This window comes from Patulibacter brassicae (genome assembly GCF_033949425.1).
Lineage (GTDB): Bacteria > Actinomycetota > Thermoleophilia > Solirubrobacterales > Solirubrobacteraceae > Patulibacter > Patulibacter brassicae.
This window is the reverse complement of record NZ_JAXAVX010000007.1, coordinates 1-56,052: the sequence shown is the minus strand read 5'-3', so window position 1 is coordinate 56,052 and position 56,052 is coordinate 1. Positions and strand designations below refer to the sequence as shown.

Below are 56,052 nucleotides of genomic sequence, written 5' to 3'. Positions count from 1 at the left end.
GCGGCTCGCGGAGGAGGGCTCCGTCGTCTGGCTCAAGCGCGAGTACGAGCCGAGCGACCTCGAGGGCAAGTTCCTCGTCATCGCCTGCACGGACGACACGGACACGAACATCCGGATCTTCGAGGACGCCGAGCGCCGCGCGATGCTCGCGAACATCGTCGACGTCCCGCCGCTCTGCAACTTCATCCTCCCGGCGATCGTGCGCACCGGTCCCCTGGCGATCGCGATCTCGACCGCCGGCGCCTCGCCCGCGCTCGCCAAGCGGATGAAGGACGAGATCAGCGGCATGTTCGGCGAGGAGTACGCCCGCCTGGCCGTCATCCTCAACGACACCCGCGGCTGGGCGAAGGGCACGCTGCCCACCTACCAGGACCGCAAGGCGTTCTTCGAGGGGATCGTCAACGGCGACCCGGACCCGATCGCGCTGCTGCGCGAGGGGCGCGAGGACGAGCTGCACGCGATCGTCGCCGACGCCCGTCGCGCCGCCGAGGCCCAGCTCCAGCAGGCCTGATCAGCCGCGCCGGCGCCGCGTCGGCGGCTCGGCGTCCCGCGCGGCGGCGAAGCGCTGCTTCCAGTCGGCGCCCCAGATCCGCTCGCGCAGCAGGACGACGAGCGCGATGCCGAGCACGAGCGCCAGCACGGTGCTCAGCGTCTCGCTGACGATCCGGCTGAGGATCGTCCAGGCGACCATCTCGACGAGGACGAGGACGCAGATCCAGAAGAAGGGGCCGCGGACGCGGGGCTCGTCCGGCGCGGTCTCAGCCATGGCGCAAGGGTACGCGCCCTCCCGCGATGGCGCCGCGCCGCTCGGACGCCGCGCCGCGGACGATCGTCCGGGCGCCCGCGCCGCCGCCGCGTCCCGGCCGGGCGGGTCCTCGCGCCGGCCCGGTCGTAGGCTCTGCGGTCCGATGCCCGACGAGCCCACCGACGCCGTCGCGCTCGACGGGCTCGTCCGCCGTCGCGGCGAGCGGCTCGTGCTGCGCGACCTGACGCTCGCCGTGCCGCGGGGCGCGACGGTCGCGTTGCTCGGGCCCAACGGGGCCGGCAAGTCGACGCTCCTGCGCGTCCTCGCCGGCCTGCTGCGACCGAGCCGCGGCGGGTGCCGCGTGCTCGGCCACGCGCTGCCGCGGGAGCGGGCGGCGGTGAAGGGACGGATCGGCGTCCTCGCGCACGAGCCGCTGCTGCTGCGCGACCTGACCGTCCGGGAGAACCTCGTGCACCGCGGGCGCCTGCTCGGGGGGGAGGCGGCGACGCCCGCCCGGATCGACGCGCTGCTGGAGGCGACCGATCTCGTGGGACGGGCGGCGTACCCGGTCGCGGCGCTGTCGCGCGGGCTGACCCAGCGCGCGGCGGCGGCCGCCGCGCTGCTCGGCGACCCCGAGCTGCTGCTGCTCGACGAGCCGCTGGCGAACCTCGACCCCGTCGCCGCCGAGCGCCTCGGTGCCCTGCTGGGTCCCGCGCCGCGCTCGCGGTTCGGCGCCGCGGGTCCGCGGACCCGGATCGTGGCCGGCCACGATCCGGAGGCGGCGCTGGCGGAGTCCGACCTCGTCGTCGGGCTGCGGGGCGGGGCGCTCGCGCTGCTGGCGCGGCCCGCCGACGTCACCGACGCCGAGATCGGGGCGCTCTACCGGTGAGCGCCCGCGCCGACGTCCGGACGGTCCTCGCCCTCGAGTGGCGGCGCGAGCGCCGCGCGCCGCAGGTGCTGCCGACGATGCTCCTCTTCAGCGTCGGGGCGTTCGTCCTCTACCGCTTCGGGCTGCAGGACGGCTCGATCGACGGGCCGCTGGCGGCCGGCGTCCTGCTCGTCACGACGCTGCTCGCGGCGCTCCTGGGGATCGGGCGGCTGTGGACGGCCGAGCAGGACGAGGGGCAGCTCGACGCGTACCGGCTGACGCCGGCGTCGCCCGCCGCGCTCGTGCTCGCCAAGGCGCTGGCGCTGTGGACGTTCCTGCTCGCGCTGCACGCCGTCGCGCTGCCGCTCTTCGCGTTTCTCCTGCTCTCGAGCGCGCCCGGCGCCGGCGAGCTCGCGCAGGTCGTGCTCGTCCTGGTGCTCGTCGACCTCGGCATCGCGGCGGTCGGCGCGGTCGTCGGGGCGATCGCCGCGGCGGCCCGCTCGCGCGAGCTGCTCGTGCCGCTCCTGGGCGTCCCGCTGACGATCCCGGCCATCGCGATCGCGTCCGAGGCGATCGGTCCGCTGCTGCGCGCGGATCCCGGCGTGGTGGACGGGCGGTGGTGGCTGGCCCTGGCGCTCTATGATCTGGTGTTCCTGCTGGTCGGCTGGGCGGTCTCCGAGGGGATCGTCGAGGACTGAGCGGGCGCTCCTCCGCCCGCTCCGGTCGTCCCGTCCGGCCCCCCTCGCGCTCCTCGCGATGTCCCACGCCCGTCGCCTCCTCCCGCTGACGATCGTCACCACCGTGCTGGTGGTGGTCTGGGTCGTGGTGTCCGTCGCCGTCGCGCCGACGGACCAGACGGAGGGCATCCGGCAGCGCCTGACCTACCTGCACCCGGCGTTCGCGATCCTGACGCTCGCGTCGTTCGTCGCCGGCGCGGTCTTCGGGTGGAAGCACCTGAGCTCGGACCGCCCGCTCGACGACCTGAAGGCGTACGTCGCGGTCCACCTCGGGCAGGTGTTCTGCGCGATCTCGCTCATCACCGGCGCGATCTGGGGCAAGGCCGCCTGGGGCGCCTGGTGGGACTGGGGCGAGCCGGTCCTCGTCACCTTCCTCATCATCTTCCTGCTCTACGCGACGTACCAGCCGATGCGCTTCGCGATCGAGGACCCGGAGCGCCAGGCGCGCACCGCGTCGGTCTTCGCGGTCGCGGCCGGCTTCTTCGCCCCGGTCTGCTTCGGCGTCGTGCGGATGACGACGAACGTCCTGCACCCCCAGCCGCTGAACGACCCGGGCTCGAACCTCCCGGGCAGCGCCGGCCTCGCGTTCGGGCTCTCGGTCCTGGCGATCGGCGCGCTGCTCGTCACCCTCTGGCACCTCGAGCTCGTCCACAAGAGCACCCGGATCCGCCTGCGCGCGCTGCAGCGTCGGGTCGAGGGCGAGGACGCCGTCCCGCCGGTCGCCCGTTCCTCGTCGCCGGTCACGCTGTAATCCAGGAACCCGCTCGTGTCGCCCACCGCCCTCACCCTCCTCGCCCAGGCCGACGACGGCAGCCCCGGCTACGTCGTCGCTGCGGTGATCGCCGCGACGCTCGTCCTGCTCGTCTACCTGGCGATCATCGCCTTCCGCGTCCGCGGCGCGGCGGAGCGCCTCGACGCGCTCGAGCGCCGCACCGCCGCGCCCGACGAGGCGTCGTCGACGCCCGCCCGCGAGCACGAGACGGCCTGATGCACGAGCTGCTCGTCCTCGGGATCTCGCACAAGACCGCTCCGGTCGGCGTGCGCGAGCGGCTGGCCCTGACCGACGGACAGACCGAGCGGCTGCTCCACGAGCTGATCGCGCTGGACGACGTCCACGAGGCGGCCGCGGTCTCGACCTGCAACCGGGCCGAGGCGTACCTCGTCGTCGGCGATCCGGTCCGCGCCGAGTCCGAGCTGCTGACGCGGTTCGCCGAGCTCTCGCGCATCCGCCCGATCGAGCTCGCCGGGCTCGTCTACTCGCCACGCAACTGCGACGCGGCGCGTCACCTCTACCGCGTCGTGTCGGGCCTGGACTCGATGATCATCGGCGAGTACGAGATCCAGGGGCAGGTCCGGCGCAGCTACGAGCACGCGCGTCGTCTCGGCACGACCGGCCCGCTGCTGAGCCGCCTGTTCGAGGCCGCGCTGCGGACCGGCAAGCGCGTGCGCAGCGAGACGCGGATCGCCGAGCGGCGCACGAGCGTCGCCTCGGTCGCCGTCGACCTCGCCGCCGGCGTCGTCGGCGCGCTCGAGGACCGCGACGTCGTGATCGTCGGCGCCGGCGAGACGGCCGAGCTCACCGCGCAGGCGCTCGTCGCCCGCGGCGTGCAGACGCTGTTCGTCTCCAATCGCCACGCCGATCGCGCCGCGTCGCTGGCGGAGCGCTTCGGCGGGCGCGTCGGCAGCCTCGACGCCCTGCCCGACCAGCTGCGCGCGGCGGACATCGTCGTCACGTCGACGGCCTCGCCGCACCCCGTGATCGAGCGCGACGCGCTCGAGGACGTCATGCGGCGCCGCCGCGCGGAGGGCGACGATCGGCCGCTCGTGCTCATCGACATCGCCGTCCCGCGCGACGTCGACCCCGACTGCGCCGCCGTCGAGGGCGTCGCCGTCTACGACATGGACGACCTCCAGGCGGTCGTCGCGCGCAACCTCGCCGATCGCGGCGAGGAGGCCGAGCGCGCGACCGGCATCGTGGAGGAGGAGATCCTCCGCTTCGCCCGCTGGATGGGCCAGCTCGACGTCACGCCGACGATCGCGGACCTCCGCGGCCGCGCGAACCAGATCGTCGACGCCGTCGTCGCGGAGAACGCGGGCCGCTGGGAGAGCGCGTCCGACGACGACCTCGCGCGTGCCGAGCGCCTGGCGCGGACCGTCGTCCAGCGGCTGCTCCACGAGCCGACCGTCCGCCTGAAGCACCGCGACGGCGATGCCCACGGCCAGATCGAGCTGCTGCGCGAGCTCTTCGGCCTCGACGATCCGGACGCCCACGCGGCGGACGTCGAGACGCGGCGCGCCCACGCGGGTGCCCGCGCGGCCGCCGGCGGCGGGATGGTCGGGGGCGCCGGGACGTCGCGGCCCGCGGGCTCGGTGCCCGACAACGTGCGGCCGCTGGCCGAGCGTCGCGCGCAGCGCTCGTGATCCGGCTCGGGACGCGCCGCAGCCCGCTCGCCCTGGCGCAGGCCGGGGCCGTCGGCGACGCTTTGCGCGCCGCGGGGCTCGAGGTCGCGATCGTCGAGCTCGTCACGACGGGCGACCGCGACCGCGCCGCGCCGGACAAGGCGAAGTGGACGGGCGAGCTCGAGCGGGCGCTCGTCGCCGAGCAGATCGACCTCGCCGTCCACTCGGCGAAGGACGTCCCGGCCGCGCTCGCCGCGGACACCGCCCTGCTCGGCTGCCCGCGACGCGCGGCCACGGCCGACGTCCTGATCGGCGCGCCGACGCTCGAGGACCTGCCGAGGGGCGCGCGGATCGGCACCGCCAGCCTGCGCCGCGCGGCCCAGCTGCGCGCCGCGCGCCGCGACGTCGAGGTCGTCGAGATCCGCGGCAACGTCGACACCCGCATCGCGCGCCTGGCCGATGCGGGCGCCGCCCGCCTCGACGCGATCGTGCTCGCCGCGGCCGGGCTCGAGCGGCTCGGCCGCGCGCCGGAGCCCGCCGTCGCGCTCACCGGCCCGACGTTCGTGCCCGCCCCCGGCCAGGGCGTCGTCGCGCTGCAGGGCCGCACGGGCGATCCGGAGGCGGCGGCCGCGGCCGCGCTCGTCCACGACGCCGAGACCGGCCGCTGCCTCACCGCCGAGCGCGCCCTTGCCCGCGCCCTGGGCGCGGACTGCACGAGCGCCGTCGGCGCGCACGCGACACGCGTGCCCGGCGGCGAGGCGCTGCGCCTGCGGGGGTTCGTCGGCACGCCGGACGGCGGCGACTGGGCCGTCGACCAGCGCGACGGCGACGATCCGGAGGCGCTCGGCGCCCTGCTCGCCCAGCGGCTGCGGGCGGCCGGCGCGGACGACATCCTCGCCGCGTCGTTCGAGCAGGCGCCGGCGCCGCTGCGGGAGGCGGCGGAGTGACCTCCCGCCCCGCGCCGACCACCGTCCCCCGATCGCATCCTCAGCCATGACCGACGAGATCACCCCGGGCACCGTCCACCTCGTCGGGGCCGGACCCGGCGACCCGGGCCTCATGACGGCGCGTGCGCTCGAGCTCGTCGCCACCGCCGACGTCGTGCTCCACGACCAGCTGATCCCGCCGACGGCGCTCGACGGGGCCCGGCCGGACGCCGAGCTCATCGACGTCGGCAAGCGCGGCGGCGGCAAGCAGGTGCCGCAGGCCGAGACGGAGGCGCTGCTCGTCGAGCACGCGCTCGCCGGCCGCTCCGTCGTGCGGCTGAAGGGCGGCGACCCGTTCGTCTTCGGCCGCGGCGGGGAGGAGGCGCAGCGCCTGCGGGCTCGCGGCATCCCGTACGAGGTCGTGCCGGGCGTGACCGCCGGCATCGCCGGGCCGGCGTACGCGGGCGTGCCGGTGACGCACCGCGAGCACGCGCCGGGCGTCGCGTTCGTCACCGGCCACGAGGATCCGCGCAAGCCGGAGTCGACGATCGACTGGGAGGGCCTGGCGCGCTTCCCCGGGACGCTCGTCTTCTACATGGGCGTGCGCCGGCTGCCGCGGATCGCGGAGTCGCTCGTCGCGGCGGGTCGCCCGGCCGACGAGCCGGTCGCGGTCGTCCAGTCGGGCACCACGCCCGGCCAGCGGGTCGTGGTCGGGACGCTCGCCGACATCGCGGCGCGCGCCGAGGAGGCCGGCATCCAGGCCCCGGCGGTGACGGTCGTGGGGTCGGTCGCGGCGCTGCGCGAGGAGCTGCGCTGGTTCGAGGAGCGACCGCTCTTCGGCCGGCGCGTCGCGGTCACGCGGGCGCGCGCGCAGGCGTCCGGGCTCGCCCGCCGGCTGCGCGCCCTCGGCGCCGACGTCGTGGAGACGCCCACCATTCGGACCCGCTCGCTCGAGGCGCAGCTGCCCGATCTCGCGCCCTACGCGTACGTCGCGGTGACCTCGCCCAACGGCGCCCGCGAGCTCATGGCGGCGCTCCTGCGGTCCGACCGCGACGGTCGCGATCTCTACGGCACGACGCTCGCCGCGGTCGGGCCCGGCACCGCACGCGCGCTGCGCGCCGTCGGCCTGCGTCCCGACGTCGTCCCGGAGACCTTCACCGGCGAGGCCCTCGCGGCGCTGCTCGGCGCGACGCAGCCGTCGTGGTCGCGGACGATCGAGCACGGGGCGCCGAAGGCGCTGCTCTTCCGCGCGGCCGCGGCGGGCGACGCGCTGCCCGACGGGCTGCGCGCGGCGGGCATCGAGGTCACCGACCTCGCGGCGTACGAGACGGTCGCCGAGCCGCTGGGCTCCGACGACCTCGACGCGATCGCCGGCTGCGACTACGTGACGTTCACGTCGGCCTCGACGGCGCGCTTCCTGGCCGAGGCCGGCGGCCTGCCCGGCGCCGACGGCCCGCGTCCGGTGTCGATCGGCCCGGTGACGACCGAGGCGCTCGTCGAGCTCGGCATCGCCCCGGCGGTCGAGGCGGAGCAGGCGAACCTCGACGGCCTCGTCGACGCGCTGGTGGCGGACGCCGCCGAGCGGCCGGTCGTCGCCCGGCGCGGCCCGTTCTGAGGCCCGCTCCGCGGGCCCGTCAGCCGCTCCAGCGCCGCGCCGCGCCGCCGCCCTTCTGGCCCGCGGGCCGCACGCCCTGGGCGTCCGCGCTGCCGTCCGTGCGCTGCGCTCCGCTGACCGGGCCGTCGCCGGGGTGCTCCTCGTGCGGGGCCCGGGACGCGGCCTCCGCGTCCTCCGCCTTGCGGCGCACCGCCTCCGCGAAGCGCTCCTGCTGCTCGTCGCCGTGGTCGTGCTCCATGCACGGTGGGTACCCGTCGCGCGGGGCGCCACACGCGGGCCGTAGTGTCCTGCGCGCGCCGCCTTCCCCGTCCTCCGACCGCCCCGCCGATGCCGACCGATCAGCCCACCGTCACGTTCCTGTCCGACTACGGGTTGCATGACGAGTTCGTGGGGGTCTGCCACGCGGTGATCGCGCGGATCGCGCCGCAGGCCCGGATCATCGACCTCACGCACGGGATCCCGTCCTACGACGTGCGGCTCGGCGCGATCACGCTCCAGCGCGCGCTGCCGTACGCCCCGCCGGGCGTCCACCTCGCGGTCGTCGATCCCGAGGTCGGGGGCCGCCGCCGGCCGATCGCGCTGCGCGTCGCCGAGGACGACCGGATGCTCGTCGGCCCGGACAACGGGCTGCTCTGGCTCGCCGCCCAGCGCTTCGGCGGGATCGTCGAGGCCGCGGACCTCAGCCGCTCCGCCTACCGGCTGGAGCCGGTGTCGGCGACGTTCCACGGACGCGACATCTTCGCGCCGATCGCCGCCCGCCTCGCCACGGGACTCGACCTCCACGACGTCGGCGAGCCGCTGGACCCCGACGACGTCACGATCCAGGCGATGCCGCTCGCCGAGGTCGAGGCCGACGAGGTCGTGGCCCACGCGATCGCCTTCGACCGCTTCGGCAACGTCATGCTCGACCTCGAGCACGAGGAGCTGACGATGGGCGTCGGCCTGAAGCTCGGCGAGCCGGTCGAGATCAACGGCGAGCGCGGCGTCTACGCGTCGACCTTCGCCGACGTCGACCCCGGGACGCTCATCGTCTACGAGGACGCGAACCGGGCGATGGCGGTGGCGGTCAACCGCGCCTCGGCCCGCGAGCGCCTGGGCCTCGCGGTCGACGGTCCCGTGCGCATCCGCCGCCCGTAGCGTCTCGCGGGGTCGGCGCGGCAGCGGGACCTAGGACCGCAGCGTCCAGGTGCCCCGGATGAGCCGGCGTGCATCCTCGCGCCGGCGGCGGTCGCGCTCCTCGGCGAGCGCCGCGTAGGCGACGACGAGCGCGAGCTCCCGCGCGGGCCGCGGCTCCTGGGCCACGAGGCGGCGTGCGTGCGCGAGCCCGTCCTCGCCGGCGCGCCGGACGAGCAGGGCGAGCGCATCGCGCTCGTCGTCGTCGAGGTCCAGCAGCGCCGCGAGCTGCCGCGGGCGCAGCGTGCGCCCGACGGCGCGGTGGACGAACGCGGTGCGCCGTGCGCTCTCGGGCACGCCCTGCGCGACGGCCTCGACGACGGCCATCACCCGCCGGCCTTCGGCATCGACCTCGTCGCCGTGGACCTCGCGCGCCAGGCGCCGGGCCCGCCGCGCCGAGGCCGAGAGCGGCAGCCGGTCGGCGGGGCGGGGGCGTCGCGGGGCGGTGACGAGCGCGCTCACGGTCGGTCCCGGCGGGCACCGGCGCGCTGCGGGGGCGCCTCGGTCGGCGGGCGGCGCTGCCAGCCGATCCGGCGGGAGCGGGTCCCGGGCCACGGGGCCACGGCCTCGGCGGGCGGGATCGGGCGGACGCGGCGGGCCGGGGTGGACGGAACGGTGGTGGGGCGGGGGTGCGTCATCGAACGGGGCGCGGGTCGCGCGGATCGCGGGGCGGGGAGCCGGAGCCCGACGGTGGGGACTCCGGCCGGTCCGCCGGCCCGCCGGTCCACGCCGCCGAGGCGGTCGCGGTGGGCGGGCCGGCGGGGAGAGGAGCGTCTCGGGCCGGTGCGCTCGGGAGAGCGGAGCGCGTGCGATCAGGAACATCGATCACGGCGGGCGGCGCGCACCCCCGACGAGACCGAGCGGCGGCCCGGGAGCGTCTGGCGGCGAACGACGACCACGGCCCCCAAGCTAGCGATCGCCGTCGCGCCAGTCAAATTCGGATCGAAATTACGAGATTCGGAGGCGCGCCGAAGAGGCGGGCCTCGGCGCCCCGTGGCGAACCGACGCCGACCCCGCGTGCGGACGTGGGAGGATCGGCGTCCCACGACCGAGGCAGCGGATGAGCGAGCAGACGACGATCGGCCCCGGCTGGGTCCGCCACCACCACGACGAGCTCGGCTCGACGAACGACGAGGCCCGGCGGCTCGCGCAGGAGGGGGCACCGCACGGGACGACGGTCACGGCCGAGTCGCAGACCGCCGGCCGCGGCCGGCAGGGGCGCGCATGGACCGCGCCGCGCGGTCAGGGCCTGACGGCCTCGTTCCTGCTGCGCGGTCTCGACCGTCCCGGCCTGCTGCCGCTCGCGGCCGGCGTCGCGGTCGCGGACGTCGTCGGGCCGGCGGCGCAGCTCAAGTGGCCCAACGACGTCGTGCTCGTCGGTCGCGACCGCCCGGACGCGCCGCCGGCCGGGGACGGGCTGCGCAAGCTCGCCGGGATCCTCGCCGAGGGGCGCCCGGCGGAGGACTGGGCGATCGTCGGCATCGGCCTGAACGTCGCGATCGACCTCGCGGCCCTCCCCGAGGACGTCGCGCGCCGCGCGGCGACCCTCGGTCGGACGGCCGGCGAGCGCGACGCGGTGCTCGACGCCCTCGCGCATCGCCTCGACGAGGCGCTCGCGCTGGCGCCCGACGACCTGCTGCAGCGCTGGGCCGAGCGCGACGCGCTCCGCGGTCGCGACGTCCGCTGGACCGCCCTCGACGGTTCCGCCGACCACGGGCGCGCCGACGGGGTCGACGCCGACGGGCGCCTGCGCATCGTGCGGGGCGACGGGTCGGTCGTCACCGTCGACGCGGGCGAGGTCCACCTCGCCGTCGGCGCCTGACCCCGTCGTCGGGGACGTCGTCGTCCGGCGGCCGCTCCACCGCGGACGGAACGCCGAGCGGCGGGTGGCGATCCGCGGGGGCCCCGCGCCCCGGACCGGCTTCAGGCCACCTTGGACGCCGGCGCCTTGCGGGGCCGGCCGGCGGGGGCGTCGCCCTCGGCGCTCGGCGCATCGGCGTCCGTCGCCGGGGCCTTGCGCGCCCGGGTGGCGCGCTTCGGTGCCGGCGCGTCGTCCTCCGTCGAGGCCGTCTTGCGGGTGCGGGTGGCGCGCTTCGGTGCCGGCGCGTCGTCCTCGGCCGAGGTCGTCTTGCGGGTGCGGGCCGCGCGCTTCGGCGCGGCGGTCTCGTCGCCCGATGCGGGCCCGTCGGCCGTCGCCTTGCGGGCGCGGGTGCGCTTCGGCGGGGCGTCGTCGGGTGCGGCGCTCGCCGCGGCCGGCGCATCCGCGGCGGCGACCTTGCGGGTGCGGGTCGCGCGCTTCGGCGCGGCGGCCTCGTCGCCGGCCTCGGAGGCCGCGGCGCCCGCGGTCCGGGTACGGGACCGCGGGGCAGGCGATGCGTCGTCGGCGTCCGGTGCAGCGGCGGTCCTGCGCGGGCGCTTCGCCGGGGCGTCGTCGTCGGCGTCGGAGGCCGCGGCGGTGGCCCTGCGGGTGCGGGTCGCGCGCTTCGGCGCGGTCGCGTCGGCGGTCGCCGTCGCGTCGGCGGCGGCCTTCCGGGTGCGGGTGCGCTTCGGCGGGGCGTCGTCCGTCCCGTCGGGGTCGGGGGTCGCCGCCTTGCGGGTCCGCGGGGTGCGCGCGGCCTTCGGCGCCGCCTCGTCGTCCGCGGCGGCGGTCGCGGCCTTCCGGGCACGCGTCGCCCGGCCCTTCGGCGCCGCGTCCTCGTCAGCGGTGGCGGCCTTCCGGGAGCGCGTCGCCCGGCCCTTCGGCGCCGCGGCGTCCTCGCCCGCGCTCGCGGTGTCGTCGGCGGTCGACGTCGCGCTCGCAGCGCGTCGCGTGCGTCGCGGCGGCGCGTCGTCGGGACCGGCGCTCGCCTCAGCGGGGGCCTCGACGGCCGCCTTGCGCGTGCGGCTGGTGCGCTTGGGCTTCGGGGCCTCGTCGGATGCCGTCTCGGGGGCGACCGCGCGGGCGCGCGTCGCCGCCTGGTCGTCGCCCGTCGCGCCGGCGTCCTCGGCCGTCGTGGCGTCCGCGGACGACGCGTCCGTCTCGGCGGCGGCGCGGCGGGCACGCGTCCGACGCGGCGGGCGGTCGTCGGGGCCGGCGCTCGCCTCGGAGGGCGCCTCGACGGCGGCCGCGCGGGCGCGGCTCGGGCGCTTCGGCGCGGCGTCGACGTCCGAGGTCGCCACGCGACCGTCGGAGGCGACCTCGTCCGTAGAGGTCCTGGGCGACCCCGACGCGGCGCCGCGCCGGGTCCGGCGCGCCGGGGCACCGTCGACGCTCGTGCCCGGCTGCGCAGCGTCCGACGCCGAGACCGCGTCCGCGCGGACCGCCGACGCGGCGTCGTCGCCGGGCGCGCCGTCCGCGGCGACCGGCGCGGCGCGACCCGGCGACGGATCGCCGACGGCGCGGTCCTCGCCGGCGGTCGGCGCGTCCCCGCCGGCCTCGGCGGTCGCGGTCGCGTCGGCCGACGCGCCGGAGGCGGCTCCACCCCCGCCGCCACGGCGTCGGCGTCGGCGTCGCTTGCCCTGCCCGGGCTCGGCGGTCGCGGTGGTCTCGGAGGCCGTCGCGTCCGCCGTCCCCTCGCCGGTCGCCGCCTCCGCGCCGGTGGCGACGGCCTCGGTCGTCGCCTCGGCGCCCTCGCCGCCGCCCTTCTTCTTGCGCGGGCGCTTCTTGCGCTTCTTGCCCTTCGGGAAGTCCTTCAGGAGGTCGCGGGAGAGGGCGCCGGGCTTGCGCGCCAGGCGGGTGCGCGCCTCGCGCAGGACCTCCTCGGCCTCCGGCGTGTGGGCCACGGCGGCGGCCAGCAGCGCGGCCTGCAGCCGGCGGTCGTGCTGGCGGGCGGCGTGCACGAGGCGCCGGGCGTTGCGCGCGTGCGCGGCGCCCGAGGAGTTCACGAGCAGGCCGAGCAGGTGCTTCGTCGCGGGCCAGCGCTGGGCGGCGTACTCCTCGTGGAGGTCGCGCGTCCACTCCGCCAGGCGCCAGATCCAGGCGGTCGCCTGGTCGCGGCGGCCGATCCGGCGGTCGGCCATCGCCTGCAGGAGGATCCGCGACGCCTCGCGCCGCTCGTCCCGCGGCCACTGGCCGACCTGGTCGATCGCGGTGTCGAAGGGCTCGGCCTCCTTCAGCGTCGCGATCTCCTGCACCGCGCGCAGCCGCAGCTGCGGGTTGCGGTTGCGCTCCAGCGCGGTGACGAGGAACTGCCGGCGCAGCTCGCCGGAGCGGTCGAAGTTCAGCATCGCCCGCGCGCGGCGCCAGTTCGTCGGCGACGCCTTCGCCCCCGCCAGCGCGGCCCAGACGCGCTGCTCGCCCCAGTCGAGCTGCTCGACGGCGATCCGCCAGAGCTCGCGCTCGAAGACCTGCCGGCGGCGCTCGATGTCCGGGGTCACCGGCAGCACGCGCCGCTCGACCTTCACCCGCCGGCCGCGGCCGCGGCGGACGGGACCGACGACGATCGCGCCGCCGCGGTAGACGTCGCGGTCCAGCAGCGAGTGGAGCGTCACGACGGGGTCGTCGTGCGTCGTCGCGGGGTGGACGAAGTCGACGACGACGCCCGCCTCCTTGCCCGGCTGGCGGCGGGTCACGCGGCCCACGCGCTGCTGGTAGATGCGCTTGGACGCCGTCGGCGCCAGGTGCATGCAGACCGTGGCGCGCGGGGAGTTCCAGCCCTCGGCGAGCAGCTGGGCGTTGACGAGGACGTCGATCTCGCCCGCCTCGTACTGGGCGAGGATCTTCGCGAGCTCGCGCTTGTTCGTCTCGCCGGAGACGGCCTCGGCCTTCATGCCGGCGGCGCGGAAGCTCTCGGCCACGTTGTAGGCGTGCTGGACGCCGGCGGCGTAGACGACGCCCGGGGCGTTGCGGAACCGCGTCCGGTAGAGGTCGGCGATCGCGAGGTTGAACGGGACCTGGTCGAGGAGCTTGGCCAGCTCGTCCTGGTCGAACTCCATGTCGACCTCGCCCTTGCGCAGCGGCACCTTGGCGATCGTGCGCACGCCCGGTCCCGGCGGGATCCGCAGCGCGCGCAGCGGCGCGATGACGCCGCGACGGGCGGCCTGCGCGAGGTCGAAGCGCGAGGTCTGGGTCGGGAAGAGGTCGGTGACGTGGCGGGCGATGAGCGCGCCGGTCGCCGTCATGCCGATGAAGATCGGACCCGTCCACGCGCGGATCGCCGCGGAGGTCTTGTCGCCGAGCGCGGTGTGGGCCTCGTCGCAGATGACGACGGTGTAGGCGCCCGAGATCTGGCCGGCGTTGCGGACGAACCACTGGTACGTCTCGATCGTGACCGGGCCGTGCGCGTCGTCGGCGTCGCCGAGCAGCGGCTTGGAGAGCCGGTCGCCGTAGCCGCGGTCGCGCAGCTCGGCGATGAACTGGTCGACGAGGTTGCGGCGGTGGGTGAGGATGAGGATGCCGCCCGAGCGGCAGCTCTCCACGAAGCCCATCGCGGCGACGGTCTTGCCGGCGCCCGTCGCGTGCTCGAACCAGAAGCGCTTGTGGGCGTTCGGGTCGTCGAGGGCGAGCTGGTCGATGTCCTCGTCGACGTCCTCCTCGCCCTCGTCGTCGTAGGCCGAGTCGAGCTTCGCCGCGGTGGCGGCGTCGAGCTCGGGCAGCTCCTCGAGCTCCTCCTCGGCGTCCGGCGGGTCCTCGTCGCGGTCGTCGTCCTCGTCCTCGTCCTCCTCCGCCGGGACCTCGGCCGCCTTCGGGGCGGGCTCCTCCTCCGGCTCGGGGGCGGGTGGCTCCTCGAACGAGAGGACGAGCTCGTCGTCCTCGTCGCCGCCGCCGCGGGCGCGCCGCTGGGCGTCGGCCAGGAGCGCGGCGTACGTGCCCGAGAGCGCGTCGACCTGGTGCGGGTTGAGCGTCGTGCCGTCGGCGAGCGCGGGCTCGTCGTGGTGCAGCGTCCGGTCGAGGCCCAGGAGCATCGACCAGCGGCGCCGCCACTTCTGGCTCGGCTCCGCGGCGCCCGCCTCGAGCTCCGCCAGCGCCAGGTCGAAGGCGACGCGCCGCATCGTGCCCGGGGCGAGGACCTCGGCGGCGACCTCGTCGTCGCAGACGAACGGCTCGTGCGTGAACGCGGCGACGCGCAGCACGTCCTCGTGCGACGGGACGTCGCGGGACGGAACGGGCGTGGCCTCCGTGGCCACCGACGGATGGTTCGCCATGCGCGGCTCGATGGGAATGCGAGAGGACCCGATGCCGGCCGATCCACGCAGGGAGCGCGATCGACAGCGGGAGGGGCACCAGCGGGCGGTGACCGGGGAATCGACTGGACCCCGCCCGTACAGGCACGCCAGAGAGTACCGGACGCCCCGGCCGCAGGCGCCCGGCCCTCGTCCGTCCGGGGTAGGACGGCGTCCCGCCACGATCGGCGACACTCCACGGGTGCGCTGGAGCCGTCCGCTCGTCGCCCTGGCGGTGCTCGCCGTCGCGGTCGTCCTCGTCGTCGGCCTGCTGCAGAGCGACGGCGGCGGGCCCGACGCCACCGCCGTCCCGGACCGGGCGGAGGTCGCGCGGCGCCTCGCCGGCGCCCCGCCCGCGCTGCGGTCGCTCTACGCCGACGGCCCGGCGCTCCTGCCGGCCGGCGAGCGCCGGGCCCGTGCGGTGCTGCGCCGGCTGCGCGGGCACCCGGTCGTGCTGAACCTCTGGGGCGCGTGGTGCGGGCCCTGCCGCGCCGAGTTCCCGCTGCTGCGGCGCGCGGTCGCCGAGCACGGCGCGCGGATCGCGTTCCTCGGCGTCGACGTCCGCGATCAGCCGGGGAAGGCGCGCGCCTTCCTCCGCCGGCAGCCGACGGCGTACCCGCACCTCCAGGACCCGGAGGGCCGGCTCGCCGTCGCGCTCGGCGCCGGGGCCGTCAGCACCCCGTCGACGATCTTCCTCGATCCCGACGGGCGTATCGTGCAGGTGAAGCAGGGCTCCTACCGGACCTACGAGGACCTGGTCGGGGACCTGCGGCGCTACGGGCGCGCCGCCGGCTGACGGCGTGCCCGCCCCGTCCCGCCGGTTCCCCGCCGGTGCACCCCCGCCCGAGGACTCGATGACCGACGACCGCCCCGTGACGCTGCGCTGGGTCACCCAGGCCGCCGAGCTGCGCCAGGCCCAGGAGCTGCGCATCCGCGTGTTCTGCGACGAGCAGGGCGTGCCGCGCGAGCTCGAGGTCGACGACCAGGACGCCGTGGCGCGGCACGGGATCGCCGTCGCGCCGGACGGCCGGGTCGTCGGCACCATCCGGCTCATCGTGCGCGGCACGACGGTGAAGGTCGGGCGGGTCGCGGTCGACGCCGCGTACCGCGGCCGCGGGATCGCGTCGGCGCTGCTGGACCGGGCGGTCGAGTACGCGCAGGACGTCCGGGCGGAGGAGCTGCGGCTCGCGGCCCAGCTCTCCGCGGCGTCGCTCTACGAGCGCGCCGGCTACCGACGGACGAGCGAGCCGTTCGACGAGCCCGGGACGGACATCCCCCACGTGTGGATGGCGCGCGAGGTCGTGCCGCGGCGGCCACGGCGCGCCGCCCGCCGGTGAGCCTGCCGCTGCTCGTCGTGACGATGGTGCTCGCCGTCGGCGGCGGGCTCCTCGCCGAGCGGCGCTGGCACGAGGGCGCGGTCGCCGCCTCGCAGGGCGCGATGCGGCTCATGCTGCTCTGGGTCCTCCCGCCGGTCTACCTCGTCCTCGTCTCCCGGCTGCACCTCGACGCGACGCTGCTGAGCGGCATCGCCGCGGCGTACGTCGTGCTGGGGATCGTCGGCGTGCTGGCCTGGCTCGCCGCCGAGCGCTGGCTGCGCCTGCCGCGCGCGACCGTCGGCGGCGTCGTGCTGGCGGTGATCCTCGCGAACACCGGGTACTTCGGCCTGCCGTTCAGCCAGGCGGTGCTCGGGCACGACGCGCTCGGCCCGGCGATCGCGTGGGACAGCTTCGTCTCGGGCCCGATGTTCTTCGGGATCGCGTTCGCGGTCGGCGCCGCGTGCAGCCCGGACGTCGGCGCCGGGGCCGACGGCGAGAGCCGGCTCGGCGCGTTCCTGCGCAACCCGCTGCTGTGGGCGGCGATCCTCGGCCTCGCCGTGCCGTGGGACGCGCCGGAGTGGGCCGCCGACGTCGCGCGCGTGATCGTCGTCGCGCTGCTGCCGGTCGGCTTCCTCGTCGTCGGGATCCAGCTCGGCCGCGAGGCGGAGGACGGCGTGCCCGTGCTGCCGCCCCCGCTGACGCGGCCGATCGTCGTCGTGATCGTGCTGCGCCTGCTCGTCGCGCCCGCGATCGTCGTCGGCGCGTCGGCGGCGCTGCTGGACCTCCCCGACGGGATGCTCCTGCAGGCCGTCGCGCCGACGGGCCTCAACGGGATGCTCGTCGCGCACCGGTTCGGGCTCGACCTGCGCCCGATCGCGGGCGCGATCGTCTGGACGACCGCGATCGTCACCGTCGGCGCGCTCGTGGCGACCGCGCTCTGATCGCACGGACCGCCGGCAGGGGCCCGTCCGGCGGCCGCGGCCCGTCGCGAGCTGCGACGCTCGACGCGATGCGTGCGCTGGTGCAGCGGGTGAGCGAGGCCTCCGTCGTCGTCGACGGCGCGGTCGTCGGGGCGATCGGGCCGGGGCTGCTCGTCCTGCTCGGCGTCGCGCGCGGCGACGACGAGGCGACCTGCGACTGGATCGCCGACAAGGTCGCCGCGCTGCGGCTCTTCGCCGGCCCGGACGGGCGGATGGAGGACCCGGTGGGGGCCGACCCGGCGCGCGGGATCCTCTGCGTCAGTCAGTTCACGCTCTACGGCGACACCCGCAAGGGCACCCGTCCCTCGTGGTCGCGCGCGGCGCCGGGGCCGGAGGCCGAGCCGCTCTACGAGCGCTTCTGCGCGCGGCTCGGCGCGCAGCGCGGGATCTTCGGCGCCGACATGGCGGTCCGGTCGGTGAACGACGGGCCGGTGACGCTGCTCGTCGAGCGCGACCCGCGCTGAGCGCCGCGCGCGGCCCGCCCGGACGGGCGCGATGGCCCCCCGCCGGGGCCGTCCGGCGGACCGGACCGGGGCCCCGCCGGGGAACGACCCCGCACGCGTGGCACAGCCCCGGCGGCGACGCCGTTGTCCGCCCGGACAATCGTCGCCGGACGTTCTTGGTCAAGAAACCTCACCGACGAACGGGGCGGCGGTAGAGTCGCCCGATGAGCGGCCCGACCGCTCACCGGCCGCCCCTGAGCACCCGCCGAGTCGCCTCCTCCCCCGAGGTCCCGATCCCCCGATGAGCACGACGATCGCGGCCGAGCCAGGCCCCGAACCGCCCCTTCCCGACGCCGACGCCTCCGCGGCGCCGATCGCCGCGCGCTCGCCGGCCCAGCTCTTCTGGGGCCGGCTGAAGCGCGACCGGGTGGCGATCGTCGCCCTCGGGTTCATCGCGGTCGTCGTCCTGATCGCGATCCTCGCGCCGGTCATCGTGAAGCTCTTCGGGCTGCCGGACCCGAACTTCCAGAACGACGACGCCCTGAACGACTTCGGCTCGCCCGTCGGGCCGTCCGGCGCGCATCCGTTCGGCGTCGACGACCGCGGCCGCGACGTCCTCTCGCGCGTCCTCTACGGCGCCCGCGTCTCGATGCTCGTCGCCCTCGTGGCGACCGCGGTGACGATGACCATCGGCACCGTCCTCGGGCTGCTGGCGGGCTTCTACCGCGGCAAGCTCGACGCGTTCATCAGCCGCGTCACCGAGATGACGCTCGCCTTCCCGACGATCCTCCTCGGCATCGGGCTCTCCGTGGCCTGCGCCGACGGCTGCGAGATCGGGCCGGTCACGCTGCAGCCCGGGCTCTGGGTCGTCGTCATCGTCATCTCGCTGACGTCCTGGCCGTACGTCGCCCGGCTCGTCCGCGGCCAGGTGCTGTCGCTGCGCGAGAAGGAGTTCGTCGAGGCGGCGCGGTCGCTCGGCGCCCGCGACCGCCGGATCATCTTTCGCGAGATCCTGCCGAACCTCACGGCGCCCCTGATCGTCTACGCGACGGTCCTCATCCCCCAGAACATCCTCGCCGAGGCGGCGCTGTCGTTCCTCGGCGTCGGCGTGGACCCGAGCACGCCGAGCTGGGGGGCGATGATCTCCGACGCGATCAAGATCTTCGAGACGGCCTGGTGGTTCATGTTGTTCCCCGGCCTCGCCCTGCTCTTCACCGTCCTCGCGTTCAACATCCTCGGGGACGGCTTCCAGGACGCGATCAACCCCCGCACGAGCAAGGGCTGATCCCCGCTTGACCCTCGTCCGGCGGCGGTCGCGTCGTCGGGCCCCTCGTTCCCCCGACACCCCCAGGACAGAAAGGACACGTCGATGCGACGCATCCTCAGCGTGCCACTCGCGATCGCGGCCGTCACCGTCGGCGCCGCCGGCCTCACGGCCTGCGGCGACGACGACTCCGGCTCCTCGTCGAGCTCCGGCTCCGGCGGCGGCAGCGGCTCCGCCATCGCCCCAGGCGCCTACGACCCGAGCCAGACGCCGCCGAAGGGCAAGCGCGGCGGCGTGGGCACCATGCTCTCGGCGTCCGACGTCGACTACATGGACCCGGGCCAGAGCTACTACCAGTTCGGCTTCCTCGTGGCGGAGGCGACGCAGCGGCGGCTCCTCTACTTCCAGCCGAACAACGCCAAGGAGGTCATCCCCGACCTCGCCGAGGCGGTGCCGGAGGCCTCCGCCGACAACCGCACGGTCACCGTGAAGCTCAAGCGCGGCGTGAAGTTCTCGCCGCCCGTCGACCGCGAGATCAAGGCCGACGACTTCAAGTACGCCATCGAGCGCCTCTTCACGAAGAGCTCGCCGGGCGGCTACACGAACTACTTCGACTTCATCGAGGGCGCCCCCTCGGACCTCCAGGGCTCGACGCCGGACATCAAGGGCATCGAGACGCCGGACGACCACACGCTCGTCTTCAAGCTCACGAAGCCCTACGCCGCGCAGTTCATCCAGTCGATGGTGCTGCCCTACACCGCCCCGGTGCCGCGCGAGTACGCGTCGAAGTTCGACAAGAGCAACCCGTCGACGTACCAGGACAACCTCGTCGGCACCGGCCCGTACATGGTGAAGAACAACGCCGCGGGCAAGGTCGACGGGATCGGCTGGGTGAAGACGAAGCGGATCACCCTCGTGCGCAACCCGAACTGGGACGCGAAGACGGACTTCCGGCCCGCCTACGTCGACCAGTGGAACATCAAGACGGACGTCTCCGACGGCACCGTCGCCGCGCGGCAGGTCATCGACGGCAGCCACCTCCTGCTCGACACGAACCCGCCGGCGAACATCCTCGAGCAGCTCGCGACGCGGACCAAGGACCAGTACGCCCAGACCCCGTCGGGCGGCTTCCGCTACTTCGCGATGAACACGAACATCAAGCCGTTCGACAACCCGGACGTCCGTCGCGCGGTCGTCGCCGGCTTCAACCGCGACGCGGCCCGCAAGGCGCGCGGCGGCCGGTTCGTCGGGCCGATCCCGACCCACTTCCTCACCGAGGGCTTCCCGGGCTACGAGGAGGCCGGCGGCGAGAAGGGCTTCGGCGTCGACTTCATGAACTTCCCGAAGGGCAACGCCGAGCTCTCGGCGCAGTACTTCAAGAAGGCCGGCTACGCCTCGGGCAAGTACGAGGGCAAGGAGTCCCTGCTGATGGTCGGCGCGAACGCCGATCCGGGCAAGGCCGCCGCGCAGGTGGCCGCGAACGAGTACAAGCGGATGGGCTTCAACGTCCGCCTGCGCCTCGTCCCGCAGGACGCCGTCTACAACGAGTGGTGCGGTCAGCAGTCCAAGAAGGTCGCGATCTGCGGCACCGCCGGCTGGTTCAAGGACTTCAACGACCCGTCGACGCTGCTGCAGGTGCCGTTCTGGGGCGGCGCGATCCCGAAGGAGAAGGGCCAGGTCTCCTACAACCTGTCCTACCTGAAGGACCCGAAGGTCGACGCCGCCATCGACAAGGCGCTGCCGACGTCGGGCGAGGAGCGCCTGAAGGACTGGGCCGCGGTCGACAAGGCGGTCGTGGAGGCGGCCCCGGTCGTGCCGTTCGTCGCCGACAAGACGACGGTCGTGCGCTCGAAGGACGTCATCGGCGTCCCGAGCTCGTTCAACAGCCTCTGGGACCTGAACTTCACGTCCCTGAAGTAGCTGCCGGAGCACCCGCCGCCCCTCGCCCCCGGCCGCGCGCCGGCGGGGGCGGCGGGGGCGGCCCGCTCCACCCGACCTCCCCTTCCCCGACGGATCGCACCCTCTCCCGTGGCCCGATACATCATCCGACGCCTGCTCTGGACCGTGGTGACGCTCGTCGTCATCACGACGGTGGCGTACGTCCTGTTCCGCGTCCTGCCGTCCGGCGACCCCGTGCGCGCCCGGGCCGGCAAGGCCCCGACGCAGGACCGTCTCGACGCGATCCGCGAGTCGCTCGGGCTCGACAACCCGTGGTACCAGCAGCTCGGCGACTTCCTCTGGAACGCCGCGCACTTCGACTTCGGTCGCTCCTACATCTCCGACGCCGAGCTCCGCCCCCTGCTGCTCGACGCGCTCGGCGCGACGGTCTGGCTCGTCGTCGGGGCCGCGATCCTCTGGCTCGCCGTGGCCGCCGTCGTCGGGACGATCTCGGCGCTGCGGCGCGGATCGATCCCCGACCGCCTGGCGATGGGCGGCGCGCTCGTGGCGATCTCGGCCCCGGTCTACTGGCTGGGCCTCGTCGCGCTCTACCTCTTCGCCAGCGACATCGGCCAGTTCAAGGTCTTCCCCGGGGCCGGCTCCTACGCCGACGCCTCGAACGTCCTCGACCGCGCGTGGGCGATGGTCCTGCCGTGGATGGTCCTCGCGGCCGCGTTCTCCGCCATCTACGCCCGCCTGCTGCGCTCGAGCATGCTCGAGACGATGAGCGAGGACTACATCCGGACCGCGCGCGCGAAGGGCCTGACCGAGCGGCGGGTCGTCGCCCGCCACGGCGCGCGCGCCGCGATCACGCCGATCGTCACGGCCCTGGGCGTCGACGTCGGCTTCCTCATCGGCGGCAACGCGATCCTCACGGAGTCCGTCTTCAACATCCCCGGCCTCGGCCGGCTGTCCTTCGACGCGATCCAGCGCGGCGACGTGGCGACGATCCAGGCGACCGTCCTCTTCCTCGCCTTCTTCGTCTGCATCTCGGCGCTGATCGTCGACCTCCTCTACGCCGTCATCGACCCGCGGGTGAAGTACGAATGAGCGACCCCCAGGAGACCCCCCGGGACCTGCCCCCCGCCGAGGCCGAGGGCCCGACGCCGCTGCTGCGCGTCGAGGACCTCTCCGTCGCCTTCCGCTCCGAGGACGGCGTCGTCCAGGCCGTCGACCGGGTGTCCTACGACGTCGAGCAGGGCCGGACGCTCGGCATCGTCGGCGAGTCCGGGTCGGGCAAGTCCGTCTCGAGCCTCACCGTCATGGGGCTGACGCGCTCGTCCGCGGCGACGATCACCGGTCGCGTGCTCTTCCAGGGTCGCGACCTCACGACCCTCGGGGCCGAGGAGCTGCGGCGGATCCGCGGCAACGAGATCGCGATGATCTTCCAGGACCCGCTGTCGTCCCTGCACCCCTTCTACCGCGTCGGCGACCAGATCATCGAGGCGGTCCGCGCGCACAACGACGTCACCCGCAAGCAGGCCCGCGCGCGGGCGGTGGAGATGCTCGGCCTCGTCGGGATCCCCGACCCCGACCGCCGCGCGGACTCCTACCCGCACGAGTTCTCCGGTGGCATGCGCCAGCGCGTGATGATCGCGATGGCGCTCTGCAACGACCCGAAGCTCCTCATCGCCGACGAGCCGACGACCGCCCTGGACGTCACCGTGCAGGCCCAGATCCTCGAGCTCATCGACCGGCTCCAGCGCGAGCTCGGGACCGCCGTGGTGATGATCACCCACGACCTCGGCGTCGTGGCGGAGACCGCCGACGACATCGCGGTGATGTACGCCGGGCAGATCGTCGAGCGCGCCCCCGTCCACGACCTCTTCGCGATGCCGCGCCACCCCTACACGTGGGGCCTGCTGCGGTCGATCCCGCGGCTCGACCAGCCGCGCGACGTCGAGCTCGTGCCGGTCGACGGCCGCCCGCCGAGCCTCATCGGGCTGCCGGACGACTGCCACTTCCGGGCGCGCTGCCCGTACGCCGCCGGGTGCTGCCGGCCCGGGATGCCGCCGCTGGGGCAGGCCGACGGGGCGCCGGAGCACTGGCTGCGCTGCACGATGCCGCCGGAGCGCCGCGAGACCATCTGGGGCGTGCTGGCCGCCGGGGGCACCCCGCGCGAGGCGGCCGAGGCCGCCGGGATCACCGCCGGGACCGGGGAGGAGGCGGCATGAGCACGCAGGATCCGTCGCTGAACCCGCAGGCGGAGGCCGCGATCGACGGCCTGCAGCCGACGGTCGAGGACCCCCAGGCGGCCGCGGTCGCGGCGACGCCCGCGGTCCGCCGCGACACGCTCGGCGAGGGTGACAACATCCTCGAGGTCCGCGAGCTCGTGAAGGAGTTCCCGATCACGAAGGGCCTGCTCGTGCGCCGCCGCGTCGACGCGGTGCGCGCGGTGCGGGGCGTGAGCTTCGACGTCCGCCGCGGCGAGACGTTCGGCCTCGTCGGCGAGTCGGGCTGCGGCAAGTCGACGACCGCGCGGATGATCTGCCGGCTCATCGACCCGACGTCGGGCTCGATCGCCTTCGACGGCCGGGACGTCGCGCCGCTGCGGCGCGGCGAGCTCGGGCCGTTCCGCCGCGACGTGCAGATGGTCTTCCAGGACCCGTACTCGTCGCTGAACCCGCGCCACACGGTCGGCTCGATCATCGGCGCGCCGCTGGACATCCACGGGCTGGCGACCGGCCAGGGCGAGCGCAAGCGGCGGGTCCAGGAGCTCATGGACCTCGTCGGGCTGAACCCCGAGCACTACAACCGCCTGCCGCACGAGTTCTCCGGCGGGCAGCGACAGCGGATCGGGATCGCTCGCGCGATCGCGCTCGAGCCGAAGCTCCTCATCGCCGACGAGCCGGTCTCCGCGCTCGACGTGTCGATCCAGGCGCAGATCCTCAACCTCCTGCGCCGGCTGCAGCGCGACCTCGGGCTGTCGCTGCTCTTCATCGCCCACGACCTCTCGGTCGTGCGCTACATGTGCGACCGGATCGCCGTGATGTTCGCCGGCGAGATCGTCGAGCTGGCGACCTCCGAGGAGCTCTACGCCCAGCCCGGCCACCCGTACACCCGGCGGCTGCTGGACGCGGTGCCGGTGCCGGACCCGGACGCGCGCGCCCGGCGCCTGCGGGCCCGCGCGGGCGCGTCCACGGACGCCTCGGCGCCGCCGGCCTGACGCTCGGACGGGCGCGGCGCGCCGGGCGCCGGGCGTCGGGCCCGGCGGTCCTCCGGGTGCGACCCGGAGGACTCGGGAGGTCCCCGATGTGGCGGGCCGACGGCCCGGGCACGATCGCCGGGTGCCCGGTCCCCGTCCCGTCCTCCGCGCCCTGCGCCGCCGTCCCAGCGTGAGCTCGGCGCACCTGCTGGCGCTGCTGGCGCTCTTCGTGTCGCTCGGCTCGACCGCGACCGCGGCGGTGATGATCACCGGCCGCGACATCAAGGACGGCAGCGTGACCTCCGCCGACGTCCGCGACCGCTCCCTGCGCGCGCGGGACTTCCGTCGCGGCGACCTCCCGGCCGGCGCACGAGGCCCCGCCGGTGCGAAGGGCGATGCCGGAGCCCGCGGCGAGGCCGGCGGGCGGGGCGAGCCCGGCCCCCGGGGCGAGGCCGGCGCCCGCGGCCCCGCCGGTCCGCAGGGGCCGGCCGGCGACGCGGGGCCGGCCGGTACGCCGGGCGAGCCCGGCGCAGCGGGGCCGCAGGGCGACACCGGCGCGCGCGGTCCGGCCGGGGAGCGCGGCCCCGCCGGACCGGAGGGGCCCGCCGGCCCGTCGACCGGCCCCGCCGGCGGCGTCCTGACCGGCAGCTTCCCGAACCCGGGCCTGGCCGCCGGCAGCGTCGGCCCCGAGCACCAGGCGGCGCTCCCCGCGGTCCGCCTGCGCAACCCGATCGTCTACTGCGGGACGGGCACGAAGACCGTCCTGGGCAACAAGAGCTACGCGCAGTGGCTCGTCTGGCGGACCGAGGTCTACGACGCGACGTCGATCCACGACGAGGAGTGCACCGCGTCGAGCTGGATCCGTCCCGCGCGGGCCGGCACGTACCTCATCACCGCCTCGGTCGAGTGGCCGTCGCAGGCCGACACCGCGACCCGGACGATCGGCATCCACCGGTCGCGCAGCGAGTTCCTCGCCGCCGACACCCGCACGAACACCCCGGGCCAGGGGCTGCAGCAGGTGGTCAGCACCGTCGCCCGGCTCGAGCGCAACGACTACGTCGAGATCGCCCTCTACACGCGCGGCCCGGACGCGACGCTCGACCCGAGCCTGCCGACGACGAACATGTCGTTCACCTGGGTCGCTCCCTGAGCGGACCGGCGCTCCTGCGCCGGTCGGGGCGCCACCCGCCCGAGGGCGTGGCGCGTCGCCGCCGGGCGCGGAGGTGTCCCTAGACTGGCGCCCGATGCCTGAGCTCGAGCGCTTCCTGCCCCGCTACGCGGCCGAGCCGCCGCAGGAGACCGCGCCGTACGGCCGCTGGGCCGCGCGGCTGAAGGCGGCCTTCGACACCGCCGTCGGCGAGGTCGAGCTCGACCCGGACGAGGAGTGGCCCGCCGACGGCATCGGCGAGGCCGGCGAGTTCACCTGGTACCCGGACCGCACGTGGCACGGCCGGACGTTCGTGCCGGTCTCCACGCGCACGTCGACGGGCCTCGAGGTCTACGGCCACGTCCGCTACGTGCCCGCCGGCGACGACGGCTCCGAGCCGCGCGCGCTCGAGGGCGAGGCCGACGTCACGAGCGAGCTCGCCGAGAACAACCCGGACTGGACGATCGACCTCTGCGACGCCGTCGTCGGCTCCTGGCGAGGCGACGGCGACACCGCGGCGATGACCCTCGTGTGGGGCCGCGCGCTCGTCTCCGGCGGCGATCACGCCGTGGCCGTCCTCGACGAGACGGTCGTCGACCGCTGCCCGCTGCGCGAGGGCGCGTTCACGCTGCTGGCGCCCGACGACTACCACGGCGACACGCTCGAGGTCCGGATCGTCGACGGCAGCGGCAAGGAGCTCGCGCGCGAGTCGCTCTACGCCGACGACGAGGACGAGGGGTGAGGCCGGGCGCCGCCCGGGTCCTGACTCTCGGCGCCGCGGCGCTCGTCGCCTGGGGCGCGAGCGGGTGCGGCGACGCCGAGCGGTTCCCCGACGACGACCCGCGGACCGCGGTCGGGCGGCTGCTGCTGGCGACCGTCGGCCAGGCGAATGGCGCGCGCGCCTGCGCGCTGCTCACCCAGCGCGAGCAGCGGCGCCTCGACGAGGGCCCCGCCGGGTCCTGCCGAGGGGCGCTCGGGAAGGTCGCGGCGGTGCTGCCGGGCCAGACGGACGAGCCGTCCGCGTCGGACCGGACGATCTCGAAGCTCGACTTCACGACCCGGGTGGCCGGCGAGCGCGCGGTGGTGCGCGTCACCGGGCGCGGACTGGACCTGCGCTTCACGCTCGTGCGCGACGACTTCGTCGCGCCGCGCGCGACCGATCCCGGCGTCCCCTGGCGGGTCGACGGCGGGATCGAGCAGCTGCTGCGCGGCTGAGCGGCCGGCCTCCGCCGGTCGTCCCGGCGGCGGCCGCTCAGCCCGCCAGGTCCTTGCGGCGCATCGACCACATCTGCGACGGCCGCTCGAGCTCCAGCGCAGCCGGCCACGAGATCGCCGGCGGGCCGAGCTCGATCCGCAGCGAGCGGGCCGTCCGGCGCGCGAGGGCCGGGTCGGCGCCTGGGATCGCCGCGAGCTCCTGGGCGCGCGCGACGACGTCGGCCGCCGCGACGGCCTCCCACGCGAAGCCGAGGGTCACGGCCCGCGCGCCGTCGATCCGCTGGCCGAAGAGCGCCAGGGCGTTCGTCGCCTCGCGGTTGCCGCTGCGGCCGAGCAGCACGCCGTGGCCGCCGCCGGGGTGCAGGCCGATCGGGATGAACCCGGAGAGGAGCTGCGCGTCGCTCGCGACGATCCGCAGGTCCGTGGCCATCGCGAGGTTCATGCCGGCGCCGACCGCACCGCCGACGATCGCCGCGATCGTCGGCACGGCGAGCTCGCCGACCCGCGCGAACGAGCGGTAGAGCGTGCTCATCCCGTCGTACTCCTCGGGATCGGCCGGCCGCTCGCCCGCCGCCGCCAGCGTCGGCCGATCGCCGCCGGCGGAGAAGTAGCCGCCCTCGCCGGTGACGACGACGGCCCCGACCGTCGCGTCGGCGTCGAGCGCGTCGCAGGCGTCGATCAGGGCCTGCGCCATCTCGACGGTCAGCGCGTTGCGCCGCTCCGGGGCGTTCAGGCGGATGGTCGCGACGCCGCCGTCGCGCTCGATCAGGATCTCGTCGCTCACGCGCGGGACGCTACCCCGCGGCACGAGCGTCCGCGGGCCGGCGGGTCGGCGTCCGCGCCAGGCTCAGGCGGCGGCCGCCTCGGGCGCGGGGTCGACGGCCGCCGGACGGGCGCGCGGGCGCAGCGCGAGGGCCGCGCCGCCGGCGAGCAGGGCGGCGACGATCCCGAAGAGGTACCCGTCGTCGGCCGCCGCGCTCGCCCCGGCGAGCGTCGTCGGCTCGCCGACGATCGCCACGAGGATCGCGGTGCCCAGCACCGCCCCGAACTGCCGGAACGCGCCGTTGACGGCGCTCGCCACGCCGAACCGCTCGGGCGGGACGTCCGCGGCCGCCGCGGCGCCGAGCGTCGGGAACGCGAGCCCGATGCCGATCCCGGTGAGCGTCATGGCCGGGAGCCACGTCCCGACCCAGTCGGGCTCGTCGCCGGCGCCGCGCAGGAGCAGCAGCCCGCAGGCGTAGACGAGCGCGCCCGGCACGATCACCGCGCGGTGGCCGAGCCGGTCGGCGAGGCGGCCGGCGGGACCGGCGACGAGCGCGCTGGCCAGCGGGCCCGGCACGGTCGCCAGGCCGGCGTCGAGCACGGAGTAGCGCCAGACCCCGGTGAGGAAGAGGATGTTCCCGAGGATCGTCGCGAAGAACGCCATCGCGAACAGGAGGGTCCCGAGGTTGCCCCAGCGGAACCCGGCGAAGCGCAGCAGCGCCGGGTCGACGAGCGGCCGCGGGTGCGTCGCGCAGCGGCGCGCGACGAGCGCGGTGAGGGCGACGGCGGCGGCCGCGGAGCCGAGGGTGCCCGCGCTCGTCCATCCCCACCGCTCGCCCTCGACGATCGCCAGGGCGAGCAGCCCGAGGCCGAGTGCGGCGAGCACGGAGGCCCCGAGGTCCGGGAGGCCGGTCGCCTGCTCGTCGCGCTGCTCGTCGAGCGTCCGCAGGGCGACGAGCACGACGAGCAGGCCCAGCGGCAGGTTCACGAGGAAGATCCAGCGCCAGTCGGCGACCTCGACGAGCAGCCCGCCGAGCGGCGGTCCGCAGGCCGCCGCCAGCGCGGCCGACGCGCCCCAGATGCCGACGCCCTGCGCCCGTCGCTCGACCGGGAAGAGCGGCAGCAGGAGCGCCAGCGACGACGGCGTCGCGACGGCCGCGGCGAGGCCCTGGAGGATCCGCGCGGCGATCAGCGTCTCCCAGGTCGGCGCGACGGCGCAGAGCGCGCTGGCGAGCGAGAAGGCGGCGATCCCGCCGACGAAGACGCGCCGGCGCCCGATCCGGTCGGCGATGCCGCCGGCCGGGATGAGGAACGCGGCGAGCGCGATGAAGTACCCGTCGAGGATCCAGGAGAGCTCCGAGGTGCCGGCCTCGGGGAACGAGGCCCGGATGTCCGGGAACGCGACGTTCACGATCGTCGCGTCGAGGAAGCCGAGGAAGGCGCCGCCGCAGAGGGCGACGAGCGCGAGCGTGCGTCGGGTCATCGGGTGCTCCGGTCCGGGTTCCCGGGCGACGGGCGCCGCCCTGGGTTGCGAATCGCAACGCACCCTAGGGGTGAGCGTTGCGATCTGCAACTCACCGGCGGCGCGGGCGCTAGGCTGGACCCGTGCGGCACGACGAGCTCGCGACCATCGACTGCTCCGTCTCGCGGGCCTCGGCGATCCTCGGCGAGCGATGGGTCTTCCGGATCCTCCAGGCGGCGTTCCTCCGCGCGCGGACCTTCGAGGACTTCCAGCGCGGGACCGGGGTCGCGCGCAACGTCCTGACGGACCGCTTGCGGATGCTCGAGGAGCGCGGCGTGCTGGAGCGCCGGCCCTACGACGAGGCCGGCGAGCGCGTCCGCTACGAGTACCGCCTGACCGCGGCGGGACTCGAGCTCTACCCGATCGTCGCCGCGCTCATGGACTGGGGCGATCGCCACACGGGCCTGCCCGACGGCCCCCCGACGCTGCTGCGCCACGAGGCCTGCGGCTGCGACACGCACGCGGTCGTCGTCTGCGGCTGCTGCGGCGAGCGGCTCGACCCCCGCGAGGTCACGCCGCGCCCGGGCCCCGGTGCCGGCCCCGACCACCCGCTGCGGCGCTGGGCGCGACCGGGCGACGGGGATCGGCGGGGGGCGCCCGGCCTTCCGGCCGGCGGGGACCGCGCCGCCGGGTAGGTTGCGGGCATGGCCGGGACCGCCGCCGAGGACCGCGCGCTGCTCGCCGCCGCCCGCCGCGGCGACGAGGCGGCGTTCGGCCGCCTCGTCGAGCCCCGTCGACGCGAGCTCCAGGCGCACTGCTACCGGATGCTCGGCTCGCTGCACGACGCCGAGGACGCGGTCCAGGAGACGCTCCTGCGCGCCTGGCGCGGGCTGCCGGGCTTCGAGGGCCGCAGCTCCCCGCGCTCCTGGCTCTCCTCGATCGCCACGAACGTCTGCCTCGACGCGATCGCGCGCGGGCGCAAGCGCGTCACCCCGCTGGACCTCGGCCCCGAGTCCGACGCCGCGCTCGGACCGGGACGGCCGCTGACGGAGTCCGTCTGGATCGAGCCGTTCCCCGACGCCTGGCTCGGCGACGCCGACCACCCCGCCGGTCCGGCCGCACCCGCCGCGCGCTACGCGCAGCGCGAGTCGGTCGAGCTCGCGTTCGTCGCCGCGCTGCAGCACCTGTCGGCCCGCCAGCGCGCCGCGCTCATCCTCTTCGAGGTCCTCGGCTACTCCGCGAAGGAGGTCGCCGACACCCTCGACACGACGGTCGCCTCCGTGAACAGCGCGCTGCAGCGGGCCCGGCGCACCGTCGAGGAGAAGCTGCCGGCCCAGAGCCAGCAGGCGACGCTGCGCGCGCTCGGCGACGAGCGGCTGCGCGAGATCGTCGACGGCTACCTCGCGGCGTGGGAGGCCGGCGACGTCGCCGCGATCGAGGCGATGCTCGTCGAGGACGCGGTCATCACGATGCCGCCGATGGCGACGTGGTTCCGCGGTGCCGGCTTCCGGACGTTCCTCCGCGACTGGGCGTTCAACGGCCGCGTCTACGACGCGCTGGGACGGCGGCGCGTGCGGGTCGTCGCCACGTCCGCGAGCGGCCAGCCGGCCTTCGGCACGTACTCGTGGGACGACGCGGCCGGCGCCCACCGGCCGACGGTCCTGCAGGTGCTGACGCTCGACGGCGGACGGATCCGCGAGGTCACCGGGTTCGTGCAGCCCGAGCTGTTCGCGCGCTTCGGCCTGCCGCCCGAGCTGCCCTGAGACCGTCCCCGCCGGGCGCGGCCGATGAGTCCGGCGGCGGGTGCCGGTCGATACGGGCATGGAGCTCGCGCCGCGCCGTCACCTCTTCGTCCTCGTCCACGGCGGCGGGGGCAGCCGCTGGGACTGGCACCGCGTGGCTCCGCGCCTGGAGGCCGCCGGGCACGCCGTGCTCGCCGTCGACCTGCCCACCGACGACGCGGACGCCGGGCTGTGGGATCTCGCCGACGCGGTGGTGGACGCGATGCCCGCGGACGCGCCGGCGCCGGTCGTCGTCGGGCACTCCCTCGGCGGCTTCACCGCGCCCCTGGTGGCCGCGCGCCGGCCCGTCGCCCAGCTCGTGCTGCTCGCGGCGATGATCCCCCGGGCCGGGGAGTCCGTCGCGGACTGGTGGACGGACACCGGCCACGGCGAGCTGGAGGGCACCGACGACGACGCGGCGTTCTACCACGACGTCCCCGCCGCGCTGATCGCCGAGGCGCGCGTGCACGAGCGCGACGTCCAGGCCCGCGCGATGGCCGAGCCGTGGCCGCTGCCGCGCTGGCCGGACGTGCCGACCCGCGTCCTGCTGGCCGCCGACGACCGCTTCTTCCCCCCGGCGTTCCAGCGGCGGGTCGTGGCGGAGCGCCTCGCGCTGGAGCCCGAGCTCGTCGCCGGCGGCCACTACGCGCCGATCAGCCGCCCGGACGCGGTCGCGACGGCCCTGCTGGAGGGGCTGCCGGACGGTCCTGGCCGGACCATCGGGGGACGCCGCCCTCCTCCGACGGGATGACGCTGCGACATGGACAGGTGTCGGGGAGGACGGTTCGGGGAACGGGGGCAGCCAGCCCGTTCGACGAGAAAGACCGTGCAGCCCGCGTCGGGCGGTCCGGCCGCCGCTACCCTCGGCGCCGGGCCACCCGCGTCCGCGGGTCCGTCGCGCCGTCCCGGCCCCCAGAACCATGCCTGAGCACTCCCATCAACCCGACGGCGCCGAGCTCGCCGCCCTGCGCCGCTCGCTCGACGAGCTGCGGATCGCGGTCGGCGAGGCCAGCCGCGCCCTCGCCGCGGCCGCGATGATCCTCGCCGCGAGCGCGGCGGACGCCGAGGAGACGCTCGGCGGCCCCGTGCCGTCCACGACGGACGCGGGTGGGGAGGACGTCGGCCCGGCCGCCGGGCCGGCGGAGGACGGGCCGCTTCCGCCGACGGCGGCCGAGGAGGCCGTGTCCCTCGACCCCGTCGCCCGCACGCAGGCCGCCCACGCCGCGCTGCAGGCGCAGCAGGCCGAGCAGCAGGGCGTGGCGATGATGGGCTTCGACCCGCCGCCCGACGCCGACGTCCCGCTCTCGACCGGGACGGATCCGCTCGGGGACGACGGGCACGGCGGCCGCGACGTCGTCCGGCACGCCGGGGCCCTCGCGCCGCGCGAGCAGCACGTGGACGGGGAGCTCGCGGTCGCCGAGGACGTCAGCGAGAGCCAGGCGGCCTGGGCCTCCTACGGCGCGGGTCCGAGCGCCCGTCCGGTCGACGCGGGCCTGGAGGGCGTCCCGCTCATCAGCTCGGACGTCGTCGAGATCGTGCTCGGGCCGCTCCTGGACCTCGGCGACCTCGACGGGATCGTCGACCGGCTCGCGGCCCTGCCCGTCATCGAGAGCGTCGGCGTCGTGGCGTTCGACGACACCGAGGTCGTCCTGCGGGTGGCGCTCACCCGGCCCGCGCCGCTGGCGGGGCTCCTGCGCACGGAGCTCGGCCGCGCGGTCGAGCGCTGCTACCTCGCGCAGGGCCGGATCGTCGTCGAGTTCGGGAGCGGGTCGTGAAGCCGATCCTCGCCGGCACGCTCGCCGCGCTGCTCTTCGCCGTCTTCTTCGTCGTCTTCCTCGCCGTGCCGCTGATCGTCATCGCGGTGGCGTTCCTCGTCATGAGCTGGCAGGCGCGTCGCGCCCGCAACCGGGCGAGCGCCGGGTCCCCGGAGGGCGCCGCATGAGCGACCACGACCGCGGCCGCGCCGGCGGCGACTCGCTCGCCGCCGCCTGGGCCCGCCGGACCGCCGAGCGGCTCGGGATCGAGCTCGTCAACCTCGCCGAGCAGCCGCCCCCCGGTCCGCTCGTGGCCGGGCTCCTGTCGGAGGCCGAGTCGCGCGAGCTGCGCGCCCTGCCGCTCGCCTTCCACGACGGGCAGGTCACCGTCGCGGTCGTGGACCCCGCCGCGCACGACGGCGGCACGGCGCTCGAGCGCCGGTTCGGGCGGCCGGTGCGCCTCGTCGTCGCGGCGGCCGACGACCTGGCTCACGCGATCGACCGGCGGTTCCCGCCCGAGGAGCTGCACGGCGAGCACGAGACCGAGGACCTGCGGCGCTCGCGCCTGGGCGACATCCTCATCGCGCACGGCGCCGTGTCGCCGATCGCGATCGACGCCGCGCTGCGCTACCAGGAGCAGGCCGGTGGCCGGCTCGGCGAGCTGCTGCTGCACGACGGCCTGATCGACGAGGCCGCCCTGCTGCGCGCGCTCGCGCGCCTGCACCGCCTGCCGGCGGTGGACCTCGGCGCCGTCGAGCCCGAGCCCGCGGCGCTCGCCGAGGTGCCCGAGGTCGTCCAGCGCGAGCTGCGGATCGTCCCGATCGCCATCCGCGAGGGGAACCTCCTCGTCGCGGCGCACGACCGCCTCGACGACGACGAGCTCGACCGCCTCGCCGAGGTCACCGAGCTCACCGTCCAGGAGGCGCTGGCGACGCCCACGCAGATCGACCAGCTGCTCCAGCGGCTCAACGAGCACGCGTACTCGCGGACCGCCGTCGACCTGCTGCAGCTCACCGACCCGGAGAACTCCGGCAGCGTCGTGGCGACCACGGCGCAGAAGCTCTTCCTCCTGCTCGTCGCCATCGTCTTCGTCGGCTGCGTGATCTGGGAGCCGATCATCACGCTCGCCGTGGTCTTCGGCCTCTACAGCGCGTTCCACCTCTCGGTCTCGCTGTACAAGCTGCGGCTCATCCTCCAGAGCCTCGGCCGGCACGCGCGCGTCGACGTCACCGACGAGGAGATCGCCGAGCTCGACCCGCGGACGCTGCCGGTCTACACGATCCTCGTGCCGCTGTTCCACGAGGCCGCGGTCATCCCGCGGCTCGTCAACGGCATCCACGGGCTCGACTACCCCCGGCACAAGCTCGACGTCCGCCTCCTCTGCGAGGCCGACGACGACGAGACGATCGACGCGATCCGGGCGCTGAACCTGCCGGCCCACTTCAAGCTCGTCATCGTCCCCGACAGCCTGCCGAAGACGAAGCCGAAGGCCTGCAACTTCGGGATGATCCAGGCCGCCGGCGAGATCACCGTCATCTACGACGCCGAGGACCGCCCCGACGCCGACCAGCTGAAGAAGGTCGTCGTCGCGTTCCGCAAGGCCCCGGACGACGTCGTCTGCATCCAGGGCAAGCTGAACTACTTCAACGCCGACCAGAACCTGCTCACGCGCTGGTTCACGGCGGAGTACTCGATGTGGTTCGACCTCATGCTGCCGGGGCTCGACGCGGCGAACGCGCCGATCCCGCTCGGCGGCACCTCGAACCACTTCCGGACCGACAAGCTCCTCGAGCTCGGCGCGTGGGACCCGTACAACGTCACGGAGGACGCCGACCTCGGCATCCGCCTGGCGCGGGCCGGCTACCACACGGCCGTCGTGGACTCCTCGACCTACGAGGAGGCCAACTCGGACATCCACAACTGGATCCGCCAGCGGTCGCGCTGGATCAAGGGGTACTTCCAGACGTACCTCGTCCACATGCGCCACCCGATCCGGACGTTCCGGCAGCTCGGGCTGCGCGGGTTCATCAGCTTCCAGCTGATCGTCGGCGGCAGCCTGACCTTCCTCTTCAACCCGGTCAGCTGGTTCCTCACGACGCTCTTCACGCTGACCCAGCTCGGGTTCATCCGCGAGATGTTCCCCGGCTTCGTGTTCTACGCCGCGGTCGCGCAGCTGCTCGTGGGCAACTTCGTCTTCATTTACGCGAACCTCGCGGGCACGATCCACCGCGGGTACTTCCAGCTCGTCCGGTACGCGCTCTTCACGCCGATCTACTGGGGCTTCATGTCGATGGCCGCCTGGAAGGGGTTCCGGCAGCTCGTCACGAACCCGTTCTACTGGGAGAAGACGGTCCACGGGCTCGACGCCAGCCACGCGCCCGCGCTGCCGGCGTCCGGTCCCGCGCCTGCGCCGGCCGGAGCCCTCGGCCCGGCCCCGGGCTCGGCCGCCACCTCGTCGACGACGTCCTCGGGAAGCCCGACCCATGTCGGCTGAGCTCGAGGTCGCGGCGCGCGGGCGCCGTCCGGTCGCCCAGCTCCTCGACACGCCGGTCCCGTCCGACCTCGGTCCGGCGGCGCCACGCCGCCCGGACGACGTCCCGGCTCCCGTGCCGGTCCACTGGGGCGAGGCGCTGCTCGTCTTCCTCCTCGGGTGGGCGATCTTCGCCGGCATCGGCTACCACGCGGTGGTCGTCCAGCACATCGTCCCCGGCGACGCGCTGAGCGCGATGAGCCGGGCGTTCTACGTCTGGCACAACGACCCGGCGAAGCTCGCCGCGATCGGCTTCGACCAGCCGCCGCTGCAGACGATCGCGCTGCTGCCCTTCGCCCTCGTCAAGCCGCTGGCGAGCTCCCTCGTGGCGCTCCCGGTCGCCTCGGGCTTCTGGGCCGCGATCGCGCTGCTGTTCGTCCACCGGACGTTCGCGCGCTGCGGGATGCCGATGGCGTTCCGCCTCGTGGCCGTGCTGCTCGTCGCGGCGAACCCGCGCCTGCTCTTCTACGCCGGCACCGGGCTGCCGGACATGGTCTACGTCGCCGCCCTCTCCGGCGCGCTCTACTTCCTCTTCACGTGGGTCATCGAGGACCAGCCGCGGTTCGTGGCCGGCGTGGGCATCGCCCTGGGCCTGCTCTGCGTGACCCGGTTCGGGTTCATGATCTGGGCGCCGCTGATCATGCTCGTCATCTACCTGGCCCTCGTGCGTCACGGGGCCGACGAGCGCGAGCGGGAGGGGCTCGTCACGACGGTGCTCGCCCCGCCGTTCGCGTCGATCGTCGTCTGGATCGTCGTCTGCTGGGTCATCGCCGGCGACCCGTTCGGCTGGCTGCAGTCGACGGGCGACAGCCACGGACTGGCGTCCGCGGCGGCCGTGCCGTGGGACGTCGGCTCGCTGCTGTCGAACACCGGCTGGCTGCTGCTCGGCTCGACGACGATGACGCTCCTGGCGCTCGTCGCCCTCATCTGGCGCGCGAGCCTCGGCGACGCGATCGCCACCGGTCTGGCGATGCTCACCGTCGGGGCGGTGGTGATCATGGTCGGCGACGTCGTCGTCAACGACGACCTCGCGCTCCTGTCGCTGCGCTCGGCGCTGCCGATCGCGGTCCTCGGCCTCGCCGCCGCCGCGTGGCTCTCGCGCGTCGGCGGGCCCGCCGGCATGGCGATGACGCTCGTCGGGCTCGCCGTGTCGATCCCGATCACCGGCGTGGCGATGGACCGCTACCCGTACCAGAACCTCGAGCAGGCCTTCCTGCGCGGCCTGCTGCACCCGGGCGAGGACCAGGAGGGCACGCGGTCGCGCGGCGGCTACAACGTCGGCATCTCCGCCGACCAGCGGATGGCGGCGTTCATCAAGGCGATGGCCGGCAAGCAGCGCGACAGCGTCCTGGCCGACAACTCGACGACGGCCGGCGTCATCCTGCTCAGCGGTCGCCCCGAGGTCTTCGCCGACCGCGTCGACCGCGGCGACGGTCCGTTCCAGTCGCTCATCCGCTCGCCCTGGGGGCGCGTGCGCTACATGCTCGTGGCTCCCGGCGCCGGGGGCGACGCGATCGAGCGCACGTGGCCCGGTGCCACGCGGGGCCGCGTCCGCGGGCTGCAGCCGGTCTTCTCCGTCGGATCGACGACGCTCCTGCTCGTCTCGGCGAGCGACCCGCGTCGCGCGGTCGCGCCGGCGACGCCCGGCTCGCGCGGCGGCTCGTCCGGGTCGGGCTCGTCCTCCGGGTCGGGCTCGACGTCCGGCACGACGACGACCGGCAGCGTCCGACCGGACTCCCTCGCCACCGTCCAGCCGGAGCTCGCGCCGTGACCGTCCTGCGTCCCGTGCCGGTCGCGCTGGCGACCGCGCTGCTGCTCGCCCTCGCCGGCTGCGGATCCGGCGACGACGGTCCGACCACCACGAGCTCGGCGGCCGGCGCGCGGCCGACGCCGCGCGCCGCGACGACCGACGTCGGCGGCGTCCGGCCGTTCGCGGCCTCCAGCGTCTGGAACCAGCGCGTGTCGGGCGCGAGCGCCGCCCTGGACTCCCCCCGGATGATCCGCCTGGCGGCGGAGTCGCCCGGCCCCGCGGACGACATCTCCCGTCGCTCGCGCCTGAACCGTCGCCGGCTCTTCGTCAACACGCGTGGCTGGGCGCCGCCCGTCTACCGCGTCGGGACGGGACGTCCGGTGCGGCTCCTCTGCCGCCAGGGTCGCTGCGTCGCCGGCGGCGGCGCGGTCCCGAGCGAGCTGCGGCTGCCGGACGACGCGAGCTCCGACCCCGGCCACGACGGCTGGATGATCCTCGTCGACGAGCAGCAGGACCTCGTCTGGGATCTCTGGCGCGCCCGTCGCGTCGGCGACACGATCTCGTACCAGTTCTCCCGCCGCTGGCGGCTGAGCGGCGACGGCGCCGGGATCCTCGAGTCCGCCGCCACGCCGCGCACGCCGAGCGTCCGCGGCTCGGGCGTGCCGCTGCTGGCCGGCCTCATCCGCCCCCAGGAGCTCCGGGCCGGGCGGATCGAGCACGCGCTGGCGATCTCCGTGCCGTCGCCGGCCGCCGGCCGGTTCGTGCGGCCCGCCTCGACGACGAACGGCCTGGGGCCGGTCGGCTCGCTGCCGGAGGGCGCCCGGCTGCGGCTGAAGGCCGACGCCGCGACCCGCGCGCTGCGGGCCGCCGGCCGCCTGCGCACGAGCGATCCCGCGGTCGTCGACCCGGCCGAGATCAACCGCGCGAACCCGCTCGTCAGCAGCTCGGCGATCGAGGGCGGCGACGACGCCTCGACGCTCACCGGCGACGGCTCGACGGGACGCCTGGACACCGTCCGCGAGCGCTCGGCGCGGGCGATCGTCCGCGCGCTGCGCGAGTACGGGGCGATCGTGGTGGATCGCGCCGATGCGCCGACGCTCTACGCGCAGAGCAACGTCGACTACGGTCGGCTGCTCTACGGCAACGAGCTCGGCGAGCTGCGGCTCACCGACTTCGAGGTCGTCGACCTCGGTCGCGAGCTCGAGGACGACGACGCACCCGAGGAGGCGGTCCGATGAGCGTCCTGCGCCACGTGCTCGCCTGCACGGCGACGGCCCTCGTCCTCGCCGGCTGCGGCATCAGCACCGGCAGCGACGTCATCCGGGGCGATCGCGCCGCCGCGGAGCAGCGCGAGGAGGCGGCCCGCGAGCGGCTCGCCGCCGAGCAGCAGCGGCGCTCGTCGCTGCCGAGCCGCCCGGACGGGTCCGCCGAGGTCTCGGTCTCCGGCGAGCAGTCGCTGCTGAAGCGCGCCGTCGAGGCGCTGCAGTCGCGGAACAGCTCGATGAGCTACGGCGTTCGCGTGCAGCCCGCCGACTCGGGCTTCGAGGATCTCTGCGCCGGTCGGATCGACCTGCTGCAGACCTCCCGTCCGATCTCGCGCGACGAGCTCGCGCGCTGCCGGGCCAACGGGCTCTCCGTCGGCAGTCCGGTGACGATCGGCTTCACGACCGCGATCGTCGTGACGCGCAACCGCGTCGATCTCGGTGGGGACTGCATGACGGTCGCCGGCCTGCAGCAGCTGCTGCGCCGCGGGTCCACGATCCGCAACTGGCAGGACGTCGGCTTCGCCGACAAGCCGTTCGGCGCCATGACGCTGCCGCTGTCCTCCGGGGTCATGCAGACCATCGGCCGGGTGGTCTTCGACAAGCCGATCGGCGAGTTCCTGGCGTCCGACCTGCGCGGGGACCTGCGCACCGTCGACGGCGAGTCGCGCATCGGCTCCTACGTCTCCGGCGACGACCTCGTCGCGCTGCTCGATCGCCGTGTCGCGGCCTACCGGACGAGCTACGCGCAGCGGCGTCGCAGCGAGTTCGCCGCGACCCGCCGGCGGCTCGTCAACGAGGCATCGCGGCGGGTCGTGGCGCAGATCGGGCGCGAGAACCGCGCCCGCAGCCGACGCAAGGAGGCGGTCCGCGATCCGGAGGGGCTGCGGCGGCGCAACGCGCAGCGCGTGGCCGCCGCCCAGCGGTCCGCCAACCGGGTCGCCGATCGTCAGGAGCGCGTCGCGGTGGCGCGGGCCGCCCGGCAGTTCCGCAACCAGAACCTCGCCGAGACGCTCGCGCCGGGTCGGCTCGGCATCGTGAGCTACCCGTACTACGAGGCGCACGCCGACATGCTGCGCCCGCTCGAGGTCGATCCGCGCGACGGGCGCGGCCGGGACTCCGAGGCGCCGAACTGCCGCTTCCCCTCGCAGGCGACGATCAACGCGCAGAGCTACCCGCTCGCGCGCGGCGTCTACGTCTACGGCGACGACCGGCGCCTCACCTCGGTCGCCGCCCGTACGCTGATCGCCTACGTGCTCGACGAGAACGCCACGCTCGTGCAGCGCGACGAGCTGACGCCGCTGTCGACGGCCAGCGCGAACCGCGTGCGTCGCCGCCTGCGCATCGCGGTCCCGGACCCGCCGTCGGGCGACCGCGGCACGACGACCACGACGACGACCCCGGCGCAGCCGTCCTCGCCGCCCTCCTCGGGGGTCCCGGGCATCGGTGCCGCGCCGTAGGGTCATGCGCGGCGGGCGTCCCGGAGCCCGGGCCGTCGCCGGGGTCGTCGTCGTGCTCTCGATCGCCGCGTGCGGATCGACGGGCGACGCGACGCGCACCCGCGCGGCGACGACCCCCGGCATCGCGAACGTGCCCGCCGCGACGCCGCGGGCCGCGAAGGCGAAGCCGGTCGGCCCGATCGGGGTCCCGAAGGGCTGGCCCGCGCGCCTGACCATCGGCCTCAGCGACGTCGAGGACGGCGCCGCGACGCTGCGCGAGCGGGCGCCGTTCGGCGTCCGCTGGGCCTACCTGTCGGGCGGCGCCGGCGGTCCCGGGACCTGGCAGCGCTGGCGCCAGGGCAACGGCAGCTTCGCGACCGCGTTCGTCGCGGACTCCGCGAGCAACGGCCAGGTGCCGTTCCTCTCGTACTACGTCCTGCAGCAGACCGAGGGCGCCGACCACCTGTCCCACGAGCGCGACAAGGTCGTCACGGGCCTCCGGGACCCCTCCGTCCTGCGTCCGGTCGTGGCGGACCTCACCGTCGCGCTGCGCCGGATGCAGGAGGGCGGGGCGCGCCTGTCGGTCCTGCAGGTCGAGCCGGACCTCTGGGGCTATGCGCAGCAGCGGTACGGCGAGGACGCCACGAAGGTCCCCGTCGCCGTGCGGGCCTCCGGCGGCGCGCTCGCGAAGGGCCTGCGCAACGACCTGCGGGGCTTCGCGACGCTCGTCACGCGGATCCGCAACCGGTACGCCCGCTCCGTGCGGCTCGCCTTCCCGGTCAGCATCTGGGGCACGAACAAGGACATCGTCGGCTCGAAGCCCGACGAGGACGAGCTGCGGGCGATGATCGGGCGCACGACCCGCTTCTACCGCTCGCTCGGCCGCCCGTTCGACCTGCTGACCTTCGAGTACGCGAACCGCACGAGCGGCTACGCCCGGATCGTCGACGGCGTCCCGGCCGATCAGGTGGAGTGGTCCAGCGCCGACTACGCGCGGCACCTGCGCTACGTCCGCGGCGTCATCGCCGGGACGCGGCGCGCCGGCGTGCTGTGGCAGGTGCCGGTCGGCAACGACGTGATGGCCGCCAGCGACGACACGAAGGGCCACTACCGCGACGACAAGGTCCAGCGGCTGCTCGGGGACCGCGGCCGCCCGCTGCTGCGGTCGATGCGCGCGTCGGGGATCATCGGCGTGCTCTTCGGCTCGGCCTTCCCGAACGACACCTGCGCCTGCGACGCGCAGAAGGACGGCGTGACCGGCAAGGAGGCCCGGGACGGTCGCCGGGCGGCGCTGTCGGCCGACGACGACGGGGGCTACCTCGTCGAGCAGGTCAAGCGCTACGTTCGCGGCGGGGCGCTGCGCAACGCCGGCGTGCCGCGGCGCTGAGCCGCGTGCGCGCGACGCCGCCCGCGACGGGCACGCGGGCCGGCACGACGGAGCCCGCGACGGCGTCTTCGGGCCGAGGAGGCGGGTCCCGACGCTGCCGCCGGCTCAGCGGCCCTCGGCGATCGCGGCCAGCGCGCAGGAGTTCTGCGCCGGGTCGGGATCGTTGAGCTTCCAGCGCGAGGAGACGAGCACGCTGCCGCCCCCGGCGACGTCGATCTGGACCTGGCTGTTCGGCCCGAGGTCGGTCGCCAGCGGCCCGGCCGGGTAGCCGACGGTCTCGTCGACGCCGGCCTGGCGCACCGTGACGGTGCCGCCGTAGGGGGTGTCGAGGACGACGCGCCGCAGGCCGTCGGGCTGCGGCTGACAGGTCAGCGCGAGGGTGCCGATCCCCGGGACGACCGTCGCGGCCACCTGGCGCTCGGCCGGCGGGACCGGCGTCTCGCGGCCGTCCCAGACGACCTGGGCGTTGCGGACGGGCGCCCCGCCGGCGCCGTCGACCTGCGAGAGGACGTCGAGCGACGCGGAGCAGGACGACGTCGCGGGATCGGTGAAGTCCCACTTCCACGTCAGGCGGTACCGGATCGGGGCGGCGAGCGGCGCCGATCCGGGCGCGCCGATCGGCCCGCGGTCGGTCACGATCCCGATGAACTCGCCGGTCGAGCGCTTCTCGGCGGGGGTGAACTTGTTCCAGCCCTCGTTGAAGTCGCGGCCGGTGCCGGTGGTGAGCAGCGCCTCGCGGAGCGCCTTCTCCGGCGTGGCGCCCCAGTCGCGGTAGGTCCAGGTGAGCATCGACGTCTCGCGGCGCGGGTCGGTCGGGAAGACGCGGATCCACTGCGTGTCCGGTCGGCAGACGATCTGGGCGGTGCCGATCCCCGGCAGCTGGACGCCGGCGCGGTCCGCGTCGAGGTAGCGGCCCTGCGTCCAGGAGACGACCGCCCGCTGGCGTGCGCGCTCGTCGGCCGTCGGCGGGTTGGGCGCCGGCGGGGCTGCGGCGTCGCCGCTCGGCGGAGCGGTGACCGTCAGCGGCTGCGCGGACGCGACGGCCCGGGTGGAGGCGCCGGCCCGGAGCTCGATGACGTAGCGGCCGCTCTCCGGCGTGCCGGTGAGCGGGACGGTGAGCGTCGTGGTGCCCGTCGCGGCGATCGTGCGGCCGGCGGTCGTGCGGCCGATCGTCCGCCGGCCGTCCCGGAGTGTCGCCCGCACGCCGGCGACCCGGCGCCGGCCGACGCTGCGCACGCGCAGGTCGATCGACGCGCCGGCGGCCGTGGCGACGGCCCGCACCCGCGAGCCCACGACCCGGACCGGCGCGCTGGCGCGCCGCAGGGTCTGACGGGTCGACGTGCGCGCGCGGCCGCAGCCGGGGACCCTCGCGGTGACGGTCGTCTCGAACCGCCCGCTCACCGGCCGGCGCCGGAGCGTCAGCGGGACGCGCAGGCGGCCGCGCCCGCTCGCGGTGCGGGACCCGGTCGCGACGATCCGTCCCGCGCGGCGGACCGTGACGCGCACGCCGCCGACCCGGCGCCGCACGGTGACGGTCGCGCGCGGGACGTCCTCGAACGCGACGACGTCGGTCGTCGGCAGGGCGGCGCGCACCGCCGCGGCGCACGTGCTCGCCGCGGCGGCACGCCCCGGCAGGACCAGCGCGGCGAGGAGCCCGGCGACGAGCAGGGGCAGGAGGACGAGGGAGGGGCGCGGAGCGGACACCGTCCTCAGTATCCGCCATCGCTCGCGGGCCGCGCGGCGGTCGCTGGCCGTCCGTTCGACCTCGGTGCTCCCCCGGGTGGCCGAACCCCCGTCGAGCGTGGCGCGCCGGCGCTCTCACCCCGCGAAGGGTGTGCGAGGATCGACCCGTCGCCTCCTCACGACCCCAGGAGATCACCGTGGCGCACACGATCATCGTCGGATACGACGGCCGGGCCGGCGGGCGCGCGGCCCTCGAGCTCGCGCTCCGGTCCGCCGACGTCCGCGCCGACGCGGAGATCGTGGTGGTCACCGCCGACAGCGTCGGCGACAGCCACCAGCCGGCGGTCCGCGCGGTCGAGGCGGCCCTGCTGGAGGCCGCCGAGGAGCGCCTCGCGGGCGCGCGCGAGCGTGCCGGCGACCGCGCGGGCGTGTCGTTCGAGGTCGTCCGGGCGTCGTCGCCCGCCGCGGCGCTGCACCGCCGCGCGGAGGAGCTCGGCGCGGCGCTGATCGTCGTCGGCGAGAGCCACCTCGGCGTGCTCGGCCGGATCGCGGCGGGCAGCATCACCGAGCAGGTGCTCCACGCCGCCCCGTGCGCGGTGGCGGTGGCCCCGCACGGCTACGCGCCGGTCACCGAGGGCGCGCCGCGGATCGGCGCCGCGTACTCCCGTTCCGCGGAGGCCGGCCTGGCGATCGATGCGGCCGTCGAGGCGGCGCGGCTCACCGGCGGCACGCTGCGGCTCATCCACGTCATCGGCACCGAGCTGCTCTGGTACTTCGGGGCGGTCGGCTCGCAGACGCTGCAGGAGGTCCGCGACGGGTTCGTCGCCGAGATGCGCGAGCGCGCCGAGGCGATCGACGGCGTCGAGGTCGAGGTGGAGGTCGTCGAGGGCGACGCCGCGATCGAGCTCGGTCGCGCGGGCGAGCACCTCGACCTCCTCGTCCTGGGATCGCGCGGCTACGGGCCGGTCCGCCGCGTGCTGCTCGGCTCCGTCAGCGCGAAGGCCGTGCGTCACGTCCGCTGCCCGATGCTCATCGTCCCGCGCGGCACCGGGGAGTGACGGCCGCCGCCCCGCACCGGCGTCGCGGGCGCCGCGCGTGAACTTCGCGCGCGACGTCGTCGGCGGCCGGGATCCCGCGGCCCGGGCGCTCGTCGAGCTCCGCCGCGACGGGGGGCGCCGCGAATGGACCTTCGGCGACGTCGACGCCCGCAGCGGCGCCCTCGCGGGGGCGCTGCAGGCGGCCGGCGCGCGTCGGGGCGACGTCGTCCTGACCCTCGTCGGCAACCGCGTCGAGTGGGTCGAGGCGATGGTCGCCTGCTTCCGGCTCGGCGCGGTCGTCCTGCCGTGCACCGAGCAGCTGCGCCCGGCCGACCTCGCGTCGCGGCTGCGGGTGGCCCGCCCGGTCGCCGTCGTCTGCGACGAGCGCAACCGGACCGCGCTGGAGGACGCCCTGACGGCGGTGTCGATCGACCCCGCGGTGCTGCTCGTCCCCGATCCGGCGCTCTACGACCACGCCGCGCCGCCCGCGGCCGAGCTCGACGACGAGGACCCGTGCCTCATCACGTTCACGAGCGGGTCGACCGGGACGCCGAAGGCCGTGGTCCACGCCCAGCGCTACCTCACCGGGCAGCGCCTGCAGGCCGGCGGCTGGCTGGCGCCCGAGCCGGGGCAGCTCGTCTGGTGCACCGCCGCCAGCGGCTGGTCGAAGTCCGCGCGCAACGTCTTCATCGCCCCGTGGATCCGCGGCGCGGCCGGCCTGCTGCACGACGCCCGGTTCGACCCGGACGAGCGGCTCGCGCTCGTCGCCCAGGAGCAGGTCGACGTCCTGTGCATGGCGCCGACGGAGTACCGGATCGTCGCCAAGCGCGCCGAGCTGCGGCCGCTGCCGTCCCTGCGCGGGCTCGTCGCGGCGGGCGAGGCGCTGAACCCCGAGGTGCTGGAGACCTGGCGGGCCGCGACGGGGCTCGACGTGCGCGACGGGTTCGGGCAGACGGAGACCGGTCAGCTGACCGGCAACCCGCCCGGCGTCGCGGCGCGTCCCGGGTCGATGGGCCGGGCGCTGCCCGGCGTGCGGCTGTGGCTCGACGACGGCGAGCTCGTCGTCGACCCGGCGACGGTGCCGACGTTCTTCCGCGGCTACCTCGATCCGGAGCGGGGCGGCGCGCGGCCGCTGGACGACCTCGTCGTTCAGGACCGCGGCGTGCCGTGGCGCACCGGCGACCGGGTGCGCGAGGACGCCGACGGCTACCTGTGCTTCGAGTCCCGGGCCGACGACGTGATCGTCAGCGCCGGGTACCGGATCGGGCCGTTCGAGGTCGAGAGCGCCCTCGTCGAGCACCCGGCGGTCGCCGAGGCCGCGGTCGTCGGCGCACCCGATCCCGAGCGCGGGAGCGTCGTGCGGGCCGTCGTCGTCCTGCGCGACGGGCACGCGCCGGGCGAGGCGCTCGCCCGCGAGCTGCAGCAGCACGTCCAGCGCGTCACGGCGCCGTACAAGTACCCGCGGATCGTCGAGTTCCGCGACGCGCTGCCGCTGACGGCGTCCGGCAAGGTCCGCCGCGCCGCGCTGCGCGACGAGACCGCCGACTGACGCGCGGCGCGCCGGCTGCCGCGCCGCCCCGGACGGCTGGTGCGTCGCGTGAGCCCCGGGGGCCGGGGCTCACGCGACGCGTCCCGAAGGGCCCGCTCTCGGCCGGGCCCCTACCGCTTGCGCAGGCCGACCGTGCGGTAGGCGCGGCGGCCCTGCGCGTCGCGCAGGACGACCTCGACCTGGGCGCCGCGGGTCCGGCGCAGGGCCGCGCGGACCCTCGTGGGCACGCGCACGGACACGGTCGTCGTGCGCGCGGGGCGCGTGACGAACCGCCGCGCCCCGATCCGCGCCTTCGCCCGGTACGTCCGGCCGCTCGTGCGCAGGCGCTCGGCGGTCCGCACGGTGGCCACGCCGCTGCAGCCCTTCGCGCAGCGCAGGACGACGTCGACGTTCCTGCTGCGCAGCGTCGCGGTGCGCACGGCGCCCCGGGTCGCGGCGCCGCTCGTCCGGGTGACGGTCGCGGTCGCCGAGAGCACGGCTCCGGGTCCCTGCGGCGTCGTCGAGGTCGCGTTCACGGTGTTCACGAGCTGCGCGCTGCCGCTGCCGATGGCCGTCGGGTCGCCCGTTCGGTCGTCGAGGCAGAGGAGCTGGAGCTCGACGGGCCGAGGCGCGGTCCCGGTGCTGGACAGCGTGAAGACCCGCGACTTGATCTGGGGCTCGTGACCGGCCAGCACGACGCCCGGAGCCAGGGTCCAGCCGGCCACGATCCCCTTCTGCTGCTCGCCGCAGATGAGCTGCTCGTCGACCGTCGCGCCCGCGGGCACGACGACGGTGCGGCTGATCGTCGTCCATCCGAGCCGCACGGCGCCGCGGTCCGCGGCGGTCTGTCGCTCGAGGCAGCCGGCCGAGACGGTCAGGTCGGCGCCATCGGGGCCGACCTCGACGACGAGCCGCCGCGTCGCGCCGTCGTCGGTGGCCCGCGACCCGACGATCCGGGCGCTGCCGCGCACGACGTCGATGCCGGGGCGGATCGCGATCCGATCGGTGCCGCAGGCCAGCGGCAGCTCGTGGGTGCCGGCGGGGAGCGTCGCCGTCGTGACGACCGGCGCGGCCGTGCGCAGCCCGCGTCCGCCGTCGGTGGCGGCCGGCAGGCAGGCGAGGTGCAGGCGCCCCTGCGCCCGGCCGCGGCCGTGGTGCACGAGCACCGCGTCGAAGGTCCCGGGAGCCGTCGCGGTCGCGCGGCGTACCTCGATCGCGCCGCGGTCGTCACCGTACTGGGGGTCGATGTCGACGACGCGCACGGAGCCGTCGCCGAGCAGGTCCCCGGCGCGGCAGGCGAGGCTGACCGTCGTCGACGCACCACCGTCGAGCGTCCAGTCCGACTGGACCTTGTAGGGCGTGATCCGGTCCGCGCCGCCGCCGATCGGGGTCGACGGGGCCTCGACCGTGACCGGGATCCGGAAGGTCGCGCCGTCGCCGGGGACGAGGGTGCCTGCGACGCAGCGGACGGTTCGCCCGTCGCGCGTGCAGCCGGAGGGCAGCGTCCCGATCGTCAGGCCCGCCGGCACGACGTCGGTCAGCACGACGTCGGCGGCGGCCGTGCCGCCGCGGTTCGTCGCGCCGAGGGCGAAGGTCGCGACCTCGCCGGGCACGGCCGTGGTGCGGTCCACGCCCTTCGTCGTCAGGAGCTCGGCCGGGGTGGCGGGGGCCTCCGCCGTCGGGAGGCAGCCGGTGAAGAGGTGCTGGTGGGTCTCGTAGCTCGACGAGAAGCCCTGCGCGATGACCTGGCCGAGGTTGTGGCCGATGCTCTGCGCGACGACCTGGGCTCGCGGGGCGAGGATCGATCCGCCGTAGGCGGCGTTCGTGCTGAGGGTCATCCCCGTCGCGGCCGGCAGGTTCCAGAGCGTCGTCGCGTTGCGCTGGGTCGTGCCGTCGCTGGACTGGATGAAGCTGTTGCCGGAGCGGTAGCGGATCTCGCCGTTGACGGTCACCGGATCGGCGCCGAGGACGTTGATGAGCGTCGTCGAGCCGGCGGGCGTGTCGATGAACGTCGCCCGGATGCCGGTCAGCTGCCCGCGGGTGACGGTGAAGACGTTCAGGTCGCTGTTCGTGCCGGTGAGCAGCAGGACGTTGCCCCCCATCGGCGTGACCGTCGCATCGGAGTCGACGACCGACGCGGTCCCCGTGCTCGGCAGCGCGCCCCAGCGGGCCGACGCGTCGCGCAGCGCGACGAACGCCGCGGGGAGGTCGAGCGGGTTGGTCGCCAGCCGGCTGCCGCCGCCGTTGAAGTTGATGTGCCCGGTGAGCGTCCCGACGTAGGCGCTGCCGCGCTGCAGGTTGAACGAGCCGCCCGTGCCGGCGACGACGAGCGTCGGCGTCGCGGCCGCGGCGGAGAGGCGCGTGCCGACGGTCATCCCGCCGGCCTGCAGCGAGCCGCCGTAGGCGATCGCGCCCTCGGACTCCGAGCCGCGGCGGCCGTCCCCGGCGACGAACTCGGTCCAGCCGGTCGCGGCGCCGAGCGGCGCGGTCTCGCACCGGACGGGCGCCGCGGTCGCCGGCGCGACGTCGCGGCCGCCCAGGAGCAGCAGCAGGGCGCCGGCGAGGAGCGTCACCAGCACGACGAGGCGCGGCGCGGATGGACGGAGCGAGGCGGGAGGCGTCATGGGGTCTCGGAGCTGGTCTGGCGAGCGGCCGCCGACGGGGCTCCGATCCGGTGATCGGCCGCGGCCCGGGCATTCTGACCGCTCGGGGCCGCGCGACACGCCGCCCGCCGGTCGACGGCGGTCCCGGCGGGTGCCACCTGGCGTGTCGGGGGCGCCCCCGGGGCCGGGCGCACGCGATGCGCCCGGGGGCTCGCGGTGGGCGCGCGGATGGGCGAGGAGGAAGAGGACTCAGGCGCGCTGCGAGAAGCGCCGGCCGAGCAGCTCGCCGGCCAGGACGTTGCGCATGATCTCGACGGTGCCGCCGGCCAGCGACATGCCGCGCGCGTCGCGGTAGAGCCGCTCGAGCGGCAGCGCGCGGGTGTAGCCGGCGTGACCGTGGAGCTGGATCGCCTGGGCGCAGATCCACTCCGCGGCCTCGTTCGCGGCGACCTTCGCCATCGCGGTCGCGCGGGTGGCGGGGAACCCCGCCTCGTCGGAGGAGGCCGCCCGAGCGAGCAGCAGGCGCGCGCCGTCGAGCCGGATCGCCATGTCGGCGAGCTTCCACTGCAGGCCCTGGAACTCGGCGAGCTCGCGCCCGAACTGGCGGCGCGCGCGGACGTGGCGCAGCGAGAGCTCCAGCGCGGTGCCGGCGCAGCCGAGCGTCATCGCGGCGTTGCCGCACCGCTCGGGGTTGAACTGGCGCAGCATGAGCGCCGCGCCGGCCGACGAGCCGCCGTCGGGCGGGACGAGGACGTCCCCGGCGTCGATCCGCACGGCGTCGAAGCGCAGGTCCGCCTCGGCCATCCCGCGACCGCCCATCTTCGGCTCGGACTCGCGACTGGAGAACCCCTCCGCGGCCCGGTCGACGAGGACCGCGCCGATCCCCCGCGATCCGGCGGTGCCGGCGAGCCGCGCGAAGACGAGCACGACGTCGGCGGCGTGCCCGCCGGTCGTGTAGCACTTGGCGCCGTCGAGCCGGAAGCCGCCCGTCCCGTCGGGCGTGAGCGTCGTGGTGAGCTCGGTCGCCGCGGACCCGGCGTCCCGCTCGGTGATCGCGATCGCGATCAGCCGCCGGCCGGCGGCGACCTCCGGCAGGTGCGTCGCCCGCTGCTGCGGCGTGCCGAGCCGGTCGATCGCCCGTGGCGGCCCGTTGAGGTAGAGCTGCGCGAGCATCGCGGAGGCGAAGCACGAGCCGGCGAGCTCCTCGAGCACCGCGCAGGCCTCGGGCACGCCGAGCCCGTCGCCGCCGTGCTCGACCGGCACGGTGAGCCGCAGGAGCCCCGCGTCGCGCAGCGCCGCATACGAGGGCGCGGGGAAGCGGTCCTCGGCGTCCCACCGCGCGGCGTCCGGCGCGATCGCCGCCGCCACGTCCCGCGCCCGCAGGCGGACCTCGCCGAGCGGCCCGTCCTCGACCTCGCGAACGGGCGGGATCACGGGCTCGGACACGCCGTCCAGGCTAGTCGAGCGCGCCGTCGATCGCCGTGCCCCGCCGGCCGCGCGCCCGCGCGTGGACCGGGCCTCCGGCGCCCCTGGGCGGGTACCCTCCCGCCTGCCGCCCCCATAGCTCAGGGGATAGAGCATCGGTTTCCTAAACCGTGTGCGCAGGTTCGAATCCTGCTGGGGGCACCTCGACGCGCTGGCGCATCGCCGCGTGGTACTGGCGCACCCGGGGCCTGAACGCCCTCGCCGACGCAGGCGACTTCGTCGGCGTGACGCGGCGGATCAACGGCGGCACGAACGGGCTCAACGATCGGCGCCGCTGCCTCGGGCGCATCGACGACGTCGACTGCCGTCCGGGCGTCGCGAAGCACGAGGCCGATCCGCGGTACGGGCTGCTGACGAAGGGCGAGCGCGAGGCCGTCGACCGGCTGCTCGCCGCCCGACGAGTGAAGTACCGCCACGGCGGTTCGTGGGCGAAGGTGCCCGGCTGGTCGACGAAGGCGGCCGCGGCGGCGGCGCGCATCGGCGTGCTGCTCGCGCGGATCGCCGTCGGCTCGCATCCAACCGGCCGAAGCGCCGGGCGTACCTGCGCAAGGTGCTGCGCCAGGGCTCGATGACCCGGCCCTGCGGGCGACGCAGAGCGCGCGTCTCTTCGCAGCCCCCGGCTCCCGCCGGGGTTCTCGTCGTTCTACGCGTCGCGCTCGGCGGCGACGTCGGTCACGATCTGGTGCACCCGCTGATGGGACAGTCCGACCGCCTCGGCGATCGCACGGCGGGAGAGCCCGCCAGCGGTCGACGCTTCCCAGAGCCCGACGCGGAACGCCGTCTCGGCCTCGTCGCGCTCCTGGCGCAGCCGGCGGAGCCGCTCGAGGTGGTCGGTGCTCACGCCGCGACGGTGACGGTCACGGTCTTCGCCGGCGCCGCGACCGCCGCGCTGTACGTCGCGTGGATCGCGTCGCGGTCCAGGTCGTGCGCGTCGATCACGGCGTCGAGACGCTGTGTCGCGTCGTCGCTGCCGACGCCGAGCAGCTCGATCGCGACGAGCTCGCCGGCGTTCAGGACGGCGTAGGCGCCGGGTGCGACCTCGCGGTTGCGGTCGTTGCCGTCGCCGTGGTCGGCGAGGTGGATCATCAGCGCGCGGGCGCGCGGGTCGTACTTCGCGTGCATCGTTCAGACCTCGTCCGGGCGGTAGATGGTGACGATCACGTCCCAGTCCTCGGACTCGGTGCAGACGACGATAGCGCGGTCGTCGAGGGCGATTCCATGGTGGAGCGTGGTGCCCCAGGGCTGGGCGGTGCGGGTGTGGGCGGTGGCGATCACGTGCTCGACGTCGAGGCGGGAGATGTTGCGCTCCTCCATCCGCTGCTCGGCGTGCTCGGTGATCTCCATGCGCCTAGTAAACTAGACGGCCCGGCTCTTGTCAAGCAACCTAGACGCGGTCCGCTTCGGCCCATGACGCGAGGCCACTCAGTCAGCCGATCACGCTGAACGCCTGCAGCGCGACGAAGACCAAGCTCCGTATGACCGCGGCGCCAGCGCGAGACCTGGGTTTCGTTCACGCCGATCTCAGCACGGTCCGTCCTCGTTCGCGCGCCGTCGCCGGCGGGCGCGGCGGTCTTGGAGCGGGCCACGAGCTCCCCGGCGCGTTCGCAGGCCACGCGCGCGGGTCCACCGAGGCTCGGGACGTGCCGGGACGCGAGACGGGACCCACGATCCTCGACGGGCGCGCTGCGGTGCTCGCGGCGGTGGGGGGCGACCTCGGGATCTCCGGGTGGCGGGTGGTCGGACAGGCGGAGATCGACGCCTTCGCCGCGGTGACGGGGGACGACTACTGGGTGCACGTCGACCCGGCGCGCGCCGGGGCCTCGCGGCACCGGGGGACGATCGCCCACGGGCTGCTGACCCTGTCGCTCGGCCCGGTGCTCACCTACGAGCTCGTGACGTTCCGGGGGTTCTCGTCGATGCTGAACTACGGCTTCGACCGGGTGCGGTTCATCCGTCCGGTGCCGTCGGGGTCGCGGGTGCGAATGCGGCTGCGGGTCGTGGACGCCGAGATCGTCACCGGCGGCATCCGGGCGCGGATGGAGCAGGCGTTCGAGCGCGACGGCGAGGCGGGACCCGCGTGCGTCGCCCGGTCGGTCGTCCAACTGCTCGACTGACCTCGGGCGAGGCGTCGCGGGCGGGAACAAGTTGTGCATGCAATTTCCGTCGGGTTCCCCGCGGACGGTCGTCTCACCCTCTGAGCGCCTGCTTCGGCGGGCGCGCTCAGACAGTGCGAGGCGCGCTGGATGGGATCCGGTCCCGGAGCCGGTGCGGACGTCGATGGGGGATCACGACGCGCCGACCGGGACCTCGCCAAGACGGTCCGGGCTCGTTGGGGGACGTAGCCCGGGCCGTCTCGGCACGCCTGCGGCCGGTCCGAAGATGGGGCCATTCCGCCATTGCCCGCAGCGGGTCCCCGACGCAGGATCCCTGGCATGCCGATCGAGGGCGTGCCGCGGACCCCTGCGGCTCCGGTGGACGGGATCTTCGACGCCGCGTGCGAGCTCGTGCTGGCCGCCCGCGCGCTGGAGCGCGAGAGCGTGGCCGCGCCGTCGGTCGCGTCGCTGCCGGCCGGCGTCGGCGCGGTCGAGGAGGCGCTGGAGGCGCTGCGCGCCGCCACGGACGCGCTCGACGCGCTGGCGGTCCGGGCCGGCGACGAGCGCACGCACCGCGCGCTGGACACGCTCTTCCACGCCCTCTCGACCGCGGGGCGGCGGTGCGAGGAGGCGCGCCGGACGGCCGCGCTGCGCTCGGCGCGGACGGGTCAGGGCTCGACGAGCCCGCGCCGGATCGCGTAGCGCGCGAGCTCGACCCGGTTGCGCAGGCCGAGCTTCTCCAGCGCGTTGGACCGGTGGCGATCGACCGTGTGCGGGCTGATGACGAGCCGCTGGGCGATCTCCTCGGTCGTCAGGCCCTCCGCGATCTGCTTCACGACCTCCTGCTCGCGGGCGGTGAGGACGTCGCGCGGCAGCGAGCCGCCCGCCCGGGCGTCCTCGAGCAGGTTGCGCGTCAGCGTCTGCAGCGCCTTCGGATAGAGGAACGGCGTGCCGCGCATCGCCGCGCGGCACGCCTCGACGAGGTCGCGGTTGGCCGCGGACTTCAGGACGTAGCCCGCGGCGCCGGCCTTCAGCGCCTCGAAGAGGTACTGCTCGTTCTCGTGCATCGAGAGCAGCAGCAGGCGGACGTCGGGCCGGCGCCGGGTGAGCTCGCGGGCGACCTGCAGCCCGGTGCGGCCCGGCATCGAGACGTCGAGGATCGCGAGGTCGACCTCCGTCCGCAGCGCCACCTGGAGGGCCTCGTTCCCGTCGCCCGCCTCGGCGACGACCGCGAGGTCGGGCTCGTGGTCGAGGATCATCCGGATGCCGCTGCGCACGAGCGCGTGGTCGTCGGCCAGCAGGATCCGGGTCGGTCCGTGCGCGGTCACGCCCCTGCCTCCCGGGGCGGGCGCCGGCAGACGACGACGGTGCCCGGGTCGCCGGCCTGGAGCTCGAGCGTCGCATGGACGAGCCGCGCGCGCTCGCGCATGCCGGCGATCCCGCCGACGCCCGGGACGGGGCCGTGGACGCCGCGCCCGTCGTCGGCGACCCGCAGGGTCACCCCGTCGTCGTCGCTGCGCAGCGTCACCCGCACGCGGGTGGCGCCCGCGTGGCGGATCGCGTTCGTGAGCGCCTCCTGGGCGATCCGGTAGAGCGCCAGCGCGACGTCGGGGTCGAGGTCCACGTCGAGGGGGTCGAGGTCGCGCAGCACGGGCAGGCCGCTCTCGTCCTGCACGCGCACGCAGAGGGCGATCAGCGCGTTGACGAGCCCGAGGTCGTCGAGCCCCTCGGGGCGCAGGCGGTGGGCGATGCTGCGCACGTCGCGCAGCGCGCGTCCGACGGTCCGCTGCGCGAGCTCGCGCTGGTCGCCGTCCATCGTCGCCCGCTCGAGCTGGAGGCTCAGCGCGGTGAGCGTCTGGCCGATCTCGTCGTGGATCTCGCCGGCGACGCTGCGGCGCTCGGCCTCCTGCGCCGCCGCGGTCCGGCGGTCGCTGTGCAGTCGCTCGACGCGGAACCGCTCGAGCATCGCCTCGAACGCGTCGAAGAGCTGGTCGACGTCGCGGTCGTCGGGCGCCACCCACTCGCGCAGGCCGGGGTCGGGGCGCAGCGGATCGACCGTCTCCATCGCGTGCGCGAGCCGGTGCAGGGGGGCGAGCAGCCGTCGCAGCGCGAGGTAGATCGTCAGTAGGACGACGGCGAGGGCGCCCAGCACCGTCGCGAGGTCGGCGGCGCCGGGCGGGGACGAGATCCGCACCGGCAGCAGCGCGAGCACGGCCGTGACGGCCACGAGCACCGTCGACGCGACGAGGAAGATCTGACGCGCCAGCGGCATCCGGACGAGCAGGTCCATCACCCGACGGTGCCAGACCGCCGGGTCACCGGGGTGCGACGGTGCCGATGCGCACGACGCGCAGCGAGCGCACGCGCCCGTCCGGCAGCGCGATGTCGACGACGTCGCCCGACGCGCGCCCGACGAGGGCGAGGCCGACCGGCGAGAACGCCGAGACGACCGTCGTGCCCTCCTCGCCCGGCACGTCGACGTCGAAGGCGAGCCGGTACCGGCAGCGGCGACGCCCGTCGTCGACGTCGACGACGGTGCCGACGGCCACGAGCAGGTAGCCGGCGTCGTCGGGGTAGGCGACGACCGCGCGGTGCGCCGCCGTCTCGAGCTGGACGATCTGGTCGGCGACGTCGGCCGCGGGATCCGCGTCGCGCTCGGCGCGACGACGGTCGAGCTGCGCGAGCAGGGCGTCGTACTCCGGGCGCGTCACGAGGAGGGCCTTGGTCGCGGGCGGCGTCGCGGTCTCGGGCATGCCGGACACGATGGACGGCCCGGTCGCGCACGGCCATGGCGGAAGACCGCCATTCCGCGTGCGCCCGGGCGCCGTCCCGTCGGGCGGAGGGGGCCGACGCGGTCGGTCAGCGGGCGGGGGCGACGGACGGTGCGGCGAGCGCCGTCCCGATGCCGAGGAAGAACGTCGTGGCGCGCTCGACGAGCTCGTCCTGCGGCCACCGCACGCGCTCGACGTGCCAGGCGGAGAGGACGTCCGCCAGGCCGCCGATCGCCAGCTCGCCGGCGAGCCGGGCGGCGGCCCGGTCGGTGACGTCGGGCCAGAAGAGGTCGGCGCGCGCGGCGATCTCCTCGGCGAGCGCCGCCGCGGTGACGGCCCGGCCCCGCGCGACGACCTCGCTCGAGTGGCTGTCCGTGGCCAGGATGCTCAGTCGCGGCTCGGCGAGCAGGAACGCGAGCAGGCCCTCGACGAGACGCGCCGCGCGGTCGTGCGGGGTGCCGCCGGCGCTGCTGGCGCGGTCGAGCGCGTCCACGGCGGTCGCGATCACGTCCTCGAAGAGGGCGTCGATGAGCGCGGCCCGGTTGGCGAAGCTCTCGTAGAAGTAGCGCTCGCTGAGCCGTGCCGCCTGGCAGACGCCGGTGACCGTCAGGGCCTTCGCGCCGCCGTCGGCGAGCAGGCCGCGCGCCGCCTTCAGCAGCTGGGTGCGGCGCTGCGCGCGGCGCTCCTCGGCGGTGAGGCCGTTGTAGACGCGCTGGCCGGCGGAAGCCACGGGGGCACATCCTGGCAGAGGCGCCCCGCATCTGACAAGCGGCCTTCTTGACATCTGGAAAGGGCCCTGTCAGAGTGGCGCCGCTCGTGACGTGCGACGCTCGCGCGAGCAGGGGGAGAGGCACCGTGCATCCAGCGATCGACCACCACGTGGTGCGCCGCCCGGACCGGGGCGTGGAGGCCGTGCGATGAGCGCGGGAGCCGACCGCGCGCCGGGGTCCTCGCCGGTCCTCGACTCGCGGCCCGCCGGGGTCCTGCTGCAGGCCGGGGGGATGCTCCAGCTCGCGGGCCAGGCGCTCTGGCGCGGCCTGCGCCCGCCCTACGACTACGGGCCCGAGCTCGTCGCGCAGCTGCGCTTCGCGCTGCGGATCTCGCTCTTCCCGCTCGTCCTCACGTCGTTCGCGCTCTCGTTCGGGCCCGCCGGGATCCAGGCGTCGAACTTCCTCGGGCTGTTCGGCGCGCTCGACCGGCTCGGCGGCGTGTACGTCATCGTCGTCATCCGCGAGTTCGCGCCGCTCGTCACCGCGATCGTCGTCGCCGGCGTCGCCGGGACCGCGATCTGCGCCGATCTCGGGGCGCGCGCCGTGCGCGAGGAGCTCGACGCGCTCGAGGTCCTCGGCGTCGACGTCGTGCGCGCGCTCGTCGTCCCCCGCGTCTTCGCGATCGCGATCGTCTGCGTCCTCTTCGACGTCTTCGCGCTGCTGGCCGGGGTGCTCGGCGCGATCCTCGTCGTGCTGCAGAACCACGCGCCGCTCGGCCCGTTCTTCTCCACGTTCTTCAACAGCGCCACGACGCTCGAGCTCGCCGCGTCGTTCGTGAAGTGCGCGATCTACGGGGCGATGATCGCCACGGTCTGCTGCTACAAGGGCATGAACGCGACCGGGGGCGCCGCCGGCGTCGGGCGGGCCGTGAACCAGTCGGTCGTCATCGCGTTCCTCGCCACCGGCGCGATCAACTACGTCTTCACGCAGCTCCTGCTGGCGACGAACCCCGTGCTCTCGGAGGTCCGGTGAGCACCCGGCTCGCCGGACGGCGCGCCGCGCAGGCGCGCGAGGTCCTCGACGTCCTCGGCGACGGGGTCGACCTCGGCTGGCGGATCACCCGCGGCGCGCTGAGCCCGCGGATCCGGCGCTACCTCGCCGAGGTCCTGCGCCAGGCGAGCATCCTCATCACCGGCTCGCTGCTCATCGTCCTCGGGCTCGTGCTCGCGCTCGGCCTCGCGATCGGGATCGAGGGCGCGTACGCGTCGAAGATCGTCGGCGCGCCGTCGGTCGCCGGCGCGTTCGCCGCGATCGCGGACCTCCGCGAGATCACGCCCTACGCGTTCGGCTACATGATGGCCGCGAAGCTCTCCACGGGCTACGTCGCCGAGATCGGGACGATGCAGATCGCGGAGGAGGTCGACGCGCTCGAGGTCATGGGCCTGGACTCGGTGCTCTACCTCTGCTCGACGCGGCTGCTCGGCACGTGGCTCGTGCTGCCGTTCATCTACGCGATCGCGATCGTCGTCGCCTACACCGGCTCGTACTTCGCGGTCGTCACGCAGATCGGCCAGGTCTCCGCCGGCGGCTACCTCGAGCTGTTCTGGAAGTTCCAGAGCCCGCAGGACTACCTCTTCTCCGGCCTCAAGGGCATGGCGATGGCGACCTTCGTCGTGATCGTCGGCTGCTACTACGGCTACCGCGTGCGCGGCGGCCCCGTCGAGGTCGGTCGCGCCACCGCCCGCGCGATGGCGGTGAACCTCGTCGGCGTCCACGTCATCGGCATCCTCGGCTCCCAGCTGTTCTGGGGAGGCATGCCCCGACTCCCGATCGGCGGATGACGGTGGTCCCGCCACGCCTCGTCTCCCAGGTCGTGCTGGGCCCGCCCATCCCCCGACTCCCGATCGGCGGATGACGGTGCTGCTGCCACGCCTCGTCTCCCAGGTCGTGCTGGGCCCGCCC

Annotated in this window: 53 protein-coding genes, 1 tRNA gene and 2 pseudogenes (1 of these 56 only partly in view); 40 read left to right on the top strand and 16 right to left on the bottom strand. The window is 75.6% G+C overall.

What is annotated here, in order from left to right; genetic code table 11:
* Window positions 1-511, top strand: partial view of a precorrin-2 dehydrogenase/sirohydrochlorin ferrochelatase family protein gene (locus tag SK069_RS13610; RefSeq protein ID WP_319954791.1) — the 3' portion only. The gene continues 239 nt to the left of window position 1, outside the view; 511 of the gene's 750 nt are visible here — the last part of the coding sequence; its start codon lies beyond the left edge, outside the window; its stop codon occupies window positions 509-511.
* Here the strand turns inward: SK069_RS13610 and SK069_RS13605 are convergent, their stop codons facing one another.
* A complete protein-coding gene (locus SK069_RS13605) occupies window positions 512-766 on the bottom strand; it encodes a hypothetical protein (protein WP_319954790.1) in 255 nt (84 codons plus the stop codon).
* 166 nt (window positions 767-932) lie between these two features.
* On the opposite strand from SK069_RS13605, the pseudogene SK069_RS13600 reads away from it, so the two are divergent.
* From SK069_RS13600 to cobA, 7 genes and pseudogenes are all read left to right on the top strand, one after another.
* Window positions 933-1,634, top strand: a pseudogene (locus SK069_RS13600) (ATP-binding cassette domain-containing protein); the annotation flags it as partial.
* On the top strand, window positions 1,631-2,311 hold the full coding sequence (locus tag SK069_RS13595) for a heme exporter protein CcmB (protein WP_319954788.1): 681 nt from the start codon (window positions 1,631-1,633) through the stop codon (window positions 2,309-2,311). The pseudogene SK069_RS13600 and the gene SK069_RS13595, both read left to right, overlap by 4 nt.
* 58 nt (window positions 2,312-2,369) lie before the next feature.
* Window positions 2,370-3,101 carry a cytochrome c biogenesis protein CcsA gene (ccsA, locus tag SK069_RS13590; protein ID WP_319954787.1) on the top strand — a complete coding sequence of 244 codons (732 nt, stop codon included), beginning with the start codon at window positions 2,370-2,372 and terminating at the stop codon, window positions 3,099-3,101.
* A 15-nt stretch (window positions 3,102-3,116) separates the two neighbouring features.
* Complete coding sequence (locus SK069_RS13585; protein WP_319954786.1) at window positions 3,117-3,338, top strand: hypothetical protein; 222 nt, start codon at window positions 3,117-3,119, stop codon at window positions 3,336-3,338.
* Window positions 3,338-4,771: a glutamyl-tRNA reductase gene (hemA, locus tag SK069_RS13580; RefSeq protein ID WP_319954785.1), complete on the top strand. Its 1,434-nt coding sequence runs from the start codon at window positions 3,338-3,340 to the stop codon at window positions 4,769-4,771. The genes SK069_RS13585 and hemA overlap by 1 nt, the downstream gene beginning before the upstream one ends.
* Complete coding sequence (hemC, locus tag SK069_RS13575) at window positions 4,768-5,697, top strand: hydroxymethylbilane synthase (protein ID WP_319954784.1); 930 nt, start codon at window positions 4,768-4,770, stop codon at window positions 5,695-5,697. The genes hemA and hemC overlap by 4 nt, the downstream gene beginning before the upstream one ends.
* A gap of 46 nt (window positions 5,698-5,743) precedes the next feature.
* Window positions 5,744-7,291, top strand: a complete 1,548-nt coding sequence (gene cobA / locus SK069_RS13570; protein ID WP_319954783.1) for a uroporphyrinogen-III C-methyltransferase — start codon at window positions 5,744-5,746, stop codon at window positions 7,289-7,291.
* Window positions 7,292-7,310: 19 nt separating this feature from the next.
* On the opposite strand, the gene SK069_RS13565 is transcribed toward cobA, so the two are convergent.
* Complete coding sequence (locus SK069_RS13565; protein WP_319954782.1) at window positions 7,311-7,529, bottom strand: hypothetical protein; 219 nt, start codon at window positions 7,527-7,529, stop codon at window positions 7,311-7,313.
* Window positions 7,530-7,618: 89 nt separating this feature from the next.
* Here SK069_RS13565 and SK069_RS13560 point away from each other — a divergent pair, with 89 nt between their 5' ends.
* On the top strand, window positions 7,619-8,428 hold the full coding sequence (locus SK069_RS13560) for an SAM hydrolase/SAM-dependent halogenase family protein (RefSeq protein WP_319954781.1): 810 nt from the start codon (window positions 7,619-7,621) through the stop codon (window positions 8,426-8,428).
* Window positions 8,429-8,458: 30 nt separating this feature from the next.
* Here SK069_RS13560 and SK069_RS13555 read toward each other — a convergent pair whose 3' ends face one another.
* Window positions 8,459-8,926 (bottom strand): hypothetical protein, encoded by a 468-nt coding sequence (locus tag SK069_RS13555; RefSeq protein ID WP_319954780.1) that lies wholly within the window; start codon window positions 8,924-8,926, stop codon window positions 8,459-8,461.
* Window positions 8,927-9,524: 598 nt separating this feature from the next.
* Between SK069_RS13555 and SK069_RS13550 the strand changes: the two genes are divergently transcribed.
* Window positions 9,525-10,286 carry a biotin--[acetyl-CoA-carboxylase] ligase gene (locus SK069_RS13550; protein WP_319954779.1) on the top strand — a complete coding sequence of 254 codons (762 nt, stop codon included), beginning with the start codon at window positions 9,525-9,527 and terminating at the stop codon, window positions 10,284-10,286.
* A 101-nt stretch (window positions 10,287-10,387) separates the two neighbouring features.
* On the opposite strand, the gene SK069_RS13545 is transcribed toward SK069_RS13550, so the two are convergent.
* Complete coding sequence (locus SK069_RS13545) at window positions 10,388-14,587, bottom strand: DEAD/DEAH box helicase family protein (protein WP_319954778.1); 4,200 nt, start codon at window positions 14,585-14,587, stop codon at window positions 10,388-10,390.
* Window positions 14,588-14,807: 220 nt separating this feature from the next.
* Here SK069_RS13545 and SK069_RS13540 point away from each other — a divergent pair, with 220 nt between their 5' ends.
* The 12 genes from SK069_RS13540 to SK069_RS13485 all read left to right on the top strand — a co-directional run bounded on the left by SK069_RS13540 (window position 14,808) and on the right by SK069_RS13485 (window position 26,053).
* Entirely contained in the window at window positions 14,808-15,401 is a 594-nt protein-coding gene (locus SK069_RS13540) for a TlpA family protein disulfide reductase (RefSeq protein WP_319954777.1), read from the top strand.
* Between the two features lie 58 nt (window positions 15,402-15,459).
* Window positions 15,460-15,942, top strand: a complete 483-nt coding sequence (locus tag SK069_RS13535) for a GNAT family N-acetyltransferase (protein ID WP_319954776.1) — start codon at window positions 15,460-15,462, stop codon at window positions 15,940-15,942.
* A complete protein-coding gene (locus SK069_RS13530) occupies window positions 15,939-16,862 on the top strand; it encodes an AEC family transporter (RefSeq protein ID WP_319954775.1) in 924 nt (307 codons plus the stop codon). Before SK069_RS13535 ends, SK069_RS13530 begins: the two co-directional genes overlap by 4 nt.
* A 68-nt stretch (window positions 16,863-16,930) precedes the next feature.
* Window positions 16,931-17,365 (top strand): D-aminoacyl-tRNA deacylase, encoded by a 435-nt coding sequence (dtd, locus tag SK069_RS13525; protein WP_319954774.1) that lies wholly within the window; start codon window positions 16,931-16,933, stop codon window positions 17,363-17,365.
* Between the two features lie 280 nt (window positions 17,366-17,645).
* Complete coding sequence (locus SK069_RS13520) at window positions 17,646-18,629, top strand: ABC transporter permease (RefSeq protein ID WP_319954773.1); 984 nt, start codon at window positions 17,646-17,648, stop codon at window positions 18,627-18,629.
* Between the two features lie 84 nt (window positions 18,630-18,713).
* Entirely contained in the window at window positions 18,714-20,528 is a 1,815-nt protein-coding gene (locus SK069_RS13515) for an ABC transporter substrate-binding protein (RefSeq protein WP_319954772.1), read from the top strand.
* A gap of 108 nt (window positions 20,529-20,636) precedes the next feature.
* Window positions 20,637-21,596, top strand: a complete 960-nt coding sequence (locus SK069_RS13510; RefSeq protein WP_319954771.1) for an ABC transporter permease — start codon at window positions 20,637-20,639, stop codon at window positions 21,594-21,596.
* Window positions 21,593-22,720 carry an ABC transporter ATP-binding protein gene (locus SK069_RS13505; protein WP_319954770.1) on the top strand — a complete coding sequence of 376 codons (1,128 nt, stop codon included), beginning with the start codon at window positions 21,593-21,595 and terminating at the stop codon, window positions 22,718-22,720. The genes SK069_RS13510 and SK069_RS13505 overlap by 4 nt, the downstream gene beginning before the upstream one ends.
* Window positions 22,717-23,712 carry an ABC transporter ATP-binding protein gene (locus tag SK069_RS13500; RefSeq protein WP_319954769.1) on the top strand — a complete coding sequence of 332 codons (996 nt, stop codon included), beginning with the start codon at window positions 22,717-22,719 and terminating at the stop codon, window positions 23,710-23,712. Before SK069_RS13505 ends, SK069_RS13500 begins: the two co-directional genes overlap by 4 nt.
* Before the next feature lie 121 nt (window positions 23,713-23,833).
* Window positions 23,834-24,841: a collagen-like domain-containing protein gene (locus SK069_RS13495; RefSeq protein ID WP_319954768.1), complete on the top strand. Its 1,008-nt coding sequence runs from the start codon at window positions 23,834-23,836 to the stop codon at window positions 24,839-24,841.
* Between the two features lie 94 nt (window positions 24,842-24,935).
* Complete coding sequence (locus tag SK069_RS13490; protein WP_319954767.1) at window positions 24,936-25,580, top strand: hypothetical protein; 645 nt, start codon at window positions 24,936-24,938, stop codon at window positions 25,578-25,580.
* The gene (locus SK069_RS13485) at window positions 25,577-26,053 is read left to right on the top strand and encodes a hypothetical protein (RefSeq protein WP_319954766.1); all 477 of its coding nucleotides are present in this window, start codon (window positions 25,577-25,579) and stop codon (window positions 26,051-26,053) included. Before SK069_RS13490 ends, SK069_RS13485 begins: the two co-directional genes overlap by 4 nt.
* A gap of 37 nt (window positions 26,054-26,090) precedes the next feature.
* On the opposite strand, the gene SK069_RS13480 is transcribed toward SK069_RS13485, so the two are convergent.
* Both SK069_RS13480 and SK069_RS13475 read right to left on the bottom strand, forming a co-directional pair.
* Entirely contained in the window at window positions 26,091-26,837 is a 747-nt protein-coding gene (locus tag SK069_RS13480) for an enoyl-CoA hydratase-related protein (RefSeq protein ID WP_319954765.1), read from the bottom strand.
* A 63-nt stretch (window positions 26,838-26,900) separates the two neighbouring features.
* A complete protein-coding gene (locus SK069_RS13475) occupies window positions 26,901-28,298 on the bottom strand; it encodes an MFS transporter (RefSeq protein ID WP_319954764.1) in 1,398 nt (465 codons plus the stop codon).
* A 122-nt stretch (window positions 28,299-28,420) separates the two neighbouring features.
* On the opposite strand from SK069_RS13475, the gene SK069_RS13470 reads away from it, so the two are divergent.
* The 10 genes from SK069_RS13470 to SK069_RS13425 all read left to right on the top strand — a co-directional run bounded on the left by SK069_RS13470 (window position 28,421) and on the right by SK069_RS13425 (window position 40,180).
* Entirely contained in the window at window positions 28,421-28,972 is a 552-nt protein-coding gene (locus SK069_RS13470; protein ID WP_319954763.1) for a winged helix-turn-helix transcriptional regulator, read from the top strand.
* Between the two features lie 9 nt (window positions 28,973-28,981).
* Window positions 28,982-30,040 (top strand): sigma-70 family RNA polymerase sigma factor, encoded by a 1,059-nt coding sequence (locus SK069_RS13465; RefSeq protein WP_319954762.1) that lies wholly within the window; start codon window positions 28,982-28,984, stop codon window positions 30,038-30,040.
* Between the two features lie 58 nt (window positions 30,041-30,098).
* Window positions 30,099-30,809, top strand: a complete 711-nt coding sequence (locus SK069_RS13460; RefSeq protein WP_319954761.1) for an alpha/beta fold hydrolase — start codon at window positions 30,099-30,101, stop codon at window positions 30,807-30,809.
* Window positions 30,810-30,978: 169 nt separating this feature from the next.
* Window positions 30,979-31,833, top strand: coding sequence for a hypothetical protein (locus SK069_RS13455; protein ID WP_319954760.1), 855 nt, complete (start codon window positions 30,979-30,981; stop codon window positions 31,831-31,833).
* Window positions 31,830-32,000, top strand: coding sequence for a hypothetical protein (locus SK069_RS13450; protein ID WP_319954759.1), 171 nt, complete (start codon window positions 31,830-31,832; stop codon window positions 31,998-32,000). The genes SK069_RS13455 and SK069_RS13450 overlap by 4 nt, the downstream gene beginning before the upstream one ends.
* Window positions 31,997-34,306 (top strand): GspE/PulE/PilB domain-containing protein, encoded by a 2,310-nt coding sequence (locus SK069_RS13445; protein WP_319954758.1) that lies wholly within the window; start codon window positions 31,997-31,999, stop codon window positions 34,304-34,306. Before SK069_RS13450 ends, SK069_RS13445 begins: the two co-directional genes overlap by 4 nt.
* Window positions 34,296-36,113 carry an ArnT family glycosyltransferase gene (locus tag SK069_RS13440; RefSeq protein ID WP_319954757.1) on the top strand — a complete coding sequence of 606 codons (1,818 nt, stop codon included), beginning with the start codon at window positions 34,296-34,298 and terminating at the stop codon, window positions 36,111-36,113. The genes SK069_RS13445 and SK069_RS13440 overlap by 11 nt, the downstream gene beginning before the upstream one ends.
* Window positions 36,110-37,330, top strand: coding sequence for a hypothetical protein (locus SK069_RS13435; RefSeq protein WP_319954756.1), 1,221 nt, complete (start codon window positions 36,110-36,112; stop codon window positions 37,328-37,330). Before SK069_RS13440 ends, SK069_RS13435 begins: the two co-directional genes overlap by 4 nt.
* On the top strand, window positions 37,327-38,814 hold the full coding sequence (locus SK069_RS13430) for a substrate-binding domain-containing protein (RefSeq protein ID WP_319954755.1): 1,488 nt from the start codon (window positions 37,327-37,329) through the stop codon (window positions 38,812-38,814). Before SK069_RS13435 ends, SK069_RS13430 begins: the two co-directional genes overlap by 4 nt.
* Before the next feature lie 4 nt (window positions 38,815-38,818).
* Window positions 38,819-40,180, top strand: a complete 1,362-nt coding sequence (locus SK069_RS13425; RefSeq protein WP_319954754.1) for a hypothetical protein — start codon at window positions 38,819-38,821, stop codon at window positions 40,178-40,180.
* Between the two features lie 105 nt (window positions 40,181-40,285).
* Here the strand turns inward: SK069_RS13425 and SK069_RS13420 are convergent, their stop codons facing one another.
* Window positions 40,286-41,884, bottom strand: coding sequence for a hypothetical protein (locus tag SK069_RS13420; RefSeq protein WP_319954753.1), 1,599 nt, complete (start codon window positions 41,882-41,884; stop codon window positions 40,286-40,288).
* A 176-nt stretch (window positions 41,885-42,060) separates the two neighbouring features.
* Between SK069_RS13420 and SK069_RS13415 the strand changes: the two genes are divergently transcribed.
* Window positions 42,061-42,921 carry a universal stress protein gene (locus SK069_RS13415; RefSeq protein ID WP_319954752.1) on the top strand — a complete coding sequence of 287 codons (861 nt, stop codon included), beginning with the start codon at window positions 42,061-42,063 and terminating at the stop codon, window positions 42,919-42,921.
* Window positions 42,922-42,958: 37 nt separating this feature from the next.
* Entirely contained in the window at window positions 42,959-44,449 is a 1,491-nt protein-coding gene (locus SK069_RS13410; protein ID WP_319954751.1) for an AMP-binding protein, read from the top strand.
* 110 nt (window positions 44,450-44,559) lie between these two features.
* On the opposite strand, the gene SK069_RS13405 is transcribed toward SK069_RS13410, so the two are convergent.
* Both SK069_RS13405 and SK069_RS13400 read right to left on the bottom strand, forming a co-directional pair.
* Complete coding sequence (locus SK069_RS13405) at window positions 44,560-47,052, bottom strand: choice-of-anchor A family protein (protein WP_319954750.1); 2,493 nt, start codon at window positions 47,050-47,052, stop codon at window positions 44,560-44,562.
* Between the two features lie 228 nt (window positions 47,053-47,280).
* Window positions 47,281-48,477, bottom strand: a complete 1,197-nt coding sequence (locus SK069_RS13400) for an acyl-CoA dehydrogenase family protein (protein WP_319954749.1) — start codon at window positions 48,475-48,477, stop codon at window positions 47,281-47,283.
* Between the two features lie 108 nt (window positions 48,478-48,585).
* Between SK069_RS13400 and SK069_RS13395 the strand changes: the two genes are divergently transcribed.
* Window positions 48,586-48,657, top strand: a tRNA-Arg gene (locus tag SK069_RS13395).
* Between the two features lie 20 nt (window positions 48,658-48,677).
* A pseudogene (locus SK069_RS20310) lies at window positions 48,678-48,785 on the top strand (glycoside hydrolase family 19 protein); the annotation flags it as partial.
* 374 nt (window positions 48,786-49,159) lie between these two features.
* Here the strand turns inward: SK069_RS20310 and SK069_RS13385 are convergent.
* Genes SK069_RS13385 through SK069_RS13375 form a run of 3 tightly spaced genes read right to left on the bottom strand, consistent with a single transcriptional unit; the run spans window position 49,160 to window position 49,860 of the window.
* Window positions 49,160-49,357: a hypothetical protein gene (locus SK069_RS13385; protein ID WP_319954747.1), complete on the bottom strand. Its 198-nt coding sequence runs from the start codon at window positions 49,355-49,357 to the stop codon at window positions 49,160-49,162.
* Complete coding sequence (locus SK069_RS13380; RefSeq protein ID WP_319954746.1) at window positions 49,354-49,638, bottom strand: hypothetical protein; 285 nt, start codon at window positions 49,636-49,638, stop codon at window positions 49,354-49,356. Before SK069_RS13380 ends, SK069_RS13385 begins: the two co-directional genes overlap by 4 nt.
* Window positions 49,639-49,641: 3 nt before the next feature.
* Window positions 49,642-49,860 carry a DUF4258 domain-containing protein gene (locus SK069_RS13375; protein WP_319954745.1) on the bottom strand — a complete coding sequence of 73 codons (219 nt, stop codon included), beginning with the start codon at window positions 49,858-49,860 and terminating at the stop codon, window positions 49,642-49,644.
* Window positions 49,861-50,156: 296 nt separating this feature from the next.
* On the opposite strand from SK069_RS13375, the gene SK069_RS13370 reads away from it, so the two are divergent.
* Together SK069_RS13370 and SK069_RS13365 are read left to right on the top strand one after the other, a co-directional pair.
* Entirely contained in the window at window positions 50,157-50,630 is a 474-nt protein-coding gene (locus tag SK069_RS13370) for a MaoC family dehydratase (protein ID WP_319954744.1), read from the top strand.
* A 318-nt stretch (window positions 50,631-50,948) separates the two neighbouring features.
* Complete coding sequence (locus SK069_RS13365) at window positions 50,949-51,311, top strand: hypothetical protein (RefSeq protein WP_319954743.1); 363 nt, start codon at window positions 50,949-50,951, stop codon at window positions 51,309-51,311.
* Here SK069_RS13365 and SK069_RS13360 read toward each other — a convergent pair.
* The 4 genes from SK069_RS13360 to SK069_RS13345 form a co-directional block, all read right to left on the bottom strand.
* The gene (locus SK069_RS13360) at window positions 51,278-51,937 is read right to left on the bottom strand and encodes a response regulator transcription factor (protein WP_319954742.1); all 660 of its coding nucleotides are present in this window, start codon (window positions 51,935-51,937) and stop codon (window positions 51,278-51,280) included. The genes SK069_RS13365 and SK069_RS13360 overlap by 34 nt on opposite strands.
* Window positions 51,934-52,899, bottom strand: a complete 966-nt coding sequence (locus SK069_RS13355) for a sensor histidine kinase (RefSeq protein WP_319954741.1) — start codon at window positions 52,897-52,899, stop codon at window positions 51,934-51,936. Before SK069_RS13355 ends, SK069_RS13360 begins: the two co-directional genes overlap by 4 nt.
* A 25-nt stretch (window positions 52,900-52,924) precedes the next feature.
* Window positions 52,925-53,362, bottom strand: a complete 438-nt coding sequence (locus tag SK069_RS13350; protein ID WP_319954740.1) for a GreA/GreB family elongation factor — start codon at window positions 53,360-53,362, stop codon at window positions 52,925-52,927.
* Between the two features lie 106 nt (window positions 53,363-53,468).
* Complete coding sequence (locus tag SK069_RS13345; RefSeq protein ID WP_319954739.1) at window positions 53,469-54,110, bottom strand: TetR/AcrR family transcriptional regulator; 642 nt, start codon at window positions 54,108-54,110, stop codon at window positions 53,469-53,471.
* Between the two features lie 187 nt (window positions 54,111-54,297).
* Between SK069_RS13345 and SK069_RS13340 the strand changes: the two genes are divergently transcribed.
* Together SK069_RS13340 and SK069_RS13335 are read left to right on the top strand one after the other, a co-directional pair.
* On the top strand, window positions 54,298-55,122 hold the full coding sequence (locus SK069_RS13340) for an MlaE family ABC transporter permease (protein WP_319954738.1): 825 nt from the start codon (window positions 54,298-54,300) through the stop codon (window positions 55,120-55,122).
* Complete coding sequence (locus SK069_RS13335) at window positions 55,119-55,931, top strand: ABC transporter permease (protein WP_319954737.1); 813 nt, start codon at window positions 55,119-55,121, stop codon at window positions 55,929-55,931. Before SK069_RS13340 ends, SK069_RS13335 begins: the two co-directional genes overlap by 4 nt.
* Window positions 55,932-56,052: the final 121 nt, after the last annotated feature.

Coding starts and splice junctions, on each gene's coding strand:
- SK069_RS13605 (WP_319954790.1), bottom strand. CDS start 766: ATGGCTGAGACCGCGCCGGACGAGCCCCGCGTCCGCGGCCCCTTCTTC.
- ccsA (WP_319954787.1), top strand. CDS start 2,370: ATGTCCCACGCCCGTCGCCTCCTCCCGCTGACGATCGTCACCACCGTG.
- hemA (WP_319954785.1), top strand. CDS start 3,338: ATGCACGAGCTGCTCGTCCTCGGGATCTCGCACAAGACCGCTCCGGTC.
- cobA (WP_319954783.1), top strand. CDS start 5,744: ATGACCGACGAGATCACCCCGGGCACCGTCCACCTCGTCGGGGCCGGA.
- SK069_RS13565 (WP_319954782.1), bottom strand. CDS start 7,529: ATGGAGCACGACCACGGCGACGAGCAGCAGGAGCGCTTCGCGGAGGCG.
- SK069_RS13560 (WP_319954781.1), top strand. CDS start 7,619: ATGCCGACCGATCAGCCCACCGTCACGTTCCTGTCCGACTACGGGTTG.
- SK069_RS13550 (WP_319954779.1), top strand. CDS start 9,525: ATGAGCGAGCAGACGACGATCGGCCCCGGCTGGGTCCGCCACCACCAC.
- SK069_RS13545 (WP_319954778.1), bottom strand. CDS start 14,587: ATGGCGAACCATCCGTCGGTGGCCACGGAGGCCACGCCCGTTCCGTCC.
- SK069_RS13535 (WP_319954776.1), top strand. CDS start 15,460: ATGACCGACGACCGCCCCGTGACGCTGCGCTGGGTCACCCAGGCCGCC.
- dtd (WP_319954774.1), top strand. CDS start 16,931: ATGCGTGCGCTGGTGCAGCGGGTGAGCGAGGCCTCCGTCGTCGTCGAC.
- SK069_RS13520 (WP_319954773.1), top strand. CDS start 17,646: ATGAGCACGACGATCGCGGCCGAGCCAGGCCCCGAACCGCCCCTTCCC.
- SK069_RS13515 (WP_319954772.1), top strand. CDS start 18,714: ATGCGACGCATCCTCAGCGTGCCACTCGCGATCGCGGCCGTCACCGTC.
- SK069_RS13505 (WP_319954770.1), top strand. CDS start 21,593: ATGAGCGACCCCCAGGAGACCCCCCGGGACCTGCCCCCCGCCGAGGCC.
- SK069_RS13500 (WP_319954769.1), top strand. CDS start 22,717: ATGAGCACGCAGGATCCGTCGCTGAACCCGCAGGCGGAGGCCGCGATC.
- SK069_RS13490 (WP_319954767.1), top strand. CDS start 24,936: ATGCCTGAGCTCGAGCGCTTCCTGCCCCGCTACGCGGCCGAGCCGCCG.
- SK069_RS13475 (WP_319954764.1), bottom strand. CDS start 28,298: ATGACCCGACGCACGCTCGCGCTCGTCGCCCTCTGCGGCGGCGCCTTC.
- SK069_RS13465 (WP_319954762.1), top strand. CDS start 28,982: ATGGCCGGGACCGCCGCCGAGGACCGCGCGCTGCTCGCCGCCGCCCGC.
- SK069_RS13460 (WP_319954761.1), top strand. CDS start 30,099: ATGGAGCTCGCGCCGCGCCGTCACCTCTTCGTCCTCGTCCACGGCGGC.
- SK069_RS13455 (WP_319954760.1), top strand. CDS start 30,979: ATGCCTGAGCACTCCCATCAACCCGACGGCGCCGAGCTCGCCGCCCTG.
- SK069_RS13445 (WP_319954758.1), top strand. CDS start 31,997: ATGAGCGACCACGACCGCGGCCGCGCCGGCGGCGACTCGCTCGCCGCC.
- SK069_RS13440 (WP_319954757.1), top strand. CDS start 34,296: ATGTCGGCTGAGCTCGAGGTCGCGGCGCGCGGGCGCCGTCCGGTCGCC.
- SK069_RS13430 (WP_319954755.1), top strand. CDS start 37,327: ATGAGCGTCCTGCGCCACGTGCTCGCCTGCACGGCGACGGCCCTCGTC.
- SK069_RS13425 (WP_319954754.1), top strand. CDS start 38,819: ATGCGCGGCGGGCGTCCCGGAGCCCGGGCCGTCGCCGGGGTCGTCGTC.
- SK069_RS13405 (WP_319954750.1), bottom strand. CDS start 47,052: ATGACGCCTCCCGCCTCGCTCCGTCCATCCGCGCCGCGCCTCGTCGTG.
- SK069_RS13380 (WP_319954746.1), bottom strand. CDS start 49,638: ATGCACGCGAAGTACGACCCGCGCGCCCGCGCGCTGATGATCCACCTC.
- SK069_RS13375 (WP_319954745.1), bottom strand. CDS start 49,860: ATGGAGATCACCGAGCACGCCGAGCAGCGGATGGAGGAGCGCAACATC.
- SK069_RS13365 (WP_319954743.1), top strand. CDS start 50,949: ATGCCGATCGAGGGCGTGCCGCGGACCCCTGCGGCTCCGGTGGACGGG.
- SK069_RS13355 (WP_319954741.1), bottom strand. CDS start 52,899: ATGGACCTGCTCGTCCGGATGCCGCTGGCGCGTCAGATCTTCCTCGTC.
- SK069_RS13350 (WP_319954740.1), bottom strand. CDS start 53,362: ATGCCCGAGACCGCGACGCCGCCCGCGACCAAGGCCCTCCTCGTGACG.
- SK069_RS13340 (WP_319954738.1), top strand. CDS start 54,298: ATGAGCGCGGGAGCCGACCGCGCGCCGGGGTCCTCGCCGGTCCTCGAC.